Below are 55,954 nucleotides of genomic sequence, written 5' to 3'. Positions count from 1 at the left end.
CCAATCGACATTTGAAAGATCTGGAAATAAAAACTATAGAAATCTAATTCAGACAACTGATGATTACATTGATTTTACTAAAAAAATAAAATCTAATTATCTAGATAATGATGAATTTATTGAAAGACTATCAGAGCAATTCTATACACTATCACTAGAATATAAAAAAGAGCATAATATAGATTCCGTCTTAGAGTCATTAAAACAAGATAACTCAGGATTTTATTATAGCCTCATTTTCGATACAGATATTTGGAAGATGATTATTACTAGTTGCTATAATTCTTATGATGAACTAAATGAATTGATATCCTCACTTCCAATATTTAATAGGAAAGAAGATGAATCTTGGCAAAAATTATGGCACTACAGAGAGATGAATAGGGATGAATTTTATACTAACCTTGAGGATGTAAAGAATAAATTTATTTCAATAGAATATCACAATATAGGTATTCTTATGCATGCTGTTAGTATGTTAGTATTTTTCGTTAAGAAAAATTTATGTAGAAATATATCAATTGATGAAATAGAACAAACACTCTCAAAATACCTAGATAAATACAAAGAAACTTCTTCATTTCCAGATCTTAGATTTTTTAGGCTTAATACTACAGGCTTGGGATATATCAATGAAGAAGATGACGATTTCATAAGAATAAGATCAGAATTTTATAAGAAGATAAATGAACAACAATTTATTTTAGAAAATAAAAAGACTATTGATGATTTTTATAAATTATTACCATTTATAAAAATTGCAGACTGGAGTAATACGTATAGTAACTATGAAAAATACGAGTGCAAAGTTTTGCTGACTGAAGAAAATGTTAATCAAGTTATGGAAGTGTTAATTGATGATAGTAATAATTATAATGGGTTGTATAATTTTTGTTATTTTCTTGATGAAAGATATAAAACAAATCGTAGTATTAATGAAATAACATTAGCAGAATATTTGAAAGCTGAAGAAAGTTTTATTGATAAGTTTATAGCTTGTTTAACTAATAGATATAATTCAAAAGATCTTGATCCATTTGATAAATTTAAATTAGATGAAATTTTAAATATGCTAAGGCTAAAAAAAGAAAGATTCAAAGTTCATTAGTCTCCCCCATGATAGCGCAAGCGTCCTCGCTTGTGCCCCCATCTAAAAGTGCGGTCAAAAAATCCAAAGAATTTTGAATATTAATTCTGCCAACGGCTTATGGGTAAAATTCGCAATGTATTATTAAACAGCACCAGCGTGGACGCTGGCGCTATCTTTCCTTATTAGCACAATCTGTTGGTGCACGCTTCCTAGCGTGTGCCTAACTTCAATAAAAAACACTTCAAAAACTCACCGCACATTATTTAATTTCCATGGCACACGTTAAGAAACGCGCACCAGTATAAACGTTAATCACTAAAAGTGCGGTGAAAATTTTCAATGTTTTTAGATTTATTGCAGCAACCAATCCACCACATAAATCACCTCAATCCCATCAATTTCTGTTTGTTCGTAATATTTCCCCGTAATTAAGATCTTCTTATAGTTATCTTTAATATGCAAAAGATTATCTGTTTCGTGGGTATTTTCAGGGATTTCAAAGGCGACTTGCACATACAAAATCTCATCGGCTTTTCGGGCGATAAAATCAATTTCTTTGCTGTCAAGTTTACCGACATCTATGGTATAACCACGTCTGAGTAATTCAATAAAGACGATATTTTCTAGTCGATTGGCATAATTCGCGCCTTTTTTACCGATAGCATGTCGTCTTAAACCGTTATCCACAATAAAATATTTCGCATTGGTTTTTAAATAGCCTTTTCCGCGAATATCGTATTGTTTTGCTTTATAAAAAAGAAACGCATTTTCTAACAAATCAAGATATTTGCTGATGGTAGGGTTTGAGGTGGGAACACGTTCGGACGTGAGCGTGTTGCTAATTTTACTCGGATTCACTAACTGCCCTACATTATCCGCCAAAAAGAGAATCACGCTTTTAAGAATATGGGTATCTTTCACGCCAGCACGATGAGCAATATCATTCAGTACGATGGAATCAAAAATGCCAGATAAAATCGTTTCTTTTAAAGATTCATCAGCAATAGCAACACTGGGGAAACCGCCATATTTTTCGTATTCCGAATAGAGTTTATCCACCAATCTTGATTGACTATCCACATTTTTGGCGTGCAAAAATTCTTTAAAAGAAAGCGGATAAATTTTGATTTCTACATACCGACCGCTTAACAGCGTCGCAAGCTCACCGGAAAGCAAGTTAGCATTTGAGCCCGTAATCACGATGTCGGTGTTAAAACTCACGCGAAGCGCATTGACGATTTTTTGCCAGCCTTCCACGAATTGAATTTCATCAATCAGAAAGTAGGTTTTAGCTGGAGAAGACGGCATTTTTTCTTGAATAAGCTGTTGGAGGTCTTGAGTGTCAATTGGAAGTCAATTTCCATATTTGTTTTTTTTTAGCCTGTATTTGGAATTACATTTCCAGTTTTTATTTCGGTTTTTTTAGTCTCATTCCAATCCCTTGCACAATCCCCAATTTCCGCTATCATACGCGCTTTCTTATTGCTCGGAATTTTGTATTTATGAATAAATTAAAGATGGCATTGTTTGTGGGTGTCCTTGTGAGTTTATTTGCTTGTACCACAACACATCAGCCAAAAAAGACGGTTAAATCTCGATTTTTAAAGAATAATATTAGCCAAGCTGAGTTAAATAATTCGGTTAATTACAAGCCATATCATTATCGTTGTAATAATAAAGATACTGGGGGGATTTCTCATTTGACGACTTATTTCCCGTTGTCGCGTGAAAGCCGTATGAAAGATAACTTCGGTTTTTATTTCCAGCTAGATAATGGCAAGGCGGTGCCTTTTGATCATTCATACACGCTGACACTGAATGCGCGCGGTACAAAATTTGAGGTGGTTTATCGTTCGTATGATCCGATTCAAGGAAGTTATGTGGATTTAATCGCGCGCTCTCAAAGTTCAATTTACTACAAGAATCAACAAGGCAAGCAAGTTCCTTGGTTGATTTGTAAGGGCGGTTGATTTTTATCGAAAATAATTTTTGGGGCTGACGTAGATTAGCAAGAATGCTAGTCTACGTCAGCCCCTAATTTTATGCTGATTTTAGTTGCTCACCGATCTTCTCAAAGAGCTTTTGAATGAGCTCAGCACGATGACCAAGCACTCGTACAATAAGTCCACCTTCATTTAATTGAGAAACGCCAATAAGTATAGATTTTTCACTTTCCTGCTGTTGAAGTGTTTGGACGATTTGTTTAACTTCAGTTGATGTTTTCTGCAAATTGAGATAAACCAACGATCCTTGATGTGAGAACCCTTCCATTTGGCTTAATGCGGTCAATTTCATTTGTGCAGGCTGCCATTGAATACAATCCAAGACGAGCGGTTTAGTTTGCCCGTTATTTTGCAAAAGCTGAACTTTTAAATGAGAAGAAAATTGGCGAAATTCAAAACGTTCATTATTTGCTACGCGGCCAATAGCCACAATATCTCCGTAAATCAGAACGCTATTAGGTTGTATATTGATGAATGTTTTTTGCTTAAATGCAGAATCCTTATGCAATACCAATGGGTGGGGCAAATAAAATAAATAGCTATTCTCTTCAAGCTGAATGAACGTGTTTTGTTCAGCAAAATTGCCTTCATTCATTGCCTTAACACGGGTAAATGCCTGTGTATTTAAAGAAAGTGCGGTCGATTCTGCGAGCGTTATTTGAATATCAATACGATCCCCTGATAAGAGTCCTGGCGAAGAAGACATCTGAATGGCATTAAGTCCATTTGTCCAAGCATCCGCATAAGGAGGTAACGTCATCACTTTGAAAGGGGGAGTGGCAAAATATTCCGCAAGCTGAGTTTTACCGCTTGGAGAAAGTTTAGTTGAGAGTTTGAGCGTACTGTTCATAATCGATTAAATTTGTAAAATCCCCCCTCCTCAAAAGAAGAGGGGAGAGTACTTTATCTCACTAAGGCTTTAGGTTCTTCTATATTTTTTAATAAAGCGTATTTTTCAATCCAACCAATTACACCATCTAAATTTTCTTTCTTCATTAAGTTGGTAAAGATAAACGGTTGACCGTTACGCATACGACGTGCATCTCGTTCCATGACACTTAAGTCAGCACCAACGAATGGCGCTAGGTCAGTTTTGTTAATCACTAATAAATCAGAACGGGTGATGCCAGGACCACCTTTACGCGGGATTTTTTCACCTTGTGCGACGTCAATCACGAAAATAGTCACATCTGCTAAATCAGGGCTAAAGGTGGCAGATAAGTTATCACCACCAGATTCAATAAACACGATTTCTACATCAGGGAAGCGTGCAACCATTTCATCGACAGCTTCTAAGTTCATTGACGCATCTTCACGAATTGCTGTATGTGGGCAACCGCCCGTTTCCACGCCCATAATTCGCTCAGGCGGAAGTAAGCTGTTTTTCGTTAAAAACTCCGCATCTTCTTGGGTATAAATATCGTTAGTGATTACCGCCACGCTATAACGGCTTGCAATTTCACGAGTCAGTTTTTCAATTAACGCGGTTTTGCCTGCACCAACGGGGCCTGCTACGCCAATTTTAATGTAGTTACGCATAATGTTCCTTTTGTTGATTCGTAGAAGCTCATTCTTATAACCTCTGCGATATGTAAAAATTTAATAAAAAATGACCGCTCTTACGACATATAAAGCCGCGTATAAAGCACTTCGTGCTGCATGGAACGGATGTCATTTGCGAGAGTTGCTGCACCTAGCCAATCAAGATTTGGATCAAGGCTTAATTCGACAGCTTGCAAGAGCGCACGACGCAAATCAAACAGAATATCTTGCCCGTCCATTTGGCTGAGCGGAATGAGTTTTACGCCATTGGTAATGGTGCCGACTGCTGCATTGTAGTAAAACGCATACAGGGTATCCGCTTTGCTGAGCCCCATCGCTTGCGCCACCATCGCAAACACAATCGGGAAATAGCCTTGCACGGTTTTATTTTGAATCGCTTGCTGAAATTGGCTCAACATCGGGTGTTGTTCATAGCGGATAAAAATTTTTAATAACCGCACGCCGAGTTTAAAACTGCCTTCTCGACTTTCTCGCGCAATTTTGGTCGCAGATAACGAATGGTCTAATTCGCACAAACGGTCAAAATCATTGATAGCCATGGCTTCAAATGCGAGCGAAAGATAAGCGCCATCGTTATACACCCAGTTTTGCAAAAGCTGAGTTTGCACATATTCTTCTAGGCTTGGTTTCGTCGAAACAACACCTTGTTGAACAAAGGTTTCTAAACCGTTTGAATGGTTAAAGCCCCCGATTGGCAAAGTCGGGTCAACCAAGTGCAACAATGCACCTAAATCTGACAGACTTCGGTTTAATGCTGGTGCCAATTGCCATCTCCGTGATGATGATAACCGTGATGATCGTGTGAATGGCTATGTGAATGCCCGTGCCCTTGTGCAGAGTTCGCTCTCAACGCTTGGCTTAAACGGCGTTCTGCTTTTTGAGGATGAAATCCAGCCGCTTGTAGCCATTCGAACATCGGCTTATCGTAAGGTAATGTCACTTCATCACCATCTAAAAACAGCGGAGAATGTTTGTTGCCGATTTCATAACACGCCCGTGCCATTTCAGGCAAGGTTTTCGGAGACAGCACAATGACTTCACTTGGCAGAATTTCAATCACAATAGCCAGTTCATCGCTGATAAACACCACATCATCGTGTTTCAAGCGTTGCCCCTCTTTGAGTAAGCGAAAGGCAACTTCACGCCCCGTATCAGTGGTTTTACGCAGAATATTGCGTTCACTTTCATACCACTGCAATGCCACGCGTTCAATGGTTTGATGGGTAATTTTGCCTTCAGTCTGGAGGCTAACTAAGTCGCCTAAAATGGTATCCATAATAGGCAGAATGGGAGTGAGGATTTTCATTTTTGTATTACTTATTTTCTTCTCTAATTAAGGCTGCCAAATCTCCCCTCCCCCTCTTTGCTAAAGAGAGAATTTTCCTTATAAATTTGCTGTCATCTGACTCATTTATATTTGCCATATCAAAGTAGAACAATGATATAAAATCTCGCTCGTTCTTTCCCCTCTTTAGCAAAGAGGGGTGGGGGAGATTTGGCAGAAGAAAAAACAGAGAAATTAGGTTATTTAGACCAATTTCGTGACGCCACAAAAATGGTTACAAAGTTGGCTTTGTTTCTCTTAAAACCTCATATTTTTCATTCATCTCGGCTGCCCAAGCGGTTAAATTTGGAAATTCTTTTGCAAGATCTAATCCAATTTTCTCTGCTCTAAATAAGAACCAATCAATGACTGCCACCGCCGTTAACGTACCAATGTTTAATTCCGTACCAAACGGTTTTAAGTCTTGCTCAAGTCTTGCAAAACTTTGACGATTGCGTTCAGTTAGTTATTGATGGCGAGCTGTCCACCATTCACTTTCAGGGCGAAGCATTTTTTCAGCCATCATCGGCACGGTGTTTTCCATAATGCCATCTGCTAAATTATGCAACGCTAACGCTGCCCAACGTGGCTTGCCACTTTCTGGAATGAGTTTAGGCTCTACCTTACCTTTTTGGTCAAGATATTCGCAAATCAGCAAACTACCATAAAGCCAATTACCACAATTACGTTCTAACGCAGGAACACGTCCCAATGGGTTGGCCTGATTATGCGGAGAGCTTGCATCAAATGATGAACCAATTTTAATCAGTTCTGTTTTGTCTAATAGTTGTTGATATTTCAACGTTACTAGCACTTTACGTACATACGGGCTGGTGGTGGAGTACCAAAGTTTCATTGTAAAACCTCCTTAAAATTTGACCGCTCTTTTCTGCTTAGAACATAAAATATCGTTGCCCTAATGGCACCGTATCCACGGGTTCGCAGGTAATTAGCTCACCATCTACACGCACTTCATAGCGTTCTGGATCCACTGTGATTTCAGGTGTTGCATTGTTGTGAACGAGATCTTTTTTACCTACGCTGCGGCAGCCTTTCACGGCAATGGTTTCTTTGTGTAAACCGAACTTCGCACGAATATCGGCTTTTTCAGCGGCTTGTGAAACAAAAAATACCGCTGTTTGTGCTGTGGCTAAGCCTTGTGCACCGTACATTGGACGGTAGAACACTGGTTGTGGTGTTGGAATAGAGGCATTTGGATCGCCCATTTTCGCGTAGCTAATAAAGCCTTTCTTAATCACCACTTCAGGTTTTACGCCAAAGAACATCGGTTTCCACAACACGATATCTGCAATTTTGCCCACTTCCAACGAACCAATATGATCCGCAATACCGTGTGCAATTGCCGGGTTAATAGTGTATTTTGCAATGTAGCGTTTAATGCGGAAGTTATCGTTTCCTTCATTGCCTAACTCACCACGTTGCATTTTCATTTTATCTGCAGTTTGCCATGTACGAATTACTACTTCTCCAATACGTCCCATTGCTTGAGAGTCTGAACTCATAATCGAAAAGACGCCCATATCGTGCAAAATATCTTCTGCAGCAATGGTTTCAGGGCGGATACGGCTATCAGCAAATGCTACGTCTTCTGGTACACGTTTATCTAAGTGATGGCAAACCATCAACATATCTAAATGTTCATCAATGGTGTTTTTCGTAAACGGACGAGTCGGGTTGGTTGAAGCAGGTAATACGTTTGGATACATCGCTGCTTTAATGATGTCAGGTGCATGACCACCACCCGCACCCTCCGTATGGAAAGTATGAATTACTCGTCCATCAATTGCTTTCATGGTATCTTCTAAGAATCCACTTTCATTTAGCGTATCGGTGTGAATGGCCACTTGCACATCCATTTCATCGGCAACGGTTAATGCAGAATCAATCACTGCAGGCGTTGCGCCCCAGTCTTCGTGGATTTTTAAACCTAATGCACCCGCTTCAATTTGTTCGCGTAGCGGATCTAAGGTTGAGCAGTTTCCTTTACCGAAAAATCCTACGTTAACAGGTAAAGCTTCTGCCGCTTGGAACATACGTTCCATATACCATGCGCCCGGGGTACAAGTAGTCGCGTGTGTACCATCAGCAGGGCCTGTTCCGCCACCAATTAACGTCGTAACCCCGCTTTCAATCGCATGTTGTGCTTGTTGAGGGCAAATAAAGTGAATGTGGGTATCAATACCGCCTGCGGTTGCAATTAAATGTGCGCCATTATGTACTTCCGTGCTTGCACCGATAATCATGTTTGGCGTGACGTTATCCATGGTGTCAGGGTTACCCGCTTGTCCGATACCCACAATACGACCATCGCGAATACCAATATCGGCTTTGATAATGCCTAATTTAGCATCAATGATCATCACGTTGGTAATCACAAAATCCAATACATTTGGATTATCGCGAGTTGCGGTGCCGCTTTGCGCCATGCCATCACGCACACTTTTACCGCCACCAAATTTACACTCATCACCTTTGGTCAATAAATCTTGCTCAATAGTTGCCCATAAATTGGTATCGCCTAAACGGACTTTATCGCCAACGGTTGGGCCATAAGTTGCTACATATTGCGCTCTTGAAATTGTTAATGCCATTCTGCCCTACCTTATAATTTGCCATCAATTTGATTATGGAAGCCGTAAATAGTTTGCGAGCCACCAAAAGCCACTAACTCGACTGATTTCACTTCACCTGGCTCAAAACGTACTGCATTGCCAGATGGAACATTTAAGCGCATTCCACGCGCTAAAGTGCGGTCAAATTTAAGGGCATTATTGGTTTCAAAAAAATGGTAATGGGAACCGACTTGAATTGGGCGGTCGCCTGAGTTAGTTACTTCAATTGTGACTGTTTTTCTGCCAACATTGGCAATAATATCGCCTTCAGCTAATTGGTATTCACCTGGAATCATTTTATTTAAATCCTTCTATTTTAAAATTTTTATAGAAAGCCCCCTCTTTGCTAAAGAGGGGGAATGTTCTTTTATCTAATCGGATTGTGGACGGTAACAAGCTTCGTACCATCTGGGAAAGTTGCTTCAATTTGTACTTCGTGTACCATCTCAGCAACGCCTTCCATCACATCTTCAACGGTGAGTAGGGTTGCGCCATATTGCATGACTTCCGCCACACTCATACCATCTCTAGCTGCTTCTTGTAAATGACTCGCGATATAAGCGATAGCCTCAGGATAGTTTAATTTTACGCCACGCGCTTTGCGTTTTGCCGCAAGCTCACCGGTTAAAAAGAGCATCAATTTCTCTTGTTCTCTTGATGTTAAGTGCATATCTTCATTCCTTCATTTATCTATCGCACAAAGAGCGGCGAATTTTACGTAAAAAATCCAAATAGGAAAAACATTTTGTCAGAATTTTTTTATTCATAGCCCTTGAAAGCGAAAAAATCCTCCTTATATAAAAACCGCACTTACAAATTCTCAAGAAGGAAATTAATCATGAATATTCGTCCTTTACACGATCGTGTAATTATTAAACGTGAAGAAGTCGAAACCCGTTCAGCTGGCGGTATCGTATTAACAGGCTCAGCAGCGACTAAATCCACCCGTGCGAAAGTATTGGCAGTGGGTAAGGGTCGTATTTTGGAAAATGGCACCGTTCAACCTTTAGATGTAAAAGTTGGTGATACGGTCATTTTCAATGATGGTTATGGCGTGAAAAGTGAAAAAATCGATGGTGAAGAAGTGTTAATCATTTCTGAAAACGATATTTTGGCGATTGTGGAATAATTTAAATTAAGGAAAAAAGAAAATGGCAGCAAAAGACGTAAAATTTGGTAACGATGCACGCGTAAAAATGCTTAAAGGCGTGAATGTATTAGCAGATGCGGTAAAAGTTACCCTTGGCCCTAAAGGTCGTAATGTAATTTTAGATAAATCATTTGGTGCACCAACCATCACCAAAGATGGTGTGTCTGTCGCACGTGAAATTGAATTAGAAGATAAATTTGAAAATATGGGTGCACAAATGGTGAAAGAGGTTGCCTCTAAAGCCAATGATGCAGCAGGTGACGGTACAACTACCGCGACAGTTCTTGCTCAAGCTATCGTAAATGAAGGCTTAAAAGCAGTAGCTGCAGGCATGAATCCAATGGATTTAAAACGCGGTATCGATAAAGCAGTAAGTGCGGTTGTTTCTGAGCTTAAAAATTTATCTAAACCTTGTGAAACAGCAAAAGAAATTGAACAAGTAGGGACTATTTCTGCAAACTCTGACAGCATTGTGGGTCAATTAATCTCACAAGCGATGGAAAAAGTGGGTAAAGAAGGCGTGATTACCGTAGAAGATGGTACAGGTCTTGACGATGAATTAGCGGTTGTGGAAGGGATGCAATTCGATCGTGGTTATTTATCACCTTATTTCATCAACAAACCAGAAACGGCAACTGTTGAATTAGACAACCCATACATTCTTTTAGTAGATAAAAAAGTATCAAACATTCGCGAATTACTTCCAGTATTAGAAGGTGTTGCAAAAGCGGGTAAACCATTATTAATTATCGCTGAAGATATCGAAGGTGAAGCACTTGCAACTTTAGTGGTGAACACCATGCGTGGTATCGTGAAAGTAGCAGCAGTGAAAGCCCCTGGTTTTGGTGATCGTCGTAAAGCAATGTTACAAGATATTGCGATCTTAACTGCTGGTACCGTGATTTCTGAAGAAATCGGTATGGAACTTGAAAAAGCGACATTAGAAGATTTAGGTCAAGCAAAACGTGTAGTCATCAACAAAGACAATACCACGATCATCGATGGTGTAGGTGATGAAGCTCAAATCAAAGGTCGTGTAGCTCAAATTCGTCAACAAATCGAAGAATCAACGTCTGATTATGACAAAGAAAAACTTCAAGAACGCGTGGCTAAACTTGCTGGTGGTGTAGCTGTAATTAAAGTTGGTGCAGCAACTGAAGTTGAAATGAAAGAGAAAAAAGATCGAGTGGACGATGCATTACACGCAACTCGTGCAGCAGTTGAAGAAGGTATTGTTGCCGGTGGTGGTGTTGCATTAGTTCGTGCAGCAGCGAAAGTTGCAGCAAGCCTAAAAGGTGACAACGAAGAACAAAATGTGGGTATTAAACTTGCATTACGTGCGATGGAAGCGCCTTTACGTCAAATCGTCACTAACGCGGGTGAAGAAGCATCTGTTGTGGCAAGTGCGGTTAAAAATGGCGAAGGAAACTTTGGTTATAACGCAGGTACAGAACAATACGGCGATATGATCGAAATGGGTATCTTAGATCCAACTAAAGTAACTCGTTCTGCGTTGCAATTCGCGGCATCTGTAGCAGGCTTAATGATTACCACTGAATGTATGGTAACCGAGCTTCCAAAAGATGAAAAAGCTGACCTAGGCGCAGGCATGGGCGGTATGGGTGGAATGGGCGGAATGATGTAATTCGCTCATAATCAGGTAAAAAGTGCGGTCGTTTTTCCACAAGGAAAAGCGATCGCTTTTTTATTTACAAAGGTTTACACTAATTTCAAATTTACTCAGGACATCTATTATGCTCATTTCTCATTCTGACCTTAACCAACAACTTAAATCTGCTGGAATCGACTTTAATGCAACAGAACTACACGGTTTTTTAAGCGGTTTACTTTGTGGTGGCTTAAAAGATCAAAGTTGGCTACCGCTCTTATATCAATTCAGCAATGATAATCACGCTTACCCAACAGCATTAGTTCAACCCGTTACAGAACTTTATGAAAAAATTAGTCAAACCTTATCAGATGTTGAAGGATTTACCTTTGAACTTGGTTTAACCGAAGATGAAAATGTCTTTGCACAAGCGGATAGCTTATCCGATTGGGCAAACCAATTCTTACTTGGTCTTGGCTTAGCACAACCTGAATTAACAAAAGAAAAAGGCGAAATTGGCGAAGCCGTAGATGATTTACAAGATATTTGCCAACTTGGTTATGATGAAGACGATAACGAAGAAGAACTTGCGGAAGCGCTAGAAGAAATCATTGAATATGTTCGCACCATTGCAATGTTGTTCTATTCTCATTTCAACGAAGGAGAAATAGAAAACAAACCTGTATTACATTAAGGAGATCTCGGATGGAATTGGCTTATATGGCTGAATTGCCTAAAGAAGAATTTTGGAAACGCCGCACACGAGTATTCGCTCAAATGCAACCTAATTCAGCATTATTGCTTTTTTCTGAAATCGAAAAACGCCGTAATAATGATTGTACCTATCCTTTCCGTCAAGATAGCTATTTTTGGTATGTAACAGGCTTTAATGAGCCGAATGCAGCACTGTTATTACTGAAAACAGAACAAGCAGAAAAAGCCATTATTTTTCTTCGTCCACGCGATCCGTTACTTGAAACGTGGAATGGTCGCCGATTAGGTGTTGAGCGTGCACCACAACAACTTAATGTAAATGAAGCCTATTCTATTGAAGAGTTCTCTACCGTACTGCCAAAAATATTAAAAAAACTAACCGCACTTTACTATGTGCCAGAAATTCATACTTGGGGTGATAAATTAGTGACAGAAAGTGCGGTGAGTTTTAACGAGATTTTAGATTGGCGACCAATGCTCAGCGAAATGCGCCTTATAAAATCGCCTAATGAAATCCGATTAATGCAACAAGCGGGACAAATTACGGCTCTAGGGCATATTAAAGCAATGCAAACAACACGTCCAAATCGATTTGAATATGAAATTGAAAGCGATATTTTGCATGAATTTAATCGCCATTGCGCCAGATTTCCTTCTTACAATTCCATTGTTGCAGGGGGAAATAACGCCTGTATTTTGCACTACACAGAAAATGATCGTCCATTAAATGATGGGGATTTAGTGCTCATTGATGCTGGCTGTGAATTTGCCATGTATGCGGGCGATATTACCCGCACTTTTCCTGTAAATGGAAAATTTAGCCAGCCTCAACGTGAAATTTACGAGTTAGTTTTAAAAGCACAAAAACGTGCGATTGAATTACTTGTACCTGGCAATTCCATTAAGCAAGCCAATGATGAAGTCATTCGTATTAAAACCCAAGGATTAGTGGATTTAGGTATCTTAAAAGGTGATGTCGATACACTCATTCAACAACAAGCTTATCGACAATTTTATATGCACGGATTAGGTCACTGGCTAGGGTTAGATGTGCATGATGTAGGTAGCTATGGCCAAGATAAACAACGGATACTCGAAATCGGCATGGTGATTACCGTTGAGCCGGGTATTTATATTTCAGAAGATGCTGATGTGCCAGAGCAATACAAAGGCATTGGCGTGCGCATTGAGGATAATTTACTCATGACTGAATATGGTAATAAAATCCTAACCGCAGCGGCCCCTAAAGAAATTGCAGACATTGAAAATTTAATGAATTTTTAATAAAAATGTTTAAATTGTGATCTAGTACACAGTTTTTTATTGCTCAAAATGTTAGCATTAGAGCCAGTTAAAAGCCGAACCAATCAGTTAAGGAGTCGATTATGTACAAACACGTTTTAGTGGCAGTAGATCTTTCTGAAGAGAGTCCAGTTTTACTTAAAAAAGCGGTTGGAGTTGCAAAACGCCACGAAGCAAAACTTTCTATCATCCACGTTGATGTGAACTTCTCGGATCTTTACACTGGATTGATTGATGTGAATATGTCTTCGATGCAAGACAGAATTTCCACGGAAACACAAAAAGCCTTATTAGATTTAGCTGAAAGTGCGGATTATCCAATTTCAGAAAAATTGAGTGGCAGTGGTGATTTAGGACAAGTTCTAAGTGATGCCATCGAACAATATGATGTAGATTTATTAGTGACGGGACATCACCAAGACTTTTGGAGTAAGTTAATGTCTTCAACACGTCAAGTGATGAATACGATTAAAATTGATATGTTGGTTGTTCCGCTTAGAGATGAATAATTAACAAGAAATTGTTTTTTGAATAATCTGAAATAACTTAAATTTTAACCGCACTTCTCAAATAACGTCGTGAAGTGCGGTTTTATTTTGGGGTTTTGGCAAAAAGCCTTTTTATAAATTTCAAAAATATGCAAAAATAGAGCGATTTAGTTTTTATTTTTATTATGGGTAACAAGGATTCTTTTTAATGAAAACAACGGCAGAAATAAGACAATCATTCCTTGATTTTTTCCATAGCAAAGGCCACCAAGTAGTTGAGAGTAGCTCACTTGTGCCGGAAAATGATCCGACTTTGCTTTTCACGAATGCTGGGATGAACCAATTTAAGGATGTATTCCTTGGAATGGATAAACGCCCTTATTCTCGAGCGACCACTGCTCAACGTTGCGTGCGTGCAGGTGGTAAACACAACGACTTAGAAAATGTTGGTTATACTGCGCGTCATCATACTTTCTTTGAAATGCTTGGTAACTTCAGTTTTGGTGATTACTTTAAACACGATGCGATTAATTTTGCTTGGGAATATTTAACTTCCCCACAATGGCTTGGTTTACCTAAAGAAAAACTATGGGTAACCGTGTATGAAACCGATGACGAAGCCTACAACATCTGGAATAAAGAAGTCGGTGTTCCTGCTGAACGCATTATTCGCATTGGTGACAATAAAGGCGCACCTTATGCATCAGACAACTTCTGGGCAATGGGCGATACGGGTCCTTGTGGTCCTTGTACTGAAATTTTCTACGATCACGGCGATCATATTTGGGGCGGACCTCCAGGCTCACCAGAAGAAGATGGCGACCGTTATATCGAAATCTGGAACGTTGTGTTCATGCAATTCAACCGTTTAGCCGATGGCACAATGGAAAAATTACCACGTCCATCAGTTGACACAGGTATGGGATTAGAGCGTATTTCTGCTGTATTACAACATGTTAACTCAAACTACGAGATTGATATTTTCAAAACATTAATCGCAAAAACGGCTGAAGTTGTTGGCACAACAGATTTAAGTAATAAATCATTACGTGTTATTGCAGACCATATTCGTTCTTGTGCATATTTAATCGCAGATGGCGTTATTCCATCAAACGAAGGCCGTGGTTATGTCTTACGTCGTATTATTCGCCGCGCAGTTCGTCACGGTCACTTATTAGGTGCCAAAGAAGCCTTTTTCTATAAACTCGTGGCAACTCTAATTGAAGTAATGGCAGAAGCAGGCAAAGACGTAAAAGCAAAACAAGTAAATGTTGAAAAACTATTACGTTTAGAAGAAGAACAATTCGCTCGCACTCTAGAACGTGGCTTAAGCTTATTAGATGAAGCCCTTGCTCAAGTGAAAGATGGCGTTCTTTCAGGTGAAGTTGCATTCAAACTGTATGACACCTATGGTTTCCCATTGGATTTAACGGCTGATGTATGTCGTGAACGCAATATCACTATTGATGAACAAGCGTTTGACCGTGAAATGGAAGCACAACGTACTCGAGCTCAAGCAGCGAGCCAGTTTGGCGTGGACTATAACAGCATTATTCGCGTGGATGGTGAAACCAAGTTTGAAGGCTATACTGAAATCGAATCTCAAGCAAAAATCACCGCACTTTTCCATGATGGTAAATCAGTGGAAAGTATCGAAGCGGGTCAAAGTGCGGTCGTTATTTTAGAAAATACGCCGTTTTATGCAGAATCAGGTGGCCAAATTGGCGATAGCGGATATTTAAGCGCACAAGGCGTGACCTTTAATGTTAAAGATACCCAAAAATATGGGCAAGTATTTGGACATATTGGAGAATTAACGCAAGGATGTTTGAAAGTTGGACAATCAGTGAATGCTATTGTGGATGCGGAACGTCGCCATCACACATCACTCAACCACTCAGCCACACACTTATTACACGCGGCCTTGCGTCAAGTTTTAGGTCAACATGTTGTACAAAAAGGCTCACTTGTTTCAGATAAAGCCTTGCGTTTTGACTTTGCACAACCTGAAGCAATTACAAAAGAGCAATTAACTCAAATTGAAACATTAGTGAACCAAAAAATCCGTGCTAACTTCCCAGTTCAAACGGATATTATGGATATTGATTCAGCAAAAGCTAAAGGGGCAATGGCACTCTTTGGCGAGAAATATGGTGATAAGGTTCGCGTATTAACCATGGGCGATTTCTCAATTGAGCTTTGTGGTGGTATTCACGCAAAACGCACTGGGGATATCGGTCTATTTAAAATTATTACTGAAAGCGCAGTGGCAGCAGGTGTTCGTCGTATTGAAGCAATAACTGGTGAAAATGCGATTGAGTGGTTACATAATCAACAACGTATTCTGACCCAAAGCGCGGACTTATTAAAATCAGACGTAAATACCTTAGCGGAAAAAATCCAGCAACTTCAAGACAAAGCGAAGAAAGTGGAAAAAGAATTGCAAGGTCTAAAAGAAAAAGCCGCAATGCAGGCTGGTTCTGATTTTGTAAAAAGTGCGGTGAAAATCAACGGTGTTTCTGTTATCGCACAACAATTAGACGGCGTAGAAACAAAATCATTACGTGTGATGGTCGATGATTTAAAAAATCAACTCGGCTCAGGCGTAATCGCATTCGCATCGATCTTAGATGAAAAAGTCAACCTTGTCGTTGGTGTAACAAACGATTTAACTACCAAAGTAAAAGCTGGAGAGCTCGTTAATTTAATGGCTCAACAGGTCGGGGGTAAAGGCGGTGGTCGTCCGGATATGGCAATGGCAGGAGGCTCCCAACCAGAAAATGTGGCACAAGCAGTTAAAGTAGCACAGGACTGGTTAAACAAAAATCTGTAGTACAAGCCGGTTGGTGGGATGCCAACCCTTCCTTGATTGATAGGGATATCTAATAAATGCAAACTAAGGAGATAAAAGATGTTAATCTTGACTCGTAAAGTTGGCGAAAGTGTACTTATTGGAAATGATATTTCTATCACGATTTTGAGTGTACGTGGAAACCAAGTTAAACTCGGTGTAGAAGCGCCTAAAGAAGTATCCGTTCACCGAGAAGAAATTTACCAACGAATTAAACAGATGAAAGATGAACAATTAGACAGTTCATCATAATCGTAAATAATGGATTTTATATTATGAAAGCAATTATTCCTGTAGCCGGCCTTGGTACACGTATGTTGCCTGCCACGAAGGCAATTCCGAAGGAAATGCTTACTTTGGTTGATAAACCATTGATTCAATACGTGGTAAATGAATGTGTTGCAGCTGGCATAAAAGAAATTGTGCTTGTCACGCATTCATCAAAAAATGCTATAGAAAACCATTTTGATACCTCTTTTGAACTAGAAACAATGCTAGAAAAACGTGTTAAGCGTCAACTTCTAGAAGAAGTGCGTTCTATCTGTCCAAAAGATGTAACTATCATGCATGTTCGCCAAGGTAATGCAAAAGGACTTGGTCACGCCGTGTTGTGCGGTCGCCCACTTGTAGGCAATGAATCATTTGCTGTTGTATTACCTGACGTATTGTTAGCCGATTTCAGTGCAGACCAGAAAAAAGAAAATCTTTCTGCAATGATTAAACGCTTTAATGAAACTGGTGCAAGCCAAATTATGGTAACGCCTGTTCCACAAGAAAATGTGAGTAGCTATGGTGTTGCAGACTGTGGTGGCATAGTTCTTAATAGTGGTGAAAGTGCAAAAATTAATAGCATTGTTGAAAAACCAGCCGTTGAAGATGCGCCATCAAACCTTGCTGTAGTGGGTCGTTACGTTTTCTCAGCAGCAATTTGGGACTTGTTGGAAAAGACGCCAATCGGTGTTGGTGATGAAATCCAATTAACCGATGCGATTGATATGCTCATTGAAAAAGAAACTGTTGAAGCATTCCATATGACAGGTGAAACATTCGACTGTGGTGATAAAATTGGCTACATGGAAGCTTTCGTAGAATACGGTATTCGTCACGAAAAATTAGGTAAAGAATTCAAAACCTTTATCAAGAATTTAGCAAAAACGCTATAAATACCACTAATACAGATAAAATGGACAAAATGAAAGATTTTGTCCATTTTTGTTTTATTATTAATATAGAATATTGCTTTATGCATAAATATGCACAATAATAGAATAATTAATTAAATAAGAAGGAAAGATTATGGCACTTTGGGGTGGGCGTTTTACGCAGGCAGCGGATAAACGTTTTAAAGATTTTAATGACTCGTTACGTTTTGATTATCGTTTGGCAGAACAGGATATTCAAGGCTCAATTGGTTGGTCCAAAGCCTTAGTGAAAGTAAATATATTAACGATCGAAGAACAGCATCAACTTGAACAAGCACTAAATGAATTACTTATTGAAGTGCGGTCAAATCCGCAAGCAATTTTACAAGATGATGCTGAAGATATTCATAGTTGGGTTGAAAGTAAGCTAATTGATAAAGTAGGCAACCTTGGTAAAAAATTACATACTGGCCGTAGCCGTAACGATCAAGTGGCAGTAGATATAAAACTATGGTGTAAACAACGTGTGGTTGAATTACAAGAATCAGTACGTAATTTGCAACGCCACTTAGTTCAAACCGCAGAAAACACACAACAAGCAGTAATGCCTGGCTATACCCATTTACAACGAGCTCAACCTATCACTTTTGCCCATTGGTGTATGGCATATGTGGAAATGTTTGAGCGCGACTATACACGTTTAACAGATGCGTATAATCGAATGAATACCTGCCCACTTGGTAGTGGTGCGCTGGCTGGTACGGCCTATGCGGTAGATCGTGATTCACTTGCACACTATCTTGGTTTTGCTTTCGCAACTAGAAATAGCTTAGATAGCGTCTCTGATCGCGATCATATCGTGGAGTTACTTTCCATCGCATCCCTCAGTATGGCGCATCTTTCCCGCTTTGCTGAAGATATGATTATCTTTAACAGCGGAGAGGCAAATTTCGTGGAATTATCCGACCGCGTGACTTCTGGCTCATCATTAATGCCACAAAAGAAAAATCCTGATGCATGTGAGTTAATTCGGGGCAAAGCCGGCAGAGTGATTGGCTCATTAACAGGTATGCTAGTCACCTTAAAAGGCTTGCCACTTGCGTATAATAAAGATATGCAAGAAGACAAAGAGGGCATTTTTGATGCATTAGATACTTGGCAAAACTGTGTAGATATGGCAACGTTCGTATTAGATGAATTGAAAGTAAATGTTGAACGTACTCGTGAAGCCGCGTTAAAAGGATATTCAAACGCAACTGAATTAGCTGATTATTTAGTCTCTAAGGGCGTACCTTTCCGAGATTCCCATCATATCGTGGGTGAAACGGTTGTTTATGCAATCGAGAAAGGCAAAGGATTAGAAGATCTTACTATCCCTGAATTCCGCCAATTTAGTGAAGTAGTGGGAGATGATGTTTACGAGATTCTTTCCCTCCAATCTTGCTTAGACAAGCGTTGTGCAAAAGGTGGTGTATCGCCATTGCGTGTTGCCGAAGCTATTGCTGAAGCCAAAACAAGATTTGCTTAATCATATTTTAACACGCATATCACAATTGGATTTCACAAGACTCCCTTGCAATCCACTGAATAGTCCCAATTATGACTAGCGACACTTAAATAAGATGATAAAAACAAAAAGTGCGGGAAAAACTACCGCACTTTTTATTTCAATTAGGAATGATCAATGACCAATCAACAAGACTATACTCAAAACAATGACAAGCTTTACCGTTATCTTTTCCAAAACCGTGCGGTTCGTGGGGAATGGGTTCGCTTAAATAAAACATTCACTGATACATTAAATACCCATCAGTATCCTAAAGCAGTACAAGATTTATTAGGTGAAATGATGGTGGCGACTAATTTGCTCACTGCCACACTAAAATTTGACGGCAATATCACCGTACAAATTCAAGGCGATGGTCCATTACGCTTAGCATTAGTAAATGGCAATGATCAACAACAAATCCGCGCCCTTGCTCGAGTGGATGGGAACATCACTGAAAATATGAGTCTGCATAATATGATTGGTAAAGGCGTATTGGTCATTACTATTGCACCAAAAGAAGGTGAACGCTATCAAGGTGTAATTAGTCTGGATAAACCAACGATCACAGAATGCTTAGAAGATTATTTTGTACGCTCAGAACAGCTTCAAACTCAATTAATTATTCGTACTGGAGAATATGAAGGAAAGCCGGTGGCAGCAGGTATGCTATTACAGATTATGCCTGATGGTTCTGGTACACCAGAAGATTTTGAGCATTTAACTACGCTCGCAGCAACAGTAAAAGATGAAGAATTATTTGGTCTTCCTGCAGAAGAGTTACTCTATCGTTTGTATCATGAAGAGACCGTCAATCTTTATCCAGCACAAGATGTACAATTTTTCTGTGGCTGCTCTGCAGAGCGTTCTGGTTCTGCATTACTGCTCATCTCCGATGAAGAAATTGACGAAATATTAGCCGAGCATAAAGGCAGTATTGATATGCAATGTGAGTGTTGCGGCACACATTATTTCTTTAACAAAGAAGCAATTGAAAAATTAAAATCAACAAAACTTTAAAAACAATCCCGACGCCATGTCGGGATTTTTGATCTACATCATCAATACACCTAAAAATAGGTAATAAAAAGCCATGATTTTTCAAAAATGAGATCTAGTTAACATTTTTTTGCATTGACATTCTTTAGAATAGGCGACAGTTAAATTTTAATCTTAAATATTAGAGGTGACTTATGACAGACTTAAACAAAGTAGTAAAAGAACTTGAAGCTCTAGGCATTTATGACGTAAAAGAAGTTGTCTACAATCCAAGCTACGAGCAATTGTTCGAAGAAGAAACCAATCCAGGTTTAGAAGGCTTTGAAAAAGGTACTTTAACTACGACCGGTGCAGTAGCTGTAGATACTGGTATCTTCACTGGCCGTTCACCAAAAGATAAATATATCGTGTTAGATGAAAAAACCAAAGATACTGTTTGGTGGACATCTGAAGCAGCAAAAAATGACAACAAACCAATGAACCAAGCTACATGGCAAAGCTTAAAAGACTTGGTGACTAACCAACTTTCTCGTAAACGCTTATTTGTGGTTGATGGTTTCTGTGGCGCTAGCGAACACGACCGTATTGCAGTACGTATTGTAACTGAAGTTGCATGGCAAGCACATTTTGTGAAAAACATGTTTATTCGCCCAACTGAAGAACAACTCAAAAATTTTGAACCTGATTTCGTTGTAATGAACGGTTCTAAAGTAACTAATCCAAACTGGAAAGAACAAGGTTTAAATTCAGAAAACTTCGTTGCTTTCAACTTAACTGAGCGCATTCAATTAATCGGTGGTACTTGGTACGGCGGTGAAATGAAAAAAGGTATGTTCTCAATGATGAACTACTTCCTACCACTTAAAGGTGTTGGCGCAATGCACTGCTCAGCTAACGTGGGTAAAGATGGTGATGTAGCAATCTTCTTCGGCTTATCTGGCACAGGTAAAACAACACTTTCAACCGATCCAAAACGTGAATTAATCGGTGATGATGAGCACGGTTGGGATGATGTGGGTATCTTTAACTTTGAAGGTGGTTGCTATGCGAAAACCATTCATCTTTCAGAAGAAAATGAACCGGATATTTACCACGCTATCCGTCGTGATGCATTATTAGAAAATGTGGTTGTTCGTGCAGATGGTTCTGTTGATTTCGATGATGGTTCAAAAACAGAAAATACTCGCGTGTCTTACCCAATTTACCACATCGATAACATTGTAAAACCAGTTTCTCGTGCTGGTCACGCAACGAAAGTGATTTTCTTAACTGCAGATGCATTTGGCGTATTACCACCAGTATCTAAATTGACACCAGAACAAACTAAATACTACTTCTTATCTGGTTTCACTGCAAAATTAGCAGGTACTGAGCGTGGTATTACCGAACCAACTCCAACTTTCTCAGCATGTTTTGGTGCAGCGTTCTTAACCCTTCACCCAACTCAATATGCAGAAGTGTTAGTAAAACGTATGAAAGCAGCAGGTGCTGAAGCTTACTTAGTGAATACTGGTTGGAATGGCACAGGCAAACGTATCTCAATCAAAGATACTCGCGGAATCATTGATGCAATCTTAGATGGCTCAATTGAAAAAGCTGAAATGGGCGAATTACCAATCTTCAACTTAGCAATTCCTAAAGCATTACCAGGTGTAGATTCTGCAATCTTAGATCCTCGTGATACTTACGCAGATAAAGCACAATGGCAATCAAAAGCTGAAGACTTAGCTGGTCGCTTTGTGAAAAACTTTGTTAAATATGCAACTAACGAAGAAGGCAAAGCTTTAATTGCAGCTGGTCCTAAAGCTTAATTAAAAATACTAAAAATATTAACCGCACTTTGGGTAACTGAAGTGCGGTCATTTTTTATCTGTTTTCAAGCTGATAAATGTATTCAAAAATTTACAAAAATCCAGTAAAATCACCGCGTTTTAACTTTCGTCAATTAAAAGGACAATGCAATGCTTAACCAAATTAAAAAAGATGCTCAAGATCGTATGGAAAAAAGCCTTGAAGCATTAAGAGGCCATATTTCGAAAATCCGTACTGGTCGTGCACAACCAAGTTTACTTGATGCAATTCAAGTTGAATATTATGGTGCAGCGACCCCACTTCGCCAATTAGCAAACGTAGTGGCAGAAGATGCGCGTACATTAGCTGTAACTGTTTTTGATCGTTCTTTAATCTCCGCGGTAGAAAAAGCAATTTTAACCTCAGATTTAGGTTTAAACCCATCTTCAGCGGGTACCACAATCCGTGTTCCGCTTCCTCCATTAACAGAAGAACGCCGTCGTGATTTAATCAAAATTGTGAAAGGCGAAGGTGAACAAGGTAAAGTTGCGGTTCGTAATGTGCGTCGTGATGCGAATGATAAAATCAAAGCATTATTAAAAGACAAAGAAATCAGTGAAAACGAACAACATAAAGCAGAAGAAGAAATCCAAAAAATCACAGATATTTACATTAAAAAAGTAGATGAAGTATTAGCGGATAAAGAAAAAGAATTAATGGATTTCTAATCATAAAAAATGCGAAAGGCAGACAGTTTTGTCTGCCTTTATTTTATTAGGTATGCGAATTTAGACGTACCAATAAAAATATAATCAACAAAAGTGCGGTAAAGATTCTATGCAAAAACAAAACATTGTCATTCTTGGTTCAACGGGATCAATCGGTAAGAGTACCCTCTCTGTTATCGAAAATAACCCTCAGAAATATCATGCATTTGCACTCGTCGGCGGAAAAAATGTAGAAGCAATGTTTGAACAATGCATAAAATTCCGACCGCACTTTGCTGCTCTTGATGATGTAAATGCTGCTAAAATTTTACGTGAGAAATTAATTGCGCATCATATTTCAACGGAAGTATTAGCAGGACAACAAGCTATTTGTGAACTTGCAGCACACCCAGATGCCGATCAGATAATGGCATCGATTGTTGGCGCAGCAGGATTATTACCGACTCTTTCAGCGGTTAAAGCGGGTAAACGGGTATTACTGGCAAATAAAGAATCATTGGTAACCTGCGGACAGCTTTTTATTGATGCCGTAAAAAACTATGGTGCAAAACTTTTACCAGTAGATAGTGAACATAATGCTATTTTTCAATCATTACCGCCAGAAGCACAAGAAAAAATCGGTTTTTGCCCACTTTCTGAATTAGGTGTAAGTAAAATTATACTCACCGGTTCTGGCGGGCCATTTCGTTACACACCACTCGAACAGTTTGCTAGTATCACACCAGAACAAGCAGTTGCGCACCCTAATTGGTCTATGGGTAAAAAAATCTCTGTCGATTCAGCTACAATGATGAATAAGGGCTTGGAATACATTGAGGCTCGCTGGCTTTTCAACGCAAGTGCGGAAGAAATGGAAGTCATTATTCATCCACAATCGATTATTCATTCTATGGTACGTTATGTTGATGGCTCAGTCATTGCTCAAATGGGAAATCCAGATATGCGTACACCAATTGCAGAAACTATGGCATATCCTCAGCGCACTTTTGCTGGGGTAGAACCACTCGATTTCTTTAAAGTCAAAGAACTGACGTTTATTGAACCTGATTTTAATCGTTATCCAAATTTAAAACTGGCTATTGATGCCTTTGCTGCGGGTCAGTATGCGACAACAGCAATGAATGCAGCTAATGAAATTGCCGTACAAGCATTTTTAGATCGTCAAATTAGCTTTATGGATATTGCAAAAATTAATGCAAAAACAATTGAGAAAATTTCGCCTTATACCATTCAAAATATTGATGATGTACTCGAAATTGATGCACAAGCAAGAGAGATTGCGAAAACGCTAATTGGGGAATAGACCTAGAATAACTAGGTCTAGTTTATTCGATTTAATGGCATACAAATTCCAAAATGCACATATAGGCTGCAATACAAAATAAAATAATCGCCAATAATTTTCTTGTTAAAGCCGGATTCATTAATCCACGCAATTTCATTGAGAAGAAACTCATTCCAAATGACCCCAGAGTAACGACACCAACCACAAGAAAATTTACATATCCTAATTGACCACTTAGACTGACATCATAAGGAAAGGCTCTTGTGAGATAGCCATATAAATTACCAATCCCACCAATAATCATCATGTAGTTCGTATAAACGGCAATTTGCTGCGTTTTTACCCCTTTTAATTGGCCTACAAGCGGAGCAAGGATAGATCCGCCTCCAATACCTGTAATACCGGCAATTAAGCCTCCTCCGCAGCAACTAATACTACCTTTAGCTCGTTCTATAGGAGACATATTAGACACTTCTATTTGTGTTCTCGATCTGTTTAAAAATGTTTTAATCGCAAGTGCACTCAAACTGACTGTAAAAATTAAACTAATTATCGCTGTAGAAAAATAAAAACTTAATTCAAAACCAATTTGCACGCCAATCACCATAGCAATAGACCATAAAATCATATTGATATAATCAATTTTGATTTTTTGCTTATGGAAAAATAATAAGTTAATCAATGCGGTACACATTACAATGGTGAGTGACGTAGCTGAAATAACTTGAATCGGCAATTCTGGAAATAATGTACGTAAAATTGGCACCATCAAGACCCCACCGCCAATACCCAAAATAGCAGAAACCATATTGGTACAAATACCGCAAATCAGTAAGATAAAAATTGTACTAATTGCCATTGCTACTCCTATCAAGAAAATCAGCTTAATAATATATTCTAATTGTGGCGTAAGGGGATGAGCATATCTTATGATCAGCATCATATACACTTAAAAATATTCTGTTATGATGAAAAAAATAGAAAGGATATGATGTATGAACGCATTTCAATTAATGGCAAAACCTACTGGCTCAATTTGTAATTTAGATTGCCAGTATTGCTTTTACTTGGAAAAACCTCATTTAAATCAACGGGCCATGAGTGATGAGGTATTAGAAACCTATATCAGATCTTACATAGAAACAGCCCCTCAACAACAAGTAACTTTCCTCTGGCAAGGCGGTGAACCAACCATGGCAGGCCTTGATTTCTATAAAAGAGCGGTCGATTTTCAGCATAAATACGCTAATGGGAAACAAATTGAAAATTCGCTACAAACCAATGGTATATTACTTAATGCCGATTGGTGTCGTTTTCTACATGATCATAATTTTCTTGTGGGGCTTTCTATAGATGGTCCAGAACACTTACACGATACCTATCGTTTAACTAAAAATGGCAAAGGCACATTTCAACAAGTAATAGATGCACTAGATTTACTACATAACTATCAAGTGTCTTTTAATACTCTCACTGTAGTGCATAATCTAAATGTTCTACATGGCAAAGAAATCTATCATTTTCTAAAACGAATTGGATCACTATATATGCAATTTATTCCACTAATGGGAGATTATAAGCAACAAGCCTCTGCAAAGGATTATGGCCAGTTTCTAATTAATATTTTTGATGAATGGTACGCCAATGATGTAGGAAAGATTGGGATTCAATTTATTGAACAATGGTTTATGGCTTATCTTGGATTACAACCTGATTTATGTATTTTTCGTGAAACCTGCGGTGATCAATTAGTTATTGAACAAAATGGCGATATTTATAGTTGCGATCATTATGTATACCCTGAATACAAATTGGGAAACCTCATAGAAACACCAGTAGTAACATTAGTTGATAACATAAAACAAAAACATTTTGGTTCAGCGAAATCCTTTCTTTCCGAACGATGCAAAAGCTGTAAATTTCGTTTTGCCTGTCATGGAGGTTGCCCAAAACATCGAACTGTTCAAGGATTTGGAAAACCACATAATCAACTCTGTGAAGCCTATTATGCAGCGCTCTCTCACATGGAACCCTATTTGAAAGAATTTGCAAAATGCTTTGGTAACGCAAAATAACATTATTCATTTAAAATAAAAATTTTGTTACCAAGTTAACACTTTTAAAACTTGCTTATAGCGGATAAAAACAGAAATTTGTATAGTAACCTAAAGTTGTTTATGTATTAAAAGGATATTTATGTCAAGCTCATCACCTTATTTACCTCAAAACTTACACCAATGCATTATTTCTGAAAGTAAAACACTAGGGAAAAACAGCTTAATTTATACTCAAGGTGAAAAACCTAAAGAATTTTATTTTTTAAAACGAGGGCTTGTCGGGCTTTATCATAGCTTAGAAAATGGTAAAGAAACCTTGATTCGACTTTATCATGCTAACGAGTATTTTGGGTTTAGAACAATCTTTAGTGAAACAACTTATCATTGTAGTGCAAAGGTATTACTAGAAGCAGATATTATTCGTATATTTCCTGGAAATCACACTACTTTTATCGCAAATAATCCTGATTTTTCCCGCTATCTTATGAAACAACTTTCGAATGAATTATATGACGCAGAACACCGAGTAAGTAGTACAGCCTATAAACGAAGCTACGAGCGTATAATTGATGCAATTGAAAATCTAACTGAAAGTTATCCCGATTATCCTTGGACCTACCGAGAAGTAGCTGAATTTTGTGGATGCGAAACAGAAACTGCCATTCGTATTAGTCAAGAATTAAAGAAACAAGGAATTCTAGACAAAAATACAAGACATTTACGAATCTGCTCTTAAATTCAATATTATGGTTTTGAACTATCTATCTAAATAATTTTTCAGTAAATAAAGCTCTTTTTACTTACATATAAAATAAAAAAGCTCACTATAAAGTGAGCTTTTCCTTTGAATTGATTTTTATTCCTCAGTAGCTGCTTCAGCAACTTCTGGGCGATCAACTAACTCAATGTATGCCATTGGTGCATTATCGCCTACACGGAAACCACATTTCAAAATGCGAGTGTAACCACCTGCACGTTGAGCAAAACGTGGACCTAATTCATTAAATAATTTTGCAACAGTTTCAACGTTGCGAGTACGAGCGAATGCTAAACGACGGTTTGCAACGCTATCTACTTTTGCTAATGTAATTAACGGTTCAACTACACGGCGTAATTCTTTAGCTTTAGGCAAAGTAGTCTTAATGATTTCATGACTAACTAAAGCACTTGCTAAGTTACGAAACATCGCTTGGCGATGGCTGCTATTACGGTTTAGTTGACGACCACTCTTACGATGGCGCATGATCTTATCCTTCTCAGAAAAATCTTAACCTATGACCAAACTAGTCTTCAGCAATACTTGCTGGTGGCCAATTTTCAAGGCGCATACCAAGTGACAAGCCACGTGAAGCGAGCACATCCTTAATTTCAGTAAGAGATTTCTTACCAAGATTAGGTGTTTTTAATAATTCAACTTCTGTACGTTGTACTAAATCACCGATATAATGAATTGTTTCTGCTTTCAAACAGTTAGCAGAACGAACTGTCAACTCTAAATCATCTACAGGACGTAATAAAATCGGATCAAATTCCGGTTTTTCTTCCTTAATCTCAGGTTGACGAACATCACGCAAATCAACGAATGCATCGAGTTGCTCTGCTAAGATTGTTGCAGCACGACGAATTGCTTCTTCAGGCTCAAGGGTTCCATTAGTTTCTAACTCGATAACAAGTTTATCTAGGTCGGTACGTTGTTCAACACGAGCTGCTTCAACATTATATGCAATGCGATCAACTGGGCTGTAACAAGCATCAACAAGTAAGCGACCAATTGGGCGCTCCTCTGCTTGACTATGAGTGCGAGCTGAAGCTGGAACATATCCTCTACCACGCTGAACTCGAATACGCATACTGATTGATGCATTTTCGTCAGTTAAGTGACAGATTACATGATTCGGATTCACAATTTCAACATCACCATCATGGGTGATATCCGCTGCAACAACAGGGCCAATTCCAGATTTATTTAGTGTCAGAATAACATCATCTTTATTCTGTACTTTAACCGCTAGACCTTTAAGGTTTAAAAGAACTTCAAGAATATCTTCTTGAACACCTTCCTTACTACTATATTCGTGCAATACGCCATCAATTTCCACTTCAGTTACAGCACAACCTGGCATTGAAGACAGAAGGATACGACGTAATGCATTACCTAGAGTATGGCCAAAACCACGCTCTAACGGCTCTAAGATCACTTTAGCATGAGTTGAACTAATTTGTTCAATATCTACTAAACGTGGTTTTAAAAATTCTGTAACAGAACCCTGCATTTTATCCTCTCTTTGCTTTTAAGCTTAACTATTATTTAGAGTAAAGCTCAACGATCAGATGTTCGTTAATATCTGCTGATAAATCAGAACGTTCAGGAACACGTTTGAACACACCTTCCATTTTTGCAGAATCAACTTCTAACCATGTTGGTTTTTCTCTTTGTTCTGCTAATTCTAATGACGCTTTAATACGTGCTTGTTTTTTAGATTTCTCACGAACAGCAACAACATCATTTACAGAAACTTGGAAAGATGGAATGTTAACAACACGACCATTTACAACAATCGCTTTATGGCTCACTAATTGGCGAGCTTCTGCACGAGTTGCAGCAAATCCCATGCGATAAACAACGTTATCCAATCTACCTTCTAATAACACTAATAAATTTTCACCAGTGTTACCTTTTAAACGGTTTGCTTCTTTATAGTAGTTACGGAATTGACGTTCTAAAATACCATAGATACGACGAACTTTTTGTTTTTCACGTAATTGACTACCATAGTCAGACAAACGCGGTTTACGAGCACCATGTTGACCAGGTGCTGTATCAATTTTACATTTTGAATCAATCGCACGCACGCCTGATTTAAGAAATAAATCAGTACCTTCACGACGGCTGAGCTTGAGTTTTGGACCCAAATATCTTGCCATTTTCTTTCTCCAACTATCCTATATACGTCTTAAACGCGACGTTTTTTCGGTGGACGACAACCGTTATGAGGAATCGGAGTCACATCAGTAATATTCGTGATACGGAAACCCGCTGCGTTTAACGCGCGAATTGTAGATTCACGACCTGGACCCGGACCTTTAACCATAACTTCCAAGTTCTTTAAGCCGAATTCTTTAACAATTTCAGCACAACGTTCAGCAGCAACTTGCGCAGCGAACGGGGTAGATTTACGAGAACCACGGAAACCTGAACCACCTGCAGTCGCCCATGCTAGAGCGTTACCTTGACGGTCAGTAATAGTAACGATTGTATTATTGAAAGATGCGTGAATATGTGCTACGCCATCTACGACTTGTTTTTTTACACGTTTACGTGCACGAACTGGTGTTTTAGCCATTCTTTATTTACCCCGACTATTTTTTGATCGGCTTACGTGGACCCTTACGGGTACGCGCATTAGTTTTAGTACGTTGACCACGTACCGGTAAACTACGACGGTGACGTAAACCACGATAACAACCTAAGTCTAAAAGACGTTTGATGTTTAGTGTTACTTCACGACGTAAATCACCTTCAACGGTAAATTTACCAACTTCGTCACGCAGTTTGTCAATCTGCTCTTCAGACAATTCTCTGATCTTAACATCTTCAGCAATACCCGCTGCAGCACAAATAGCTTTTGAACGAGTCTTACCAATACCGTAAATTGCAGTTAAAGCGATTACAGCGTGTTTGTGATCAGGAATGTTAATGCCTGCAATACGGGCCACTATGCACTCCTATTATTTTAACTAATTTGGTATTCTGATCTTGAAAAGCCCGTTTTCAGGATACTCAAACAGAATACCAAGGACATAAATGAGTTGAGCAGTATAACTGCTCAACTGGTTCTTTGCAAGAAAAAATATGAATTAACCTTGACGTTGTTTATGTTTAGGATCGCTGCACAATACGCGTACAACACCTTCACGTTTAACAATTTTACAGTTACGACACATTTTCTTTACGGAAGCACGAACTTTCATTGCTTATCCTTTTCTACTAAATGAACAATTATTGTCCAAAACCTTTAAGGTTTGCTTTTTTCAACGCAGACTCATATTGAGACGACATTAAGTGACTCTGAACCTGCACGATGAAATCCATAATTACAACGACTACAATTAAAAGAGATGTTCCACCGAAGTAAAATTTAACATCCCAAGCCGATGTCATAATATAAGGAACTAAACACACAAACGTTACATAAAGACCGCCAATCAGTGTAAGACGAGTCATAACTTTATCAATATAACGAGATGTTTGTTCCCCTGGTCTAATTCCTGGAATAAATGCACCAGATTTTTTTAGATTATCTGCTGTATCTCGCGGATTATACTGCATTGCAGTGTAAAAGAAGCTAAAGAAAATAATTGCTACAGCATAAACAAGCAAATAAAGAGGTTGACCCGGATTCAACAGCATAGATAAGTTATTTAACCACTCAAACTTATCATTTTGTCCAAACCATTGAGTTAAGGTAGCAGGAAATAAAATAATACTTGAGGCAAAAATTGCCGGCATTACGTTTGCCATATTTACTTTCAATGGTAAATGTGTCGAATGACCACCTAAAATTTGACGACCTTGTTGACGCTTTGCATATTCAACGCGAATTCTACGCTGTCCTCTTTCAACAAAAACAACGAAATAAGTTACTGCAAATACAATAGCTGCGATAAGAAGAAGCACTAATGGATGCATCTGTCCTTGACGAGCCTGCTCAATAGTTTGAAGTATAGCCGATGGTAAACCAGCTACGATACCGCCAAAAACAAGAATTGAAATACCGTTACCAATACCTCTTTCAGTAATTTGTTCACCTAACCACATGAGGAACATAGTTCCAGTTACTAAGCTAACAACTGAAGTGAAGTAAAAACCAAATCCAACATTTGGCACTAAGCCAGGTAACATATTTGGTAAACCTGTTGAAATAGCTACTGCCTGAATGGTTGCAAAAACAACTGTCGCATACCGAGTATACTTAGAAATTTTACGTTGACCAGCAGCACCTTCTTTCTTTAATTCTGCTAAAGCAGGAGAAACCGTTGCAAGCAACTGAATTACAATAGATGCCGAGATATACGGCATAATACCTAATGCTAAGATAGATGCACGGCTTAATGCACCACCAGAGAACATGTTAAACATGTCAATGATGGTGCCTTTTTGTTGTTCAACTAATTGAGCTAGCACAGCCGCATCAATACCAGGAACCGGAATGAAAGAACCAATTCGGTAAACGATAAGCGCACCTAAAACGAAAAGTAATCGGCTTTTTAATTCACCTTTACCGCTATTAGTACTTCTTGCTTGATAACCTGGTTGTTTAGCCATTTGCTAATTATTCCTCAACTGAACCGCCAGCAGCTTCAATTGCTGCTTTTGCACCCTTAGTTACACGCAAACCACGAACTGTTACTGCAGATTTCACTTCACCCGCTAAAACTACTTTAGCGAATTGGATATCTTTAGTTAAGATATTTGCTGCTTTTAATGTTTCTAAGGTTACTACATTACCTTCAACTTTGGTTAATTCATTCAAACGAACTTCTGCAGTTACTGCAGCTTTCATTGAAGTGAAACCAAATTTTGGTAAACGACGGTATAACGGCATTTGACCACCTTCGAAACCGCGACGAACACCGCCACCAGTACGAGATTTTTGACCTTTATGACCACGGCCACCTGTCTTGCCTAAACCTGAACCAATACCACGACCAAGGCGTTTAGCGCTATGCTTTGCACCTTCAGCCGGAGATAGAGTATTTAAACGCATCTCTTACTCCTCCACTTTAACCATGTATGAAACTTGGTTAATCATACCACGTACTGCAGGCGTATCAATTAACTCAACAGTGTGGTGCATATGGCGAAGACCAAGACCACGCAAGGTAGCTTTATGCTTCGGTAAACGAGCAATTGAACTACGAACTTGTGTTACTTTAATAGTTTTAGCCATTATTCATTACCCCAAGATTTCATCAACAGTTTTACCGCGTTTTGCAGCAACCATTTCTGGTGATTTCATGTTTGCTAATGCATCAATAGTTGCACGAACAACGTTAATTGGGTTGGTAGAACCATACGCTTTAGAAAGAACGTTACGTACACCTGCAACTTCTAATACTGCACGCATTGCACCACCAGCGATGATACCTGTACCTTCGCTTGCTGGCTGCATAAATACACGTGAACCAGTATGTACACCTTTAACTGGATGCTGTAATGTACCTTCATTCAAAGCAACGTTAATCATATTACGACGTGCTTTTTCCATTGCTTTTTGGATCGCTGCTGGAACTTCGCGTGCTTTACCATAACCAAAACCTACTCGGCCATTACCATCGCCCACCACAGTTAATGCAGTGAAACTCATAATACGACCACCTTTTACAGTTTTTGATACACGGTTTACTGCGATTAGCTTCTCTTGCAGTTCACCAACTTGTTTTTCGATGTTTGACATCTCAATTTACCTCATTAGAACTGTAGACCAGCTTCACGTGCAGCGTCCGCTAAAGTTTGGACACGACCATGATATTTAAAACCGGAACGATCAAAAGCAACAGCTTGAACGCCTTTTGCTAATGCGCGTTCTGCAACAGCTTTACCTACTGCAGCAGCAGCATCTTTATTACCGGTGTATTTTACTTGCTCACGAATTGCTTTCTCAACAGTTGAAGCAGCGGCAAGCACTTCTGAACCGTTTGGTGCAATAACTTGTGCATAAATATGACGTGGAGTGCGGTGAATAACTAAACGAGTTACACCTTGCTCTCTCATCATATGACGTGCACGAGCTGCACGACGGATACGAGCTGATTTCTTATCCATAGTGTTACCTTAATTATTTCTTCTTAGCCTCTTTGATACGTACCACTTCATCAGCGTAACGTACCCCTTTACCTTTATAAGGCTCAGGACGGCGATAAGCACGAATATCTGCTGCAACTTGACCGATCAACTGTTTGTCTGCACCTTTCAACACGATTTCGGTTTGAGATGGACATTCTGCAGTAATACCTGCCGGTAAAGTATGCTCTACTGGGTGAGAATAGCCTAAACTTAATGCAATTGCATTGCCTTTAAGTTGAGCTCTGTAACCTACACCCACCAATACCAATTTTTTAGTGAAACCTTCAGTAACACCGATAACCATTGCATTAACTAATGCACGTGCAGTACCCGATTGAGCATTTGCTTCAACAAAACCTTCACGTGGAGTGAACGTAAATTGTCCGTTATCTTGTTTTACTTCAACTGATTCATGAATTTTGCGAGATAACTCGCCATTTTTACCTTTTACTGTTAATAGCTGACCGTCGAGTTTAACTTCAACGCCGGCAGGAATATTAACAGGTGCCTTTGCAACACGAGACATTTTCCTACCTCTCTATTAAGCTACATAACAGATGATCTCACCGCCTAAACCTGCTTGACGAGCAGCGCGGTCAGTCATAACACCTTTAGATGTAGAAATAACTGCAACACCTAAACCGCCCATAACTTTTGGTAATTCATCTTTACGTTTGTAAATACGAAGACCAGGACGACTTACACGTTGGATGCTTTCTACAACTGGTTTGCCTTGGAAATATTTTAAAGTAATTTCCAATTCAGGTTTAGCACCTTCTAAAACTTTTACGCTTTCGATATAACCTTCAGCAGCTAATACGTTGGCAATTGCCACTTTTAGCTTGGAAGAAGGCATATTGATTGCAACTTTGTTCGCAGCTTGACCGTTACGAATACGGGTCAGCATATCTGCGATTGGATCTTGCATACTCATTGTACTTTTTCTCCGATTCCAAAATAAAGTGGTATATTACCAGCTCGCTTTTTTAAGGCCTGGGATTTCACCGCGCATTGCAGCTTCACGAACCTTAATTCGGCTTAAACCAAACTTACGTAAAACGCCATGAGGACGTCCAGTTTGGCGGCAACGGTTACGTTGACGAGATGGGCTAGAATCACGTGGTAAAGTTTGTAACTTTAACACTGCATCCCAACGATCTTCATCAGAGGCATTGACATCAGAAATGATTTTCTTTAATTCAACACGTTTTGCGTAGAATTTTTCAGCCAATTTAACGCGTTTTACATCGCGTGCTTTCATTGATTGTTTAGCCATTATAACCTGCCTTATTTACGGAATGGGAAATTAAAGGCAGCAAGTAGTGCTTGACCTTCTTCATCATTCTTAGCAGTAGTTGTGATAGTGATATCTAAACCACGTACACGATCTACTTTATCGTAATCGATTTCAGGGAAGATGATTTGTTCACGCACACCCATGCTATAGTTACCACGACCATCGAATGATTTCGCGCTTAAACCGCGGAAGTCACGAATACGTGGAACAGCAATTGTAATTAAACGTTCAAAGAACTCCCACATACGCTCACCGCGTAGTGTTACTTTACAACCGATTGGATATCCCTGACGGATTTTAAAGCCAGCAACAGATTTACGAGCTTTAGTTACTAAAGGTTTTTGACCGCTGATTGCTGCTAAGTCCGCTACTGCGTTGTCTAGCAATTTTTTGTCGGTCAATGCTTCACCCACACCCATATTCAGGGTAATCTTTTCGATTCGTGGGACTTGCATGACAGATTTGTAGCCGAATTTATTTTTTAATTCGCTTACTACTTGATCTCTGTAGTAATCATGCAGTTTCGCCATCGCATTACTCCAGTTTGTTAGATAATTTCATTGTTAGATTTGAAGAAACGTACTTTTTTGCCGTCTTCGAATCTAAAACCTACACGGTCAGCTTTATTTGTTTTAGGATTGAAAATCGCAACATTTGAAGCGTCAATTGCAGCTTCTTTTTTCACTAAACCACCAACTTTTCCTAATGCAGGAACTGGTTTTTCATGTTTAGTAATAATGTTGATACCTTCAACAAACACTTTACCGTTTGGTAACACTTTAGTTACCTTGCCACGTTTGCCCTTATCTTTACCAGTAAGAACAATTACTTCATCATTTTGACGGATTTTAGCAGCCATTACATTCCCCTTACAGTACTTCTGGAGCTAAAGAAATGATCTTCATGAATTTCTCAGAACGAAGTTCACGAGTCACTGGTCCAAAAATACGAGTACCGATTGGTTGCTCAGTGTTATTATTTAAAATTACACAAGCGTTACCATCGAAACGAATAACTGAGCCATCTGGGCGACGAACACCCTTCTTGGTGCGCACAACAACTGCTTTTAATACATCACCTTTTTTTACTTTACCGCGTGGAATTGCTTCTTTTACAGTAATTTTGATGATGTCACCAATCGCAGCATAACGACGGTGCGATCCACCTAGAACCTTGATACACATTACGCTGCGAGCGCCTGAATTATCAGCAACATCCAGCATAGTCTGTTCTTGGATCATATTAGTGCTCCGTTAAGATTAAAAAAACACCCTTTCGGGACGAACCCATCCGCACTACTGAGACAGAATGGCGGATAGCTGTGGGATTTTATCAAAAGAAAAAGAGAAAGGCAATGATAATTTACCTTTATCCTCTTAGCCCATTTACTAAAAATGCGGTTGAAATTTACAATACTTAAATGTAAAAAAAGCCAATAGATTTACACTATTGGCTTTTATTTTATTACTCTTTGTTATTAATTAAGCAATAACTGCTTTCTCAACAACGCGAACTAAAGTCCAAGATTTGGTTTTTGATAGAGGGCGACATTCGCGAATCTCTACGGTATCACCAACTTTGGCTTCATTATTCTCATCGTGTACGTGTAATTTAGTTGTACGACGGATAAATTTACCATATAAAGGGTGTTTTACCTTACGTTCAATAGCAACAACGAAAGATTTTTCCATTTTGTCGCTAACAACTTTACCTTGTACGCTACGAATTTTATCAGTCATTACTCACCCGCCTTTTCGGTTAATACAGTTTTTACACGTGCAATATCACGACGCACTTGTTTAGCCTGATGGGTTTGTTGAAGCTGACCGGTGGCTGTCTGCATACGCAACTTGAATTGTTCACCTAAAAGGTTTACTAATTCAGCATTCAGCTCTTCAACACTTTTTGTACGTAAATCTTGAGCTTTCATTACATCACCGTCTTAGTTACGAAAGTGGTCTTAACTGGCAATTTAGCAGCTGCTAATGCAAATGCGTTTCTTGCTACTTCTTCAGACACACCATCCATTTCATAAAGCACTTTACCCGGTTGGATTAAGGCTACCCAGTACTCAACGTTACCTTTACCTTTACCCATACGGACTTCTAATGGTTTTTCAGTAATTGGTTTATCTGGGAATACACGAATCCAGATTTTACCTTGACGTTTTACTGCACGTGACATTGCACGACGTGCCGCTTCGATTTGACGAGCGGTTAAACGACAACGACCAACTGCTTTTAAACCGTAAGTACCGAAACTAACTTCAGTACCGCCCGCGATACCACGGTTGCGGCCTTTGTGAACTTTACGGAATTTTGTACGTTTTGGTTGCAACATTTAGCGTTTCTCCTTACTTACGACCTTTACCGCGAGGAGCCTTTTTAGGCTTGTCGGCAGGTTGTTGTTCTGATTGCGCAACGGCAGCCATTCCACCAAGAATTTCACCTTTGAAGATCCACACTTTAACGCCGATTACGCCGTAAGTTGTGTGAGCTTCTGCAGTGTTATAATCGATGTCCGCACGAAGAGTATGTAGAGGTACGCGACCTTCACGATACCATTCTGAACGTGCGATTTCTGCACCACCTAAACGACCGCTAACCTCAACTTTGATACCTTTAGCACCTAAACGCATTGCGCTTTGTACCGCACGTTTCATTGCACGACGGAACATTACACGACGTTCTAATTGAGAAGCGATGCTATCTGCAACTAATTTCGCATCTAATTCAGGTTTTTTCACTTCAGCAATGTTGATTTGAGCAGGAACGCCAGCGATTTTAGACACTGCGTTACGTAATTTTTCAACATCTTCGCCTTTTTTACCGATTACGATACCAGGACGAGCTGTGTGAATAGTTACACGAATACTTTTAGCTGGACGCTCAATAGTAATACGTGAAACTGAAGCATTTGCTAATTCTTTATTTAAGAATTTGCGTACTTTGAAATCGCCTTCAAGATTGTCAGCGAAGTCTTGTGTATTCGCGAACCAAGTAGAGCTCCAAGGTTTAACAATACCTAGGCGAATACCATGTGGATGTACTTTTTGACCCATTGCTATTCCTCTACTTATTAACGATCTGACACAACCACAGTAATGTGGCTAGTACGTTTTAAAATACGATCTGCACGACCTTTAGCACGTGGCATAACACGTTTCATGCTAGGACCTTCATCAACGAAGATTTTAGCAACTTTAAGATCATCGATATCTGCACCGTCATTGTGCTCTGCGTTTGCAATAGCTGATTCTAAAACTTTCTTCACTAAAGCTGCTGCTTTTTTGTTAGTGAAAGTTAAGATTTCTAATGCTTGCGCAACTTTTTTACCACGAATTAAATCGGCAACTAAGCGAGCTTTTTGGGCAGAAGTGCGAGCGTAACGATGTTTTGCGATAGTTTCCATCTCTTTACCTCTTATTTCTTAGCTTTCTTATCTGCCGCGTGACCGCGGTATGTACGAGTCGGTGCAAATTCACCAAGCTTATGACCGATCATTTCATCAGATACATAAACAGGAACGTGCTGACGACCATTATGGACTGCGATGGTCAATCCGATCATTGATGGAATGATCATTGAACGACGGGACCAAGTTTTGATTGGTTTTTTATCCCCGCTTTCCACCGCCTTCTCTACCTTCTTCAACAAGTGTAGGTCAAGGAAAGGACCCTTCTTGAGAGAACGTGGCATGGCTAATCCTCTTTAATTTAATCTATTATTTGCCACGACGACGTACGATATATTTATCAGTACGTTTGTTGTGACGAGTTTTCTTACCTTTGGTTTGAACGCCCCAAGGAGTTACTGGGTGTTTACCAAAGTTACGACCTTCACCACCACCGTGTGGGTGATCTACTGGGTTCATTGCAGTACCACGAACTGTAGGGCGAATACCTCTCCAGCGGTTAGCACCAGCTTTACCCAATACGCGAAGCATATGTTCTGAGTTACCAACTTCACCGATTGTAGCAACACATTCAGCTAATACTTTACGCATTTCGCCTGAACGCAAACGTAAAGTTACATAGTTGCCTTCACGTGCGATGATTTGTACATAAGCACCAGCAGAACGAGCGATTTGACCGCCTTTACCTGGTTTTAATTCAACGTTATGTACTGTTGAACCAACTGGGATATTACGCATTGGTAATGAGTTACCCACTTTAATTGGTGAGTTTACGCCAGCTTGGATTTGATCGCCTACTGACAGACCTTTAGGTGCTAAAATATAACGGCGTTCACCATCTTTATAAAGCACTAAAGCAATGTTAGCAGAACGGTTTGGATCATATTCTAAACGCTCAACAACCGCTGGGATGTCTAACTTGTTACGTTTGAAATCGATTAAACGGTAGTGTTGTTTGTGACCGCCACCAATGTGACGAGTAGTAATACGACCATAGTTGTTACGACCACCAGTTTTAGATTTAGTATCTAGAAGAGGTGCGTAAGGTTTACCCTTGTGTAATTCAGGGTTCACGATTTTAACAACGTGACGACGACCAGCGGAGGTCGGCTTACATTTAACGATAGCCATTCTCTAATTTCCTCCGATTACTCTGCACTGTCCACGAAGTCCAAGTTTTGGCCTTCGGCTAAAGTTACATAAGCTTTTTTCCAGTCGCTGCGACGACCCATTTTACTACCACGGCGTTTAGTTTTACCTTTAACAACCACGGTACGAACAGAGTCAACTTTTACTTCAAATAATTGAGCAACAGCAGCAGCAATTTCAGCTTTGTTCGCATCTAAAGCAACTTTAAGTACAACAGTGTTAGATTTTTCAGCATTGTTAGTTGCTTTTTCAGAGATGTGCGGTGCACGTAGCACGCTTAGCAAACGTTCTTGACTCATGCTAGGATCTCCTCAATTTGTTTCACAGCGTCAACAGTAACAATCACTTTATCGAAAGCGATTAAGCTAACTGGATCGATACCTTGAACATCACGTACATCAACTTTGTATAAGTTACGCGCTGCTAAGAATAGATTTTCATCTAAACTTGCTGTGATAATTAACGCATCTTCAACTGCTAAATCTTTTAATTTTTGTACTAAAACTTTAGTTTTTGGTGCATCTAATTCGAATTTTTCAACAACAACCAAACGGTCTTGACGAACTAATTCAGAAAGAATGCTTTTGATAGCACCACGGTACATTTTCTTGTTCACTTTTTGACTGTGATCTTGTGGTTTAGCCGCGAAGGTTATACCACCAGAACGCCAGATTGGTGATTTGATATCACCAGCACGAGCACGACCTGTACCTTTTTGACGCCAAGGTTTTTTACCTGAACCAGACACTTCAGCACGAGTTTTTTGCGCACGAGTACCTTGACGCGCACCTGCTGCATAAGCAACAACAACTTGGTGGATCAACGCTTCGTTAAACTCACGTCCGAAGGTAGTTTCAGAAACAGTTAGTGCGTTTGCACCTACAACTTGTAATTCCATCTCTATCTCCTAGACTTATGCTTTAACTGCTGGCTTAACGATAACATCGCCATTGATAGCACCAGGTACAGAACCTTTTACTAATAGCAATTTACGCTCAGCATCTACACGAACAACTTCAAGTGATTGAACGGTTACACGCTCAGCACCTAAATGTCCTGCCATTTTTTTACCTTTAAACACACGACCTGGAGTTTGGTTTTGACCAATAGAACCAAGTACACGATGTGATAAAGAGTTACCGTGTGTAGCATCTTGAGTACGGAAGTTCCAACGTTTAACACCACCTTGGAAACCTTTACCTTTAGAAGTACCAGTAACATCTACTTTTTTAACATCTGCAAAGATGTCAACATTGATTTCTTGACCTAAAGTGAATTCTTCACCTTCAGTACGAAATTCCCATAAACCGCGACCAGCTTCAACACCTGCTTTCACGAAATGGCCTGCTTCAGGTTTAGTTACACGATTCGCTTTTTTAGAACCAGTTGTAACTTGAACTGCAGTATAGCCATCGTTTTCAAGAGTTTTAACTTGAGTTACGCGGTTGGCTTCGATTTCGATAACGGTAACTGGTACTGAAACACCGTCTTCATTGAAGATACGGGTCATACCAACTTTACGACCGACTAAACCAATCATTGTAATAACCTCTTAATTAACCTAGGCTGATCTGCACGTCCACGCCGGCAGCCAAATCTAAACGCATTAATGCATCAACAGTTTTTTCTGTTGGCTCTACGATATCTACTAAACGTTTGTGTGTACGAATTTCGTATTGATCACGCGCATCTTTGTTCACGTGTGGAGAAATCAACACGGTGAAACGCTCTTTACGAGTTGGTAAAGGGATTGGACCACGAACTTGTGCACCAGTACGTTTAGCTGTTTCTACGATCTCCGCAGTAGATTGATCGATCAAACGGTGATCGAAAGCTTTTAAGCGGATACGGATTCTTTGGTTCTGCATTAGACCAGAGCTCCAATAAAATTTAGCTAATAAAAAACTAACACCAATCACAATTCTAACTTCAAAATAGAAAAGGAGGTGCAAGTTACCTGTTATATAGTCTCCAAATCGGAAACATTGTTTAGCGTGACATATCGTCATGCTCGTTTAATAAATGATTACATTAAACGGCTTTCATATTGAAAGCCTGCAAATACTACACAAAAGTTAAACAAATTGCAAGGGATTTATTCAAAGCAAATAAAAAGTGCAGTCATTTATCGCCGTATTTTCTCATCGAAAAATACCTAGAAAAATCACCGCACTTAGCATATTAAAATTATTGATGGTTATCTAATAGCGTAATATGTCGTTTTGCTACAATCCACGCACCAACATATCCCATAATTAAACAGCACACTAATAAGAATACAAATTCCCCAACGCCTAATCCATTCAAACTGAATTGAACGGCAAAAATATCCGTTACGTATTTCACTGCAGAAGTAAAATAGCTGATAATAAAGCTACTAAAAATCGCAGCAACTAACCCACCTAACACGGCATAAATCATCCCTGTATAAAGATAAGGACGAAGAATAAATTGATCTGTTGCACCAAGCAATTTCATCACATCAATACTTGATCGGCTACTATACACATCAGAGCGAATACTGTTACCAATAACTAAAAATACCGCTATCGTCATTAATACAGTGCAGAAAATTGCCACATGGGCGATTAACCAAGAAAGTGCGGTTAATTTTTCCATCCAATCGTTATCCAAGCGAACTTCTTGCACGCCTTTAATTTTATTTAAATTGGTACGTAACTCATCACGTTTTTCTGAAACATTAAATTCGCTTGTAGGTTTTACCATGACGACCGCAGGTAATGGATTATCATCTAGAATTTCTAATTCTTCACCAAAGCCAGACCAACTTTTGAATTCTTTTAAACTTTCTTGACGAGAGACATAATTCAGTGATTCCACCCCTTCTTGTTGACGGATTTTCTCTACCACTAAATTCGCGTCTTCTTCACTTAAATTTTTGTGAAGATAAATCGTCAATTCACTTTCAGGATAAAATTGAGTGGTCGCTAAATGTAAATTTTTCCACATTAAATAGCTCACGGTTGGGATCGTCAGAGATACAGCAATCACCAAAATCGTGAGCAGCGTGCCAAATTTACGTTGCCATAAATCCGCCCATACTGCACGCAAAGTATAGGCTGTTTGAACAAAAAAGGATGCATCCGTTGGTCGGCTCATGATTATTCCTTAATAACGTAAATAACCTTGTTCAAGTACAAGACAAGGTTTTGGTTTTTGTTGAATTAAATTAATGTCGTGAGTAGCAATTAACACAGTCATTCCGAGACGATTAAATTCTTCAAACAAATTAAAAATGCCTAAAGAAAGTTCATCATCTAGGTTACCCGTTGGCTCATCTGCTAGTAAGAGCTGAGGTTTATGCACAATAGCACGCGCAATATCAACACGTTGCTGCTCCCCTCCAGAAATTTGTGGTGGCAAATAGTGAGCTTTATTACGCAATCCTACACGATCTAAAGATGCCATCGCACGTGTATGCGCATCTTTTGGATGCATACCTGCAATAATCAATGGCAATGCCACATTTTCCACCACAGTACGATCTGTTAGTAAACGATAATCTTGGTGAACCATACCAATTTGGCGACGCAGAAATGGAATTTCATATTTCGACAAGCGAGTAATATCGTGCCCGTTAAACCAAATTTGACCCGCATTGGCTTTTTCCATTCCCATAATAAGCTTGAGTAATGTACTTTTCCCTGCGCCTGAATGCCCAACTAAGTAAGTCATACTTCCCACAGGAAGATGAAAATTCAAGCCTTGTAACGCAGGCTGTGTTGCGCCATGATAGGCTTTAGAAACATTTGAGAACTTAATCACAATTTTTCCTTATTCTTTTTATTCTTCTTCATGAACGAATAATGCCTCAATAAATTCTTTGGCATTAAACTCACGTAAATCTTCAATTTTCTCGCCTACACCGATATAGCGAATAGGCAACTTAAACTGATCGGCTATGGCAAAAATCACGCCACCTTTTGCCGTGCCATCTAATTTAGTTAGAGAGATCCCTGTTAAACCTACAGCTTCATTAAATAACTTCGCTTGGCTAATGGCATTTTGTCCCGTTCCAGCATCCAGCATAAGCATAATTTCATGTGGTGCAGTTTCATCATATTTTTTCATAACACGAACAATTTTTTTCAGTTCGTCCATTAAGTTATTTTTATTTTGCAGACGACCCGCCGTATCCGCAATAAGAATATCAATATTGCGTGCAGCCGCTGATTGCATCGCATCAAAAATCACCGATGCAGAATCAGAGCCGGTGCTTTGGGCAACAACTGGAATGTGATTGCGTTCTCCCCAAACTTGAAGCTGCTCAACGGCCGCTGCACGGAAAGTATCACCTGCTGCGAGCATCACTGATTTTCCTTCAGCCTGAAATTTACGTGCAAGCTTACCAATTGTCGTCGTTTTCCCCACGCCATTTACGCCCACCATTAAAATCACATAAGGTTTCTTCGTGCTATCAATCTTTAATGGCTGTGCTACTGGCTCAAGAATATCCGCCATTTCTACTTTTAATTGTTGATATAAAAGCTCGGCATCTTGTAATTCTTTGCGACTTGCATGCTCAGTCAAATTTTTGATGATTTTACTTGTTGTCGGCACGCCAATATCCGCAATCAACAGTTGTTCTTCTAATTCTTCAAACAACTCATCATCAATTTTTTTTCCTAAGAAAAAACTACGAAAACCTGCGCCAATATTTTGTTTAGTTTTCAGTAATCCCTTCACTAAACGACTAAAAAAGCCCCCTTCACTTGGCTTTTCGCGAGTTTCAATTTCAACAACAGGCTGAAGCTCATCTTTAATATCTTCAACAATTTCAGATTCAACCACGGTTTCTGTAATAGGAAGGTCATCTTCTAAATTTTTCGCTTCGATGATTTCTTCGACTGGCTCAAGTGCGGTTGAAATTTCCTGTATTTTTTCGTCTTCAACTATTTCATTCGTTTCAATGCTTTCTACTAAAAACGGCTCAGATTCCACCGCACTTTCTACTGCCTCTAATTCAGACGGTTCTTCAACTAAATCATGAGTTTCAAGTTTTTCAATAGATGGCTCGACATCTTTAATCTTTTCTTCTATTATCGGCTCAATTTTAGGTTCATCTTGCTTTTTATTACGCCCAAATAACGATGCCCAAAATCCGCCTTTTTTATTTTCTTCAGCCATAAAATGCTCTCTTAACTGTAATCCGATAAAAATGTCGTTTATTCTAGCAAAAAATCGTCTAAACTAAGCACAATTTTCAATAAAAATCGAATCTTTATGAAAAAAATACAAACGCCAAATGCAAAGGGCGAGGTTCGCATTATTGCAGGTCTATGGCGAGGTCGAAAACTTCCAGTATTAAATTCAGAAGGCTTACGCCCAACTGGCGATAGAGTGAAAGAAACGCTTTTTAATTGGTTAATGCCTTATATCCATCAGTCTGAATGTTTAGATGGCTTTGCGGGGAGTGGTTCATTAGGTTTTGAAGCACTTTCTCGCCAAGCGAAAAAAGTGACTTTTTTAGAATTAGATAAAACCGTCGCCAATCAATTAAAAAAGAATTTACAAACACTCAAATGCTCATCAGAACAGGCTGAAGTGGTTAATCAAAGTAGTTTGGATTTTCTAAAACAGCCACAAAATCAACCGCACTTTGATGTCGTGTTTTTAGATCCACCCTTTCATTTTAATTTGGCAGAACAAGCAATTAACTTGCTTTGTGAAAATAATTGGCTAAAACCCAATGCGTTAATTTACGTAGAAACAGAGAAAGATAAACCGCTCATCACTCCTGAAAACTGGACGTTATTGAAAGAAAAAACAACGGGAATGGTGAGTTATCGTTTATATCAGAATTAGAGAAAAAATTATGTTAGATATCGTTTTATATGAACCAGAGATCCCACAAAATACCGGTAACATTATTCGCCTTTGTGCCAATACAGGATTTCGCTTGCACTTAATTGAGCCGCTAGGTTTCACCTGGGATGATAAACGCTTACGCCGCTCAGGTTTGGATTATCACGAATTTGCAGAAATCAAACGTCACAAGACTTTTGAAGCCTTTTTAGAAAGCGAAAAACCTAAACGTCTCTTTGCACTCACAACAAAAGGCAGTCCAGCACATAGTCAGGTAAAGTTTGAACTTGGTGATTATTTAATGTTTGGCCCCGAAACTCGCGGCATTCCGATGTCAATTTTAAATGAAATGCCGATGGAACAAAAAATCCGCATTCCAATGACAGCCAATAGTCGCAGTATGAACTTGTCTAATTCTGTCGCAGTAACGGTTTATGAAGCATGGCGACAATTAGGCTATGAAGGTGCAGTAAATTTACCAGAAATAAAATAAACAAAAAGAGCAGTTAAAATTCAATGGGATTTTTAACTGCTCTTTTGTTATTTAAATGGAACTTGTTTTCCGAACATTTTTATTTTTACTCGTCCAAATTCATTTTTTATTTTTTCTAAAACAGAAGACTTATGTTGACTTCCATGCACTCTATCTCGCCCCTCTTTTAAGCTACTTTCAAAAGGATTGCTTGGATTCAAAACAAAATCTTGAACACAAATACCGGGTGAAAGTTGTACTATTTTATAATTTTTGAAATGTAAAAAATCCTCAAAAACAAGAGAATCAACAGCTACATCAAGCGGTTTATTTTTTACTAATTCAAGTAAATATTTAGCCCCTTTCGCTGTAACAGTATATCCAGCAGTTCCAGATTGCTTTACCGTAATAGGATAAATATTTCTATCACATTTTACAGTTTGTGGTTTTTTAAAGAACATTTTGCCATTTGCTTCTAATTTTAAAACATGAATATCATCAGAAATATAATCAATTTCTAATAATTCTTTGGCATTTTCCCCTAGATGAATGTCATCTTCAAAAATATTGATATAGTTTAAATTGTTCTCTAAGGTTAAATTCCACAAGACAATATGACTTAATGCACAACCAATTTCCCCATCCGACAACTTGGCTTTAGGAGAGCGATCTAATGTAATATTAAATTTTTTAGCGGTTTCTTCAATAAGGTCAGGCGTGATAGCATCAAAAAATTCAAAAGGAATATTCTGCTTACAGAATTCTTCTGTAATATGTTTTCGGCGTTTTTGTTCAGTAGTTAAACTAATGACATAATTGTGTTGTTCTGTGCTCTGCATAAAAGTTACCAAAATAAATAAAAAGATGAAGCTGTATAATATAAACAGTGCGGTGAAAAATCATAGAAATTTTCACCGCACTTCTTCATGCTAAATATTATGAGTTAAACGATATTCAACCAAATCTTCAATGGTTAGCACAGAATAACCAAATTTTTTCGCAAATTCTACAATCTCAGGGGCGCGAGCCATTGTGCCGTCGTCATTCGTGATTTCACAAATAACGCCTGCTTCTTTAAATCCTGCCAGACGTGCTAAATCAACGGAAGCTTCAGTATGTCCGCGACGGGTAAGGACACCGCCATTTGCTGCACGAAGTGGAAATACATGGCCCGGACGATGTAAATCTGTCGGAACAGCATTATCCGCAATCGCCGTTTGAATAGTGGTTACTCGGTCTGCGGCAGATACGCCTGTAGAAACACCTTTTGCAGCCTCAATCGTAACCGTAAAAGCCGTTTTGTTTACGCTATTATTGTGTTCTACCATTGGTGGCAAATCGAGTTGTTGGCAACGTCCATCGGTAATGCATAAACAAACTATACCACTTCCATAACGAATTAATTTTGCCATTTGTTCTGGTGTGATTGTTTCTGCCGGGAAAATTAAATCACCTTCATTTTCACGATCTTCATCATCTAAAACTAATACACCATTTCCATCTTTGAAAGCATTAATTGCGTTAAGTACGCGTTCTTCAGCGGTATTGCCGAATGGGGATAAAATTGACTGATTCATAGTAATTTCCTAATTTGAGATTTCAATTAAATACCAGAATCAGGGCTGAGAAATGCAAATAAAATGAACGATTTGGGAAGCCAACTCCTTTTATTCTCTTTCATCCAGACTTTACTGTCGGCTTTGGAATTTCACCAAATCTGCTGACTTTAAAAGTGAAGAACAGGACAATTTAGCAGGGAAAATTTGCCAAAAATTGACCGCACTTTTAAACGCTCGTGGGCTTTACCACCGGTAGGGAATTTCACCCTGCCCTGAGAATGCGCACTAAGTATAGCGCAAAATACCTAGGCACTAAATCAGAACGTGAAAAATATTTTCATTTAGCCTACAATAAACGCACTCAATTCTTACGCTATCAAGAACGGATTATGTCAAAAGCAAAAGAGAAAAAAGTCGGTGTCATTTTCGGGAAATTTTATCCCGTACACACAGGTCATATAAATATGATTTATGAAGCGTTCAGTAAAGTAGATGAACTGCACGTTATCGTGTGTAGTGATACGGAGCGCGATTTGAAATTATTTTACGATAGTAAAATGAAACGTATGCCAACCGTGCAGGATCGTTTGCGTTGGATGCAGCAAATTTTCAAATATCAAAAAAATCAGATTTTTATTCATCATTTGGTTGAAGACGGTATTCCAAGTTATCCAAATGGCTGGCAATCTTGGAGTGAAGCAGTTAAAACGTTATTTAATGAAAAGCATTTTGAACCTTCAATCGTATTTAGTAGCGAACCTCAAGATAAAGCGCCTTACGAGAAATACTTAGGTTTAGAAGTTTCGTTAGTCGATCCTGACCGCACTTTCTTTAATGTGTCCGCAACTAAAATTCGTACGACACCATTCCAATATTGGAAATTTATTCCGAAAGAAGTTCGTCCTTTCTTTGCCAAAACGGTGGCAATTTTAGGTGGAGAAAGTAGCGGTAAAAGCGTGCTCGTTAATAAGTTAGCCGCCGTATTTAATACCACCTCTGCATGGGAATACGGACGTGAATTTGTATTTGAAAAACTCGGTGGTAATGAGCAAGCTATGCAATATTCTGATTATCCGCAAATGGCTCTTGGTCATCAACGATATATTGATTATGCCGTGCGCCATGCACATAAAATTGCATTTATTGATACGGATTTCATCACCACGCAAGCTTTCTGCATTCAATATGAAGGAAAAGCTCACCCATTTTTAGACTCAATGATTAAAGAATATCCCTTCGATGTCACTATTTTGCTGAAAAATAATACTGAATGGGTGGATGATGGCTTACGCAGCTTAGGCTCACAAAAACAACGCCAACAATTTCAACAACTACTCAAAAAACTGTTAGATAAATATAAAGTTCCTTATATAGAGATTGAATCGCCAAGTTATCTTGACCGTTATAACCAAGTTAAAGCAGTCATTGAGAAAGTGTTAAATGAAGAAGAAATCAGTGAATTGCAAAATAGTCCATTTGTTATAAAAGGAAAACATCAATGATCTTATTTGCCGGTGATCCACACGGAAGCTACGATCATATTTACCCTTTTGTGAGAGAACAGGAAAATGTCGCACTCATAATTTTAGGCGATTTACAGCTCATCACAACAGATGAGTTGGATAAACTCGCACAACATTGTGATATTTGGTTTATTCATGGAAATCATGATAGCAAAACAATTAGTGCTTTTGATGCGATTTGGGGCTCTGAATGGCAATCACGAAATTTACACAATCGCGTAGTTGATATTCAAGGTACTCGCATTGCTGGGTTAGGCGGTGTGTTCCGCGGGCAAATTTGGATGCCGCCCAATCGCCCCATGTTTTTTGATCCTATTCATTATTGTCAATATAGCCCACAGGAGAAAATCTGGCGAGGCGGTGTGCCTTTGCGTCATCGCACGTCAATTTTTCCATCCGATATTGAAATCTTAGAAAATCAACAAGCGGATGTATTGATTTGTCATGAAGCACCTAAACCACATCCGATGGGTTTCCAAGTAATCAATGATTTGGCAATGAAGATGGGGGTTAAGCAAGTATTCCACGGACATCATCACGAAAACTTTACTTATCGAACAAAGTATCCCTACAAAATCACGAATGTAGGTTTCCGCAGTCTTGCTGATGCAGAGGGAAATTATTTGCTACAAACGATCGACGATCGTGAAAAATAAATCTATTCCAAAATAAAAGCCGATTCAAATGAATCGGCTTTTTTACATTCAAAGTGCGGTATTATTCCGCATTGTTTTTCGATTTAATGACGGCGTAAACTACGCCTGTTGATAAAGCACCAATCGCAATTGCACCAAGATATTTCAATGGCTCAGATACAAATGGAATTACAAATAATCCGCCGTGTGGAGCTTGTAATGTAATATTTAATCCCATTGAAATCGCACCAGCCACCGCACCACCAATCACAGAGCTAATAATGACACGAATTGGATCTGCTGCCACAAATGGTAATGCACCTTCAGAAATAAAGCATAAACCAAGGACAAATGACGCTTTTCCCGCATCGCGTTGGCTAACTGTGAATTTATTGCGAGCAATCCAAGTCGCAACTGTCATACCAATTGGAGGAACCATACCCGCGGCCATTGCCGCAGCCATTGGCGTATAAACTTGGGATGCAATCAATCCAACCGAAAAAGTGTACGCTGCTTTATTTACCGGTCCGCCCATATCAATACACATCATTGCGCCGATAATTGCGCCCAACACAATCGCATTCACTTCGCCCATTGAAGTAAGCCAATTACTTAGCTCTTTCATAATTTCAGCCACGGGTGGATTGATGAGATAAATCATCGTCAAGCCAACAATCATCGAACCCAAGAGCGGTAAAATTAAAATCGGTTTTAATGAAGTCAGGCTTGCTGGCAATCGAATAATCACATTCAGCCCTTTCACCACATAGCCTGCTAAGAAACCTGCAATAATACCGCCAAGAATCCCTGCGCCCGCTTCACTTGCCAGCATCCCTGCAATCAAACCAACAGCAAGCCCTGGACGATCAGCGATAGAAAATGCAACGTAACCAGCAAACACGGCAATCATTAACTTGAACGCCACACCACTACCGATATTCATCAACATATTTGGAAGATCTTGCAAAATCCCAGTATTTTCAATTACATTAAAACTGAACATAAAGGAAATCGCGATCAACAATCCCCCCGCAACCACTAACGGTAACATATGAGAAACGCCAGTCATTAAGTGTTTGTACACACCTTTTTTCTCACGGCTTTCTTCTTTCGCTCCCGCATTATTTCCACCATCAAAAATTTTGGCTTCTTTAAATGCTTTATCAAATTCTTGCTCGGTTTTCTTCAAGGCTAAGCCTGTTGAAGTGCGATATATTGGCTTACCTTTAAATTTATCTAAAGGCACATCAATATCTGCTGCAACAAATACCAAATCAGCCGCCGAGACTTCTTCTGCAGTAATTTCATTGCCAGCCCCAACTTGACCACGGGTTTCAACTTTGACATTCCAACCTTGCTTTTTCGCATAGGCTTCAATCGCTTCGGCTGACATAAACGTATGCGCAACGCCAGTTGGACAAGCTGTTACCGCAACAATATTTTTTACACCAGAAACATCTGTAAAACTCACCGCACTTTTCGGTGCAACATAATCTGCTCCATTGGCTAAGGCATTTGCCAGCGTGACTTCAGGTGAAATCATAGCGATAGCTTCGCCGATAATAAAGACTTTTTTACCAACTAAAGCGGGGTTATTTGGTAAGACAGAACCAAATACGAGAACAAGCTCTGCTTCAGCTGGTGTTTCTACAATAGAGACATTCGCTTTTTGTGCAGCTGCTCGAAAAACTTCATGTAATAAATAGGCTTTCGCATCGCCTACATTAGCTGATTGGGTTAAAAATAACTTCATACTATCCTTCAATCATCGTTATTTGTACTTTTTCTAAAATGGAGTCAAGTAAACTCAAATCATTCACACCAACATTACTTTGCGACACAGCAAAAGCGGACACAGCCGTAGCAAAAGCTAAGGTTTCAGCTTTCGATAAACCTTTTTCAAAACCATAAATTAAGCCTGCTACCATGGAATCCCCTGCTCCAACAGTACTCACTACATTTTCACATTTTGGTGGTTCGGCTTTGAGCACGCCTTCATTATTAATCCATAAAGAACCTTTTTCGCCCATTGAAATAATCACGTTTTCAATGCCTTCCGCTTTGAGTTTCCATGCTGCCGCAATAATTTCTTCAAGACTATTTAATGAATGACCAACCCAAGCCTCAAGTTCTCGATGATTGGGTTTTACTAGCCAAGGTTTCGCTTTTAATCCAGCGGTGAGCGCAGCATTGCTACTATCAAGCACAACTTTTACGCCAGCTTGATGAAGCTGATTCAACCAATCAGCAAACAATTCAGGAGATACACCTCGAGGTAAACTGCCACACACTGCGACAATGTCATAATTTAAACAATAAGCCAAAGAATCCATCACAAATTGTTGCCAAACTTGTAGGCTTATTTGATATCCCAAGAAATTTAAATCTGTAGCATCCGCTTCAGTCTCGGTAATTTTTACATTGATACGCGTTTTGCCATCAACACGGTGGAATTTATCTTCCAAACCGTGCTTATTAAACATTTGCTCGAAATCAGCTGAATTATCCTTGCCCAAGAAACCACCTACTGCAACATCAACGCCTAAATCTTTTAGTACTTTTGCGACATTAATGCCTTTCCCAGCAGGAAATAAACCAAGGGTTTCTACGGTATTTACTTCACCAAGTTGGAGACGATTTAAACGCCCGACTAAATCATAGGCCGCATTTAAGGTAATTGTTACGACGCTTGCCATACTATTCCCCTAAACCTGATTCGATCACCGCACTGATTCCGTCAATAGCCTGTTGCGCTTCATCGCCCGTCGCAACAAAACGTAAACGAGTCCCTTTCACTACACCTAATGCCACAATTTTCATCAAGCTTTTCGCGCTCACTAATTGAGAATTACGATCAAGATTCTGAACCGCCACAGAGGCATTATATTTTTTCACTTCGTTTACCAACACTGCACTTGGGCGAGCGTGCAAACCGTGTTCGTTCTTAACCACAAACACTGCCTCAATAGCATTTGCTGGCAAGTTATGATCTTCGCTTACCGCTGGTGCGTGAATTTGTTTCCCCATAATCTCAATGGTATCTGGTTCGGATGGTGGCACCGCAGAAACATTCTCGCCCAAACCATCAGCAATCGCTTTGCCCAATGCTTCAATAGCTTGTTTTGCATCTTCCCCTTCTGCCACAAAACGTAAACGATGCCCTTGTGTTACACCAAGCGCAACTATCTTCATCAAGCTTTTTGCGCTGACAACTTCACTTTCACGAGTAAGATTTTGCACGGTAATTTTCGAAGTGAATTTTTTCACTTCATTAACCAAATTTGCACTTGGACGCGCATGTAAATCGTGTTCATTACGAATCGTAAAGGTTCCTACAACGGCCCCCTCTACAGATTGAGTTTCAACATCACTCGATGAACCCAAAAGTGCGGTCAAAATTTCTGTTGAATTACCATTGAGCAAGGTTGTTTGAACATCGTCATCTAATAAACGCGCCAAAGTTGGATTAATTTGATCACTGATAGCTGAAACGGTTATCACGCCTTTTACAGCTTTTCCATTGTGACTAAAAATCGTTTTGGCACGACTAAATGCCAAGGCATTTTTCACATTACCTAGAACAGAATCCGTTACCCATAACCCTTTGCCAAGCGGTAATGCCGCATTGTTAATCACTTCAGAAATAAAACGATTTTCCACCGCACTTTGCACCTGCAATTGCCCTGCATTAATCGCGACTAAAGTTAATAAACTTTGTGTATCTACATCTAAACTGATATTAGCAGCAGGAATTTCAAACGGTTCGATAGTTTCACCCATTAAAATCGCACGAAATTCAGCAACATCGGTTATTTTTGCTAACTTCGCTGCGGTATCTTCATCACTCAAAACGTGAGTAAGTTGACGTAATAAGGACAAATGCTCATCAGATCGCGCCGCAATACCAATCACGACATAAGCAATATTTCCTTCGCCCCATTCTATGCCTTGAGGAAATTGAAACACTTGTACACCCGTTTTCTTTACCATCGAACGAGTATCCAAGGTGCCATGAGGAATAGCGATGCCATTGCCTAAAAAGGTTGAGGTTTGCAACTCGCGGGCTAGCATTCCTTGTAAGTAACCATTTTCAACATTGTCTGCTTGAACTAATGCGGACGCTGCCATTTCAATCGCTTGTTGTTTATCAGCTGCGTTAGCATTTAAATGAATGTTGCTTTCCGAAAGTTCTAACATTCTTGCTCCTTAATAATTTAAAAATAAAGCTGCTGGTGAAATAAATCGACCAGCAGCTTGTTGAAAAACAATTATTTAGATGTGCAGGCTTTCAGCAGTGCTTCACTACCTTGCGCAATATATTCATCATTTTCACCGCGCTCTTTGCCTTTTTGCAAATCACGCATCGCATCATAAATACCTTGAGTCATGCTTTGCGAATCCACTTTTTCCCAACAATTTGCGTTCAAACGTTTAATATTAGCTTGCAATGCTTCCGCATGTAACACTCCGCTATAATAAGCATATACATCAGAATCATGGCCGCCAGTATAAAGTTTATCCTGAATTTGTTTCACAGGAACTAAAATACGGCCTAAATACCAATCATTGGCACCACTTGCAAAATTATCTACAAAGAAATTTTCATTCACGCGACCTTTATATGTCGCCACAGTCGCTTCATAAGCAGCCGCATAAGATTTTTGATCGATTTTATCTTTATCTAAATCAATCACTTTTTTATCGTTCCCCATAAATGGAATATAGTTGGTAACCGATGACCAAGAAGAACAACCTGCCAACATTAACGTAAAAAATAAAACAGAGATTTTTTTAAACATAGTCATACCTGATTAAAGTTAATAAAACGCCGCCATTATACTGGCTGAAGGGGATTAAAGAAAGGGCGGTAATTATTCCGCCTCTTTTACTAAAGACACCAAAATCTGATCGATTTTAAAATTTTCTGTATCAATCACTTCAAACTTGTATTTTCCGTAAACCACAGAATCGGTTTTTTTCGGGATTTTACGTAACATATACATCATAAAGCCACTGATGGTTTCGTAATTTTCTTCATCTGGGAAAGATTCAATATCTAACACTCGTGTCACATCTTCTAATGGCGTTGCGCCATCAATAAGCCACGAATTTTCATCACGACTCACAATATATTCTTCTTCGTTAGAAACCAATTCCCCCATAACAATACTCATCACATCATTTAGCGTAACAATACCAACGACAAGGGCGTATTCATTTACAATAATCGCAAAATCTTCGCCAGTAGATTTAAACAATTCCAATACTTCGTAAAGAGAAAGCGTATCAGGCACAAATAATGCTTTACGGAGTAGTTTAGGATCTGTGAGCACCACATTTTCATTCTGCAAATACATGGTGAGCAACGTATGGGATTCTACATAACCTAAGATTTTGTCTAGGCTATTGTCACAAATCACGATTTTAGAATGAGAATCACGAGAAAGCGTATCCATGACTTCTTGGCGAGAAAAAGTGCGGTCTAAATACACGATATTTTCACGCGTTGTCATAGTGGAGGTCACTGTACGCGATTGCATATCGAAAATATTTTCGATGAGATAATGCTCTTGAGTTTTTAATACTCCAGCCTCTGCACCCGCTTCTACTACGGCGAAAATATCTTCAGATGTCATGCCATCTTCACGCACAGTGGAAATACGAAATAAGCGGAAAAATACATTAGCTATCGTATCAAAAAACCATACAAGCGGCTTAAAGACAAACATACTGAAATTCATAATTCCGACAACGCGCAATGCCACCATTTCAGGATAAGTAATGGCAATACGTTTTGGAATAAGATCAGCAAATAAGATAAAGAAACAAGTAACCAATACAAACGCGATTGTAGAAGAGGTTGGCTCAATCCAATCGCCCACAAAAGAACGGCTTAAAATTTCCGCGATATAAGGGCTTAGTGCACTTTCACCAATTCCCCCGCCAAGAATAGCCACCATATTCAAACCGATTTGAACCACGGTAATAAAACGACCTGGGTGCTCTTGTAATTTAAGCACTTGAAGCGCGCGTACATCCCCTTCATTCGCAAGGGTTTGTAGTTTCAATTTACGCGAACCCGCCAGTGAAATTTCTGCAGAAGAAACAACCGCACTAATTAGAATTAAGGCAATAATCGCCAAAATAGTATGAAATAATTCCATAATCATTACTCAAAAATATGAAAGAAAACGACCGCACTTTGCGGCCGTTCAGGATATTACTCTTCGCTGTCAAACCAGCCGCGAACAAATTGAATAGACAAGAATAAAGTAGCTAACAGGAATGCATAAAAAATCCAAGAAACGATTGGATGACTTGGCGTGTCATCAGCCGTAATTTCTTTAATTGAGGTTGCATTACGATATTCATCCATCATCGTAATACGCCAACCATAGTATTTAATTTGCACAAGTTTGTTGTCATTACCCAAAGCCTGCGCTTCAGCCTGTAAATTGGCTGATCCAAATTTGAAGTAGAACGGGAAACCCCAACGTGTATCTTCATTGCGATACACCATAATTTTGCCATCATCATTTTGCGTATTGATGTAATACACATCACGTGTTGGGCCATCAGCTGGATTCGATTTTGTGATTGGGCCATCTTTATCAACACGTTTAACTTCTACGCCAGTAACACGCGTCACATCGTAATGAGGAAATACATAATTGACCACAGAAAACATAAAACCGTGGAATAAAAAAACAACAATAAATAAGAAATATTTAAAAAACTTTCGCATACTTTTCCCTTGTCAGAACTGTGCATTTATTCTACACGAATTTTAAATAAACGCTCGAAATTTTGCGTGGTGATTCTAGCAAACGCCTCAGCCGAAACACCCTTTAAGGTTGCTACATATTCACATACTTCTCTCGTATAAGCCGGTTGGTTTTCTTTTCCTCGATAAGGCACTGGCGCAAGATAAGGCGAATCTGTTTCCACCAATAAGCG

General features: G+C 39.2%; 68 protein-coding genes, 3 pseudogenes and 1 riboswitch (2 of these 72 running past the window's edge). Of the genes and pseudogenes, 21 read left to right on the top strand and 50 right to left on the bottom strand.

Annotated features, from left to right (window positions below):
• On the top strand, nt 1-1,108 hold the 3' portion of the coding sequence (locus tag AC6H22_RS08725) for a P-loop NTPase fold protein (protein WP_497512827.1). It extends 686 nt beyond the left edge of the window; only the last 1,108 of its 1,794 coding nucleotides appear in the window; its start codon lies off the left edge, out of view; its stop codon occupies nt 1,106-1,108.
• Nucleotides 1,109-1,441: 333 nt separating this feature from the next.
• Here the strand turns inward: AC6H22_RS08725 and AC6H22_RS08720 are convergent.
• Nucleotides 1,442-2,434 (bottom strand): annotated as a pseudogene (locus AC6H22_RS08720) (ATP-binding protein); the annotation flags it as partial.
• A gap of 158 nt (nt 2,435-2,592) precedes the next feature.
• Between AC6H22_RS08720 and AC6H22_RS08715 the strand changes: the two are divergent.
• Entirely contained in the window at nt 2,593-3,060 is a 468-nt protein-coding gene (locus AC6H22_RS08715; protein ID WP_032825812.1) for a hypothetical protein, read from the top strand.
• Between the two features lie 70 nt (nt 3,061-3,130).
• On the opposite strand, the gene AC6H22_RS08710 is transcribed toward AC6H22_RS08715, so the two are convergent.
• From AC6H22_RS08710 to ureA, 8 genes and pseudogenes are all read right to left on the bottom strand, one after another.
• Nucleotides 3,131-3,943, bottom strand: a complete 813-nt coding sequence (locus AC6H22_RS08710; RefSeq protein WP_005629508.1) for an urease accessory protein UreD — start codon at nt 3,941-3,943, stop codon at nt 3,131-3,133.
• Between the two features lie 53 nt (nt 3,944-3,996).
• Entirely contained in the window at nt 3,997-4,632 is a 636-nt protein-coding gene (gene ureG, locus AC6H22_RS08705) for an urease accessory protein UreG (protein ID WP_005629507.1), read from the bottom strand.
• Nucleotides 4,633-4,712: 80 nt separating this feature from the next.
• Nucleotides 4,713-5,420 (bottom strand): urease accessory protein UreF, encoded by a 708-nt coding sequence (locus AC6H22_RS08700; RefSeq protein ID WP_497515619.1) that lies wholly within the window; start codon nt 5,418-5,420, stop codon nt 4,713-4,715.
• Nucleotides 5,405-5,962 (bottom strand): urease accessory protein UreE, encoded by a 558-nt coding sequence (gene ureE / locus AC6H22_RS08695; RefSeq protein WP_118817355.1) that lies wholly within the window; start codon nt 5,960-5,962, stop codon nt 5,405-5,407. Before ureE ends, AC6H22_RS08700 begins: the two co-directional genes overlap by 16 nt.
• 253 nt (nt 5,963-6,215) lie before the next feature.
• A pseudogene (locus AC6H22_RS08690) lies at nt 6,216-6,836 on the bottom strand (glutathione S-transferase).
• Between the two features lie 37 nt (nt 6,837-6,873).
• Nucleotides 6,874-8,592 carry an urease subunit alpha gene (ureC, locus tag AC6H22_RS08685; RefSeq protein WP_118817356.1) on the bottom strand — a complete coding sequence of 573 codons (1,719 nt, stop codon included), beginning with the start codon at nt 8,590-8,592 and terminating at the stop codon, nt 6,874-6,876.
• 11 nt (nt 8,593-8,603) lie between these two features.
• The gene (gene ureB / locus AC6H22_RS08680) at nt 8,604-8,909 is read right to left on the bottom strand and encodes an urease subunit beta (RefSeq protein ID WP_005629499.1); all 306 of its coding nucleotides are present in this window, start codon (nt 8,907-8,909) and stop codon (nt 8,604-8,606) included.
• A gap of 71 nt (nt 8,910-8,980) precedes the next feature.
• A complete protein-coding gene (ureA, locus tag AC6H22_RS08675; RefSeq protein WP_046952580.1) occupies nt 8,981-9,283 on the bottom strand; it encodes an urease subunit gamma in 303 nt (100 codons plus the stop codon).
• A gap of 168 nt (nt 9,284-9,451) precedes the next feature.
• Here ureA and AC6H22_RS08670 point away from each other — a divergent pair, with 168 nt between their 5' ends.
• From AC6H22_RS08670 to ispC, 13 genes are all read left to right on the top strand, one after another.
• Entirely contained in the window at nt 9,452-9,742 is a 291-nt protein-coding gene (locus tag AC6H22_RS08670; protein WP_005629492.1) for a co-chaperone GroES, read from the top strand.
• 22 nt (nt 9,743-9,764) lie between these two features.
• A complete protein-coding gene (groL, locus tag AC6H22_RS08665) occupies nt 9,765-11,408 on the top strand; it encodes a chaperonin GroEL (protein WP_005629490.1) in 1,644 nt (547 codons plus the stop codon).
• Between the two features lie 109 nt (nt 11,409-11,517).
• A complete protein-coding gene (locus AC6H22_RS08660) occupies nt 11,518-12,066 on the top strand; it encodes a YecA/YgfB family protein (RefSeq protein WP_005629488.1) in 549 nt (182 codons plus the stop codon).
• Nucleotides 12,067-12,077: 11 nt separating this feature from the next.
• Nucleotides 12,078-13,370, top strand: a complete 1,293-nt coding sequence (gene pepP, locus AC6H22_RS08655; protein WP_005629485.1) for a Xaa-Pro aminopeptidase — start codon at nt 12,078-12,080, stop codon at nt 13,368-13,370.
• A gap of 101 nt (nt 13,371-13,471) precedes the next feature.
• Nucleotides 13,472-13,897, top strand: coding sequence for a universal stress protein UspA (gene uspA / locus AC6H22_RS08650; RefSeq protein ID WP_005629483.1), 426 nt, complete (start codon nt 13,472-13,474; stop codon nt 13,895-13,897).
• 187 nt (nt 13,898-14,084) lie between these two features.
• A complete protein-coding gene (gene alaS, locus AC6H22_RS08645; protein ID WP_497515618.1) occupies nt 14,085-16,709 on the top strand; it encodes an alanine--tRNA ligase in 2,625 nt (874 codons plus the stop codon).
• A 78-nt stretch (nt 16,710-16,787) separates the two neighbouring features.
• The gene (csrA, locus tag AC6H22_RS08640; protein WP_005625841.1) at nt 16,788-16,979 is read left to right on the top strand and encodes a carbon storage regulator CsrA; all 192 of its coding nucleotides are present in this window, start codon (nt 16,788-16,790) and stop codon (nt 16,977-16,979) included.
• A 23-nt stretch (nt 16,980-17,002) separates the two neighbouring features.
• Nucleotides 17,003-17,890: a UTP--glucose-1-phosphate uridylyltransferase GalU gene (gene galU, locus AC6H22_RS08635; protein ID WP_005625842.1), complete on the top strand. Its 888-nt coding sequence runs from the start codon at nt 17,003-17,005 to the stop codon at nt 17,888-17,890.
• Between the two features lie 133 nt (nt 17,891-18,023).
• Nucleotides 18,024-19,397 (top strand): argininosuccinate lyase, encoded by a 1,374-nt coding sequence (gene argH / locus AC6H22_RS08630; protein ID WP_005625844.1) that lies wholly within the window; start codon nt 18,024-18,026, stop codon nt 19,395-19,397.
• Nucleotides 19,398-19,553: 156 nt separating this feature from the next.
• The gene (gene hslO / locus AC6H22_RS08625) at nt 19,554-20,435 is read left to right on the top strand and encodes an Hsp33 family molecular chaperone HslO (protein WP_005625846.1); all 882 of its coding nucleotides are present in this window, start codon (nt 19,554-19,556) and stop codon (nt 20,433-20,435) included.
• A 173-nt stretch (nt 20,436-20,608) separates the two neighbouring features.
• Nucleotides 20,609-22,225: a phosphoenolpyruvate carboxykinase (ATP) gene (gene pckA / locus AC6H22_RS08620; RefSeq protein WP_005625848.1), complete on the top strand. Its 1,617-nt coding sequence runs from the start codon at nt 20,609-20,611 to the stop codon at nt 22,223-22,225.
• Between the two features lie 150 nt (nt 22,226-22,375).
• A complete protein-coding gene (frr, locus tag AC6H22_RS08615; RefSeq protein ID WP_005625850.1) occupies nt 22,376-22,933 on the top strand; it encodes a ribosome recycling factor in 558 nt (185 codons plus the stop codon).
• A gap of 109 nt (nt 22,934-23,042) precedes the next feature.
• Complete coding sequence (gene ispC / locus AC6H22_RS08610) at nt 23,043-24,236, top strand: 1-deoxy-D-xylulose-5-phosphate reductoisomerase (protein ID WP_005625853.1); 1,194 nt, start codon at nt 23,043-23,045, stop codon at nt 24,234-24,236.
• Nucleotides 24,237-24,267: 31 nt separating this feature from the next.
• Here ispC and AC6H22_RS08605 read toward each other — a convergent pair whose 3' ends face one another.
• A complete protein-coding gene (locus tag AC6H22_RS08605) occupies nt 24,268-25,077 on the bottom strand; it encodes a sulfite exporter TauE/SafE family protein (RefSeq protein WP_032825368.1) in 810 nt (269 codons plus the stop codon).
• 136 nt (nt 25,078-25,213) lie between these two features.
• Here AC6H22_RS08605 and AC6H22_RS08600 point away from each other — a divergent pair, with 136 nt between their 5' ends.
• Nucleotides 25,214-26,293 (top strand): anaerobic sulfatase maturase, encoded by a 1,080-nt coding sequence (locus AC6H22_RS08600; protein WP_118817358.1) that lies wholly within the window; start codon nt 25,214-25,216, stop codon nt 26,291-26,293.
• Nucleotides 26,294-26,414: 121 nt separating this feature from the next.
• Nucleotides 26,415-27,011 (top strand): Crp/Fnr family transcriptional regulator, encoded by a 597-nt coding sequence (locus tag AC6H22_RS08595; RefSeq protein WP_046952573.1) that lies wholly within the window; start codon nt 26,415-26,417, stop codon nt 27,009-27,011.
• A 120-nt stretch (nt 27,012-27,131) separates the two neighbouring features.
• Here the strand turns inward: AC6H22_RS08595 and rplQ are convergent, their stop codons facing one another.
• The 31 genes from rplQ to ftsY form a co-directional block, all read right to left on the bottom strand.
• Complete coding sequence (rplQ, locus tag AC6H22_RS08590; protein ID WP_005625863.1) at nt 27,132-27,518, bottom strand: 50S ribosomal protein L17; 387 nt, start codon at nt 27,516-27,518, stop codon at nt 27,132-27,134.
• A gap of 40 nt (nt 27,519-27,558) precedes the next feature.
• Nucleotides 27,559-28,548, bottom strand: coding sequence for a DNA-directed RNA polymerase subunit alpha (locus AC6H22_RS08585; RefSeq protein WP_005625865.1), 990 nt, complete (start codon nt 28,546-28,548; stop codon nt 27,559-27,561).
• A 31-nt stretch (nt 28,549-28,579) separates the two neighbouring features.
• A complete protein-coding gene (gene rpsD, locus AC6H22_RS08580) occupies nt 28,580-29,200 on the bottom strand; it encodes a 30S ribosomal protein S4 (RefSeq protein WP_005625866.1) in 621 nt (206 codons plus the stop codon).
• 29 nt (nt 29,201-29,229) lie between these two features.
• Complete coding sequence (rpsK, locus tag AC6H22_RS08575; protein ID WP_005543603.1) at nt 29,230-29,619, bottom strand: 30S ribosomal protein S11; 390 nt, start codon at nt 29,617-29,619, stop codon at nt 29,230-29,232.
• Nucleotides 29,620-29,635: 16 nt separating this feature from the next.
• Nucleotides 29,636-29,992: a 30S ribosomal protein S13 gene (rpsM, locus tag AC6H22_RS08570; protein WP_005625867.1), complete on the bottom strand. Its 357-nt coding sequence runs from the start codon at nt 29,990-29,992 to the stop codon at nt 29,636-29,638.
• 141 nt (nt 29,993-30,133) lie between these two features.
• Nucleotides 30,134-30,247: a 50S ribosomal protein L36 gene (rpmJ, locus tag AC6H22_RS08565; protein WP_005625868.1), complete on the bottom strand. Its 114-nt coding sequence runs from the start codon at nt 30,245-30,247 to the stop codon at nt 30,134-30,136.
• 28 nt (nt 30,248-30,275) lie between these two features.
• Entirely contained in the window at nt 30,276-31,601 is a 1,326-nt protein-coding gene (gene secY / locus AC6H22_RS08560; RefSeq protein ID WP_005625869.1) for a preprotein translocase subunit SecY, read from the bottom strand.
• Between the two features lie 7 nt (nt 31,602-31,608).
• Entirely contained in the window at nt 31,609-32,043 is a 435-nt protein-coding gene (gene rplO / locus AC6H22_RS08555; protein ID WP_005625870.1) for a 50S ribosomal protein L15, read from the bottom strand.
• Nucleotides 32,044-32,046: 3 nt separating this feature from the next.
• Entirely contained in the window at nt 32,047-32,226 is a 180-nt protein-coding gene (gene rpmD / locus AC6H22_RS08550; RefSeq protein ID WP_005543631.1) for a 50S ribosomal protein L30, read from the bottom strand.
• Between the two features lie 6 nt (nt 32,227-32,232).
• Entirely contained in the window at nt 32,233-32,733 is a 501-nt protein-coding gene (rpsE, locus tag AC6H22_RS08545) for a 30S ribosomal protein S5 (protein WP_005625871.1), read from the bottom strand.
• Between the two features lie 14 nt (nt 32,734-32,747).
• Entirely contained in the window at nt 32,748-33,101 is a 354-nt protein-coding gene (gene rplR, locus AC6H22_RS08540) for a 50S ribosomal protein L18 (RefSeq protein ID WP_005625873.1), read from the bottom strand.
• A gap of 13 nt (nt 33,102-33,114) precedes the next feature.
• Nucleotides 33,115-33,648, bottom strand: coding sequence for a 50S ribosomal protein L6 (gene rplF, locus AC6H22_RS08535; RefSeq protein WP_005625876.1), 534 nt, complete (start codon nt 33,646-33,648; stop codon nt 33,115-33,117).
• Nucleotides 33,649-33,663: 15 nt separating this feature from the next.
• Complete coding sequence (gene rpsH / locus AC6H22_RS08530; protein WP_005625877.1) at nt 33,664-34,056, bottom strand: 30S ribosomal protein S8; 393 nt, start codon at nt 34,054-34,056, stop codon at nt 33,664-33,666.
• 36 nt (nt 34,057-34,092) lie between these two features.
• A complete protein-coding gene (gene rpsN / locus AC6H22_RS08525) occupies nt 34,093-34,398 on the bottom strand; it encodes a 30S ribosomal protein S14 (RefSeq protein WP_005625879.1) in 306 nt (101 codons plus the stop codon).
• Nucleotides 34,399-34,409: 11 nt separating this feature from the next.
• Entirely contained in the window at nt 34,410-34,949 is a 540-nt protein-coding gene (rplE, locus tag AC6H22_RS08520; RefSeq protein ID WP_005625881.1) for a 50S ribosomal protein L5, read from the bottom strand.
• Nucleotides 34,950-34,966: 17 nt separating this feature from the next.
• On the bottom strand, nt 34,967-35,278 hold the full coding sequence (gene rplX / locus AC6H22_RS08515) for a 50S ribosomal protein L24 (protein WP_005625883.1): 312 nt from the start codon (nt 35,276-35,278) through the stop codon (nt 34,967-34,969).
• Between the two features lie 10 nt (nt 35,279-35,288).
• The gene (gene rplN / locus AC6H22_RS08510) at nt 35,289-35,660 is read right to left on the bottom strand and encodes a 50S ribosomal protein L14 (RefSeq protein ID WP_005548786.1); all 372 of its coding nucleotides are present in this window, start codon (nt 35,658-35,660) and stop codon (nt 35,289-35,291) included.
• Nucleotides 35,661-35,900: 240 nt separating this feature from the next.
• Nucleotides 35,901-36,158 carry a 30S ribosomal protein S17 gene (rpsQ, locus tag AC6H22_RS08505; RefSeq protein ID WP_005625886.1) on the bottom strand — a complete coding sequence of 86 codons (258 nt, stop codon included), beginning with the start codon at nt 36,156-36,158 and terminating at the stop codon, nt 35,901-35,903.
• A complete protein-coding gene (rpmC, locus tag AC6H22_RS08500) occupies nt 36,158-36,349 on the bottom strand; it encodes a 50S ribosomal protein L29 (RefSeq protein WP_005625888.1) in 192 nt (63 codons plus the stop codon). The genes rpsQ and rpmC overlap by 1 nt, the downstream gene beginning before the upstream one ends.
• On the bottom strand, nt 36,349-36,759 hold the full coding sequence (rplP, locus tag AC6H22_RS08495; protein ID WP_005625890.1) for a 50S ribosomal protein L16: 411 nt from the start codon (nt 36,757-36,759) through the stop codon (nt 36,349-36,351). The genes rpmC and rplP overlap by 1 nt, the downstream gene beginning before the upstream one ends.
• Nucleotides 36,760-36,772: 13 nt before the next feature.
• Entirely contained in the window at nt 36,773-37,480 is a 708-nt protein-coding gene (gene rpsC / locus AC6H22_RS08490; RefSeq protein ID WP_005625894.1) for a 30S ribosomal protein S3, read from the bottom strand.
• 17 nt (nt 37,481-37,497) lie between these two features.
• The gene (gene rplV / locus AC6H22_RS08485; protein WP_005625897.1) at nt 37,498-37,830 is read right to left on the bottom strand and encodes a 50S ribosomal protein L22; all 333 of its coding nucleotides are present in this window, start codon (nt 37,828-37,830) and stop codon (nt 37,498-37,500) included.
• 11 nt (nt 37,831-37,841) lie between these two features.
• Entirely contained in the window at nt 37,842-38,117 is a 276-nt protein-coding gene (gene rpsS / locus AC6H22_RS08480; protein ID WP_005539416.1) for a 30S ribosomal protein S19, read from the bottom strand.
• 25 nt (nt 38,118-38,142) lie between these two features.
• Nucleotides 38,143-38,964, bottom strand: coding sequence for a 50S ribosomal protein L2 (gene rplB, locus AC6H22_RS08475; protein WP_005625898.1), 822 nt, complete (start codon nt 38,962-38,964; stop codon nt 38,143-38,145).
• Nucleotides 38,965-38,981: 17 nt separating this feature from the next.
• The gene (gene rplW, locus AC6H22_RS08470) at nt 38,982-39,281 is read right to left on the bottom strand and encodes a 50S ribosomal protein L23 (RefSeq protein ID WP_005625900.1); all 300 of its coding nucleotides are present in this window, start codon (nt 39,279-39,281) and stop codon (nt 38,982-38,984) included.
• Nucleotides 39,278-39,880 (bottom strand): 50S ribosomal protein L4, encoded by a 603-nt coding sequence (rplD, locus tag AC6H22_RS08465; protein ID WP_005625901.1) that lies wholly within the window; start codon nt 39,878-39,880, stop codon nt 39,278-39,280. The genes rplW and rplD overlap by 4 nt, the downstream gene beginning before the upstream one ends.
• A gap of 15 nt (nt 39,881-39,895) precedes the next feature.
• Nucleotides 39,896-40,522: a 50S ribosomal protein L3 gene (rplC, locus tag AC6H22_RS08460; protein ID WP_005632753.1), complete on the bottom strand. Its 627-nt coding sequence runs from the start codon at nt 40,520-40,522 to the stop codon at nt 39,896-39,898.
• Nucleotides 40,523-40,538: 16 nt separating this feature from the next.
• On the bottom strand, nt 40,539-40,850 hold the full coding sequence (gene rpsJ / locus AC6H22_RS08455) for a 30S ribosomal protein S10 (protein WP_001181005.1): 312 nt from the start codon (nt 40,848-40,850) through the stop codon (nt 40,539-40,541).
• A gap of 319 nt (nt 40,851-41,169) precedes the next feature.
• The gene (gene ftsX / locus AC6H22_RS08450; RefSeq protein ID WP_005625910.1) at nt 41,170-42,102 is read right to left on the bottom strand and encodes a permease-like cell division protein FtsX; all 933 of its coding nucleotides are present in this window, start codon (nt 42,100-42,102) and stop codon (nt 41,170-41,172) included.
• A gap of 9 nt (nt 42,103-42,111) precedes the next feature.
• Entirely contained in the window at nt 42,112-42,768 is a 657-nt protein-coding gene (gene ftsE / locus AC6H22_RS08445; protein ID WP_005635730.1) for a cell division ATP-binding protein FtsE, read from the bottom strand.
• Nucleotides 42,769-42,786: 18 nt separating this feature from the next.
• The gene (gene ftsY, locus AC6H22_RS08440; protein WP_005625915.1) at nt 42,787-44,130 is read right to left on the bottom strand and encodes a signal recognition particle-docking protein FtsY; all 1,344 of its coding nucleotides are present in this window, start codon (nt 44,128-44,130) and stop codon (nt 42,787-42,789) included.
• Nucleotides 44,131-44,226: 96 nt separating this feature from the next.
• Here ftsY and rsmD point away from each other — a divergent pair, with 96 nt between their 5' ends.
• Nucleotides 44,227-44,808: a 16S rRNA (guanine(966)-N(2))-methyltransferase RsmD gene (gene rsmD / locus AC6H22_RS08435; protein ID WP_005625917.1), complete on the top strand. Its 582-nt coding sequence runs from the start codon at nt 44,227-44,229 to the stop codon at nt 44,806-44,808.
• Nucleotides 44,809-44,818: 10 nt separating this feature from the next.
• Nucleotides 44,819-45,301, top strand: coding sequence for a tRNA (uridine(34)/cytosine(34)/5-carboxymethylaminomethyluridine(34)-2'-O)-methyltransferase TrmL (trmL, locus tag AC6H22_RS08430; RefSeq protein WP_005625919.1), 483 nt, complete (start codon nt 44,819-44,821; stop codon nt 45,299-45,301).
• Between the two features lie 47 nt (nt 45,302-45,348).
• Here the strand turns inward: trmL and AC6H22_RS08425 are convergent, their stop codons facing one another.
• Both AC6H22_RS08425 and ribB read right to left on the bottom strand, forming a co-directional pair.
• Nucleotides 45,349-46,119, bottom strand: coding sequence for a glycosyltransferase family 25 protein (locus AC6H22_RS08425; protein ID WP_046952572.1), 771 nt, complete (start codon nt 46,117-46,119; stop codon nt 45,349-45,351).
• A 90-nt stretch (nt 46,120-46,209) separates the two neighbouring features.
• The gene (gene ribB, locus AC6H22_RS08420) at nt 46,210-46,857 is read right to left on the bottom strand and encodes a 3,4-dihydroxy-2-butanone-4-phosphate synthase (RefSeq protein ID WP_005626122.1); all 648 of its coding nucleotides are present in this window, start codon (nt 46,855-46,857) and stop codon (nt 46,210-46,212) included.
• 88 nt (nt 46,858-46,945) lie between these two features.
• A riboswitch (FMN riboswitch) is annotated at nt 46,946-47,123 on the bottom strand.
• On the opposite strand from ribB, the pseudogene nadR reads away from it, so the two are divergent.
• Nucleotides 47,100-48,341 (top strand): annotated as a pseudogene (gene nadR, locus AC6H22_RS08415) (multifunctional transcriptional regulator/nicotinamide-nucleotide adenylyltransferase/ribosylnicotinamide kinase NadR); the annotation flags it as partial. It overlaps the preceding riboswitch by 24 nt.
• Nucleotides 48,338-49,018: a metallophosphoesterase family protein gene (locus tag AC6H22_RS08410; RefSeq protein ID WP_005626124.1), complete on the top strand. Its 681-nt coding sequence runs from the start codon at nt 48,338-48,340 to the stop codon at nt 49,016-49,018. The pseudogene nadR and the gene AC6H22_RS08410, both read left to right, overlap by 4 nt.
• Before the next feature lie 61 nt (nt 49,019-49,079).
• Here AC6H22_RS08410 and AC6H22_RS08405 read toward each other — a convergent pair whose 3' ends face one another.
• The 7 genes from AC6H22_RS08405 to AC6H22_RS08375 form a co-directional block, all read right to left on the bottom strand.
• Nucleotides 49,080-50,750 (bottom strand): fructose-specific PTS transporter subunit EIIC, encoded by a 1,671-nt coding sequence (locus AC6H22_RS08405; protein ID WP_046952569.1) that lies wholly within the window; start codon nt 50,748-50,750, stop codon nt 49,080-49,082.
• A 1-nt stretch (nt 50,751) separates the two neighbouring features.
• Nucleotides 50,752-51,693 carry a 1-phosphofructokinase gene (gene fruK, locus AC6H22_RS08400; RefSeq protein ID WP_497515617.1) on the bottom strand — a complete coding sequence of 314 codons (942 nt, stop codon included), beginning with the start codon at nt 51,691-51,693 and terminating at the stop codon, nt 50,752-50,754.
• A gap of 1 nt (nt 51,694) precedes the next feature.
• Entirely contained in the window at nt 51,695-53,194 is a 1,500-nt protein-coding gene (gene fruB, locus AC6H22_RS08395; protein ID WP_046952567.1) for a fused PTS fructose transporter subunit IIA/HPr protein, read from the bottom strand.
• A 71-nt stretch (nt 53,195-53,265) separates the two neighbouring features.
• Complete coding sequence (locus tag AC6H22_RS08390; RefSeq protein WP_005632738.1) at nt 53,266-53,796, bottom strand: HI_0449 family lipoprotein; 531 nt, start codon at nt 53,794-53,796, stop codon at nt 53,266-53,268.
• A gap of 72 nt (nt 53,797-53,868) precedes the next feature.
• Nucleotides 53,869-55,167 carry a polyamine export protein PaeA gene (paeA, locus tag AC6H22_RS08385; RefSeq protein ID WP_046952565.1) on the bottom strand — a complete coding sequence of 433 codons (1,299 nt, stop codon included), beginning with the start codon at nt 55,165-55,167 and terminating at the stop codon, nt 53,869-53,871.
• A 50-nt stretch (nt 55,168-55,217) separates the two neighbouring features.
• The gene (locus AC6H22_RS08380) at nt 55,218-55,742 is read right to left on the bottom strand and encodes a DUF1523 family protein (RefSeq protein WP_005626131.1); all 525 of its coding nucleotides are present in this window, start codon (nt 55,740-55,742) and stop codon (nt 55,218-55,220) included.
• 26 nt (nt 55,743-55,768) lie between these two features.
• Nucleotides 55,769-55,954, bottom strand: partial view of a YchF/TatD family DNA exonuclease gene (locus AC6H22_RS08375; protein ID WP_005626132.1) — the 3' end only. The gene runs 597 nt beyond the window's last position; 186 of the gene's 783 nt are visible here — the last part of the coding sequence; the start codon falls outside the window, past its right edge; its stop codon occupies nt 55,769-55,771.

It is taken from the genome of Haemophilus sp. THUN1690 (assembly GCF_059704375.1).
The sequence above is the reverse complement of the archived record's forward strand: the minus strand, read 5'-3'. Positions and strand labels throughout refer to the sequence as shown.

What these genes read in the sequence shown, in the direction of transcription:
- AC6H22_RS08715 (WP_032825812.1), top strand. Translation starts at nt 2,593, where the DNA reads ATGAATAAATTAAAGATGGCATTGTTTGTGGGTGTCCTTGTGAGTTTA.
- AC6H22_RS08710 (WP_005629508.1), bottom strand. Translation starts at nt 3,943, where the DNA reads ATGAACAGTACGCTCAAACTCTCAACTAAACTTTCTCCAAGCGGTAAA.
- ureG (WP_005629507.1), bottom strand. Translation starts at nt 4,632, where the DNA reads ATGCGTAACTACATTAAAATTGGCGTAGCAGGCCCCGTTGGTGCAGGC.
- ureE (WP_118817355.1), bottom strand. Translation starts at nt 5,962, where the DNA reads ATGAAAATCCTCACTCCCATTCTGCCTATTATGGATACCATTTTAGGC.
- ureC (WP_118817356.1), bottom strand. Translation starts at nt 8,592, where the DNA reads ATGGCATTAACAATTTCAAGAGCGCAATATGTAGCAACTTATGGCCCA.
- ureB (WP_005629499.1), bottom strand. Translation starts at nt 8,909, where the DNA reads ATGATTCCAGGTGAATACCAATTAGCTGAAGGCGATATTATTGCCAAT.
- ureA (WP_046952580.1), bottom strand. Translation starts at nt 9,283, where the DNA reads ATGCACTTAACATCAAGAGAACAAGAGAAATTGATGCTCTTTTTAACC.
- AC6H22_RS08670 (WP_005629492.1), top strand. Translation starts at nt 9,452, where the DNA reads ATGAATATTCGTCCTTTACACGATCGTGTAATTATTAAACGTGAAGAA.
- groL (WP_005629490.1), top strand. Translation starts at nt 9,765, where the DNA reads ATGGCAGCAAAAGACGTAAAATTTGGTAACGATGCACGCGTAAAAATG.
- AC6H22_RS08660 (WP_005629488.1), top strand. Translation starts at nt 11,518, where the DNA reads ATGCTCATTTCTCATTCTGACCTTAACCAACAACTTAAATCTGCTGGA.
- pepP (WP_005629485.1), top strand. Translation starts at nt 12,078, where the DNA reads ATGGAATTGGCTTATATGGCTGAATTGCCTAAAGAAGAATTTTGGAAA.
- uspA (WP_005629483.1), top strand. Translation starts at nt 13,472, where the DNA reads ATGTACAAACACGTTTTAGTGGCAGTAGATCTTTCTGAAGAGAGTCCA.
- alaS (WP_497515618.1), top strand. Translation starts at nt 14,085, where the DNA reads ATGAAAACAACGGCAGAAATAAGACAATCATTCCTTGATTTTTTCCAT.
- csrA (WP_005625841.1), top strand. Translation starts at nt 16,788, where the DNA reads ATGTTAATCTTGACTCGTAAAGTTGGCGAAAGTGTACTTATTGGAAAT.
- galU (WP_005625842.1), top strand. Translation starts at nt 17,003, where the DNA reads ATGAAAGCAATTATTCCTGTAGCCGGCCTTGGTACACGTATGTTGCCT.
- argH (WP_005625844.1), top strand. Translation starts at nt 18,024, where the DNA reads ATGGCACTTTGGGGTGGGCGTTTTACGCAGGCAGCGGATAAACGTTTT.
- hslO (WP_005625846.1), top strand. Translation starts at nt 19,554, where the DNA reads ATGACCAATCAACAAGACTATACTCAAAACAATGACAAGCTTTACCGT.
- pckA (WP_005625848.1), top strand. Translation starts at nt 20,609, where the DNA reads ATGACAGACTTAAACAAAGTAGTAAAAGAACTTGAAGCTCTAGGCATT.
- frr (WP_005625850.1), top strand. Translation starts at nt 22,376, where the DNA reads ATGCTTAACCAAATTAAAAAAGATGCTCAAGATCGTATGGAAAAAAGC.
- ispC (WP_005625853.1), top strand. Translation starts at nt 23,043, where the DNA reads ATGCAAAAACAAAACATTGTCATTCTTGGTTCAACGGGATCAATCGGT.
- AC6H22_RS08605 (WP_032825368.1), bottom strand. Translation starts at nt 25,077, where the DNA reads ATGGCAATTAGTACAATTTTTATCTTACTGATTTGCGGTATTTGTACC.
- AC6H22_RS08600 (WP_118817358.1), top strand. Translation starts at nt 25,214, where the DNA reads ATGAACGCATTTCAATTAATGGCAAAACCTACTGGCTCAATTTGTAAT.
- AC6H22_RS08595 (WP_046952573.1), top strand. Translation starts at nt 26,415, where the DNA reads ATGTCAAGCTCATCACCTTATTTACCTCAAAACTTACACCAATGCATT.
- rplQ (WP_005625863.1), bottom strand. Translation starts at nt 27,518, where the DNA reads ATGCGCCATCGTAAGAGTGGTCGTCAACTAAACCGTAATAGCAGCCAT.
- AC6H22_RS08585 (WP_005625865.1), bottom strand. Translation starts at nt 28,548, where the DNA reads ATGCAGGGTTCTGTTACAGAATTTTTAAAACCACGTTTAGTAGATATT.
- rpsD (WP_005625866.1), bottom strand. Translation starts at nt 29,200, where the DNA reads ATGGCAAGATATTTGGGTCCAAAACTCAAGCTCAGCCGTCGTGAAGGT.
- rpsK (WP_005543603.1), bottom strand. Translation starts at nt 29,619, where the DNA reads ATGGCTAAAACACCAGTTCGTGCACGTAAACGTGTAAAAAAACAAGTC.
- rpmJ (WP_005625868.1), bottom strand. Translation starts at nt 30,247, where the DNA reads ATGAAAGTTCGTGCTTCCGTAAAGAAAATGTGTCGTAACTGTAAAATT.
- secY (WP_005625869.1), bottom strand. Translation starts at nt 31,601, where the DNA reads ATGGCTAAACAACCAGGTTATCAAGCAAGAAGTACTAATAGCGGTAAA.
- rplO (WP_005625870.1), bottom strand. Translation starts at nt 32,043, where the DNA reads ATGCGTTTAAATACTCTATCTCCGGCTGAAGGTGCAAAGCATAGCGCT.
- rpmD (WP_005543631.1), bottom strand. Translation starts at nt 32,226, where the DNA reads ATGGCTAAAACTATTAAAGTAACACAAGTTCGTAGTTCAATTGCTCGT.
- rpsE (WP_005625871.1), bottom strand. Translation starts at nt 32,733, where the DNA reads ATGTCAAACATCGAAAAACAAGTTGGTGAACTGCAAGAGAAGCTAATC.
- rplR (WP_005625873.1), bottom strand. Translation starts at nt 33,101, where the DNA reads ATGGATAAGAAATCAGCTCGTATCCGTCGTGCAGCTCGTGCACGTCAT.
- rplF (WP_005625876.1), bottom strand. Translation starts at nt 33,648, where the DNA reads ATGTCTCGTGTTGCAAAGGCACCTGTTAATATTCCTGCCGGCGTTGAA.
- rpsH (WP_005625877.1), bottom strand. Translation starts at nt 34,056, where the DNA reads ATGAGTATGCAAGATCCAATCGCAGATATGCTGACCCGTATTCGTAAC.
- rpsN (WP_005625879.1), bottom strand. Translation starts at nt 34,398, where the DNA reads ATGGCTAAACAATCAATGAAAGCACGCGATGTAAAACGCGTTAAATTG.
- rplE (WP_005625881.1), bottom strand. Translation starts at nt 34,949, where the DNA reads ATGGCGAAACTGCATGATTACTACAGAGATCAAGTAGTAAGCGAATTA.
- rplX (WP_005625883.1), bottom strand. Translation starts at nt 35,278, where the DNA reads ATGGCTGCTAAAATCCGTCAAAATGATGAAGTAATTGTTCTTACTGGT.
- rplN (WP_005548786.1), bottom strand. Translation starts at nt 35,660, where the DNA reads ATGATCCAAGAACAGACTATGCTGGATGTTGCTGATAATTCAGGCGCT.
- rpsQ (WP_005625886.1), bottom strand. Translation starts at nt 36,158, where the DNA reads ATGACTGATAAAATTCGTAGCGTACAAGGTAAAGTTGTTAGCGACAAA.
- rpmC (WP_005625888.1), bottom strand. Translation starts at nt 36,349, where the DNA reads ATGAAAGCTCAAGATTTACGTACAAAAAGTGTTGAAGAGCTGAATGCT.
- rplP (WP_005625890.1), bottom strand. Translation starts at nt 36,759, where the DNA reads ATGTTGCAACCAAAACGTACAAAATTCCGTAAAGTTCACAAAGGCCGC.
- rpsC (WP_005625894.1), bottom strand. Translation starts at nt 37,480, where the DNA reads ATGGGTCAAAAAGTACATCCACATGGTATTCGCCTAGGTATTGTTAAA.
- rplV (WP_005625897.1), bottom strand. Translation starts at nt 37,830, where the DNA reads ATGGAAACTATCGCAAAACATCGTTACGCTCGCACTTCTGCCCAAAAA.
- rpsS (WP_005539416.1), bottom strand. Translation starts at nt 38,117, where the DNA reads ATGCCACGTTCTCTCAAGAAGGGTCCTTTCCTTGACCTACACTTGTTG.
- rplB (WP_005625898.1), bottom strand. Translation starts at nt 38,964, where the DNA reads ATGGCTATCGTTAAATGTAAGCCGACCTCCGCTGGTCGTCGTCACGTT.
- rplW (WP_005625900.1), bottom strand. Translation starts at nt 39,281, where the DNA reads ATGAGTCAAGAACGTTTGCTAAGCGTGCTACGTGCACCGCACATCTCT.
- rplD (WP_005625901.1), bottom strand. Translation starts at nt 39,880, where the DNA reads ATGGAATTACAAGTTGTAGGTGCAAACGCACTAACTGTTTCTGAAACT.
- rplC (WP_005632753.1), bottom strand. Translation starts at nt 40,522, where the DNA reads ATGATTGGTTTAGTCGGTCGTAAAGTTGGTATGACCCGTATCTTCAAT.
- rpsJ (WP_001181005.1), bottom strand. Translation starts at nt 40,850, where the DNA reads ATGCAGAACCAAAGAATCCGTATCCGCTTAAAAGCTTTCGATCACCGT.
- ftsX (WP_005625910.1), bottom strand. Translation starts at nt 42,102, where the DNA reads ATGAGCCGACCAACGGATGCATCCTTTTTTGTTCAAACAGCCTATACT.
- ftsY (WP_005625915.1), bottom strand. Translation starts at nt 44,130, where the DNA reads ATGGCTGAAGAAAATAAAAAAGGCGGATTTTGGGCATCGTTATTTGGG.
- rsmD (WP_005625917.1), top strand. Translation starts at nt 44,227, where the DNA reads ATGAAAAAAATACAAACGCCAAATGCAAAGGGCGAGGTTCGCATTATT.
- trmL (WP_005625919.1), top strand. Translation starts at nt 44,819, where the DNA reads ATGTTAGATATCGTTTTATATGAACCAGAGATCCCACAAAATACCGGT.
- AC6H22_RS08425 (WP_046952572.1), bottom strand. Translation starts at nt 46,119, where the DNA reads ATGCAGAGCACAGAACAACACAATTATGTCATTAGTTTAACTACTGAA.
- ribB (WP_005626122.1), bottom strand. Translation starts at nt 46,857, where the DNA reads ATGAATCAGTCAATTTTATCCCCATTCGGCAATACCGCTGAAGAACGC.
- AC6H22_RS08410 (WP_005626124.1), top strand. Translation starts at nt 48,338, where the DNA reads ATGATCTTATTTGCCGGTGATCCACACGGAAGCTACGATCATATTTAC.
- AC6H22_RS08405 (WP_046952569.1), bottom strand. Translation starts at nt 50,750, where the DNA reads ATGAAGTTATTTTTAACCCAATCAGCTAATGTAGGCGATGCGAAAGCC.
- fruK (WP_497515617.1), bottom strand. Translation starts at nt 51,693, where the DNA reads ATGGCAAGCGTCGTAACAATTACCTTAAATGCGGCCTATGATTTAGTC.
- fruB (WP_046952567.1), bottom strand. Translation starts at nt 53,194, where the DNA reads ATGTTAGAACTTTCGGAAAGCAACATTCATTTAAATGCTAACGCAGCT.
- AC6H22_RS08390 (WP_005632738.1), bottom strand. Translation starts at nt 53,796, where the DNA reads ATGTTTAAAAAAATCTCTGTTTTATTTTTTACGTTAATGTTGGCAGGT.
- paeA (WP_046952565.1), bottom strand. Translation starts at nt 55,167, where the DNA reads ATGATTATGGAATTATTTCATACTATTTTGGCGATTATTGCCTTAATT.
- AC6H22_RS08380 (WP_005626131.1), bottom strand. Translation starts at nt 55,742, where the DNA reads ATGCGAAAGTTTTTTAAATATTTCTTATTTATTGTTGTTTTTTTATTC.